Genomic DNA, 57,671 nt, shown 5'->3' on the forward strand with positions numbered 1-57,671 from the left:
AGCACCCCAAGACCGCAGGGAGGCTTCGTATCGGGGTGCGGGGGAGGGGCTGGGTGCCTCGATGGGTGGGGGCGGCGGGTGCGGTTTTCGGGGTGAGGGGTGCCGCGATGCCGCGTTGGGTGTGTGGGAGCGGCGAATGCTGTGTTCGGTGCGTCGGGCTGACCGGGCAGGGGGGCCGTGAAGGGCTCCTTGAGGGAATCTAGGTTCGTGAAGGGGCCCCTCACGGACGAACGCAAAGGGTCAGCCAGGCAAGGGGAGTGCGTGGGTCAGTTGGTGGAGAGCTGGCGTTTCACCTCGGCGGCGACGCGGGAGCCTTCGGCGCGGCCCGCGATTTTCGGCTGCACTGCTTTCATCACCGCGCCCATTCCGGCCATTCCGGAGGCGCCGGTCTCCGTCACTGCCTCGGTGACCAGGGCGCGCAGCTCGTCGTCCGAGAGTTGGGCGGGCAGGTAGGCCGTGAGGACCTCTGCTTCGGCTCGTTCGCGTTCCGCGGAGTCCGCGCGGCCTGCCTTGTCGAAGGCTTCGGCGGCGTCGCGGCGTTTCTTCACCTCTCGGGTGATGATTTTCAGTATCTCGTCGTCGGAGAGTTCGCGGGCGCTGTCGCCGGCGGTTTCTTCGTAGCCGATCGCCGAGAGCGTCAGCCGCAGCGTTGCCGAGCGCAGCTGGTCCCGGGCCTTGATCGCGGTCGTCAGGTCGTCGTGCAGGGTCGCTTTCAGCGTGGTCATATCCCCGATCCTGGCGCCCGCCGCGGCTGGCTGCCCGCGCCGCGCCGCCGGCGAGGGGGTCTTCTAGACTCGCTTCCGATGTCCGACCAGCCTGAAATCCCCTTTTCGCTCCCGGAGGTGCGGTGATGCGTCTCGTTTTCGCCGGCACCCCGGAGCCTGCCGTGCCGTCGTTGCGCGCGTTGATCGAGTCCGAGCGGCACGAGGTCGTCGCGGTCGTCACGCGGCCCGACGCCCAGGCCGGGCGCGGCCGCAAGGTGTCGCGGTCCCCGGTGGGCACGCTCGCCGACGAGCACGGCATCGAGGTGCTCACTCCCGCGCGCGCCGGTGACCCGGCGTTTCTCGCCCGGCTGCGCGAGCTGGCGCCGGACGTTTGCCCGGTCGTCGCGTACGGGGCGCTGCTGCCGCAGTCCGCGCTCGACATTCCGGCGCACGGCTGGGTCAATCTGCACTTCTCGCTGCTGCCCGCCTGGCGTGGTGCGGCGCCGGTGCAGGCGGCGATCCGGGCCGGGGACGAAATGACCGGCGCGTCGACCTTCCGGATCGTGAAGGAACTCGACGCGGGGCCGGTGTTCGGCGTGGTGACCGAGCCGATCGGCCCGGAGGACACGGCGGGCGCGCTGCTCGGCAGGCTCGCCGAATCCGGGGCCAACCTGCTGGTGTCCACCGTGGACGGCATCGAGGACGGCACGCTCCGCGCGGTCGAGCAACCGGCCGAGGGCATGAGCTACGCGCCGAAGGTGACCGTCGAGGACGCGCGCGTGTCGTTCGCCGACCCGGCTTCCGCGGTCGACCGGCACATCCGTTCGGTGACGCCGGATCCCGGCGCGTGGGCGGAATTCCGCGGCGAGCGGTTCAAGCTGGGGCCGGTCACCGTGCTCGACGAACCCGGTCCGCGGCCGGGCGAGCTGGTGGTCGAGCGCAAGCGCGTGCTCGTGGGCACGGCGACGAAACCGGTGCGGCTGGGCGAGGTCCAGGCCGCCGGCAAGAAACGGATGGCGGCCACCGACTGGGCGCGCGGCACGAGGATCGACGAAGGAGAGCGCCTCCAGTGAGCGAGCGTGGAGAACGGCGGCCGTCGCGGCCGCAGCGGGGCCGTCCGGCACCGCGCAAACAGGGACCGCGTCGTCCGCCGGAGATCGACCCGGCCCGCCAGGTCGCGTTCGACGTGCTGCGCGCTGTCCGCGAGAAGGACGCGTACGCCAACCTCGTCCTGCCGCAGTTGCTGCGGGAACGTCGGGTAGGCGGCCGCGACGCCGCGCTGGCCACCGAGCTGACCTACGGCGCGGCCCGCGCGCAGGGCCTGCTCGACGCGGTGATCGCCGCGTGCGCCGACCGGCCGATCGAGAAGACCGACCCGGTCGTGCTCGACGCGCTGCGGCTCGGCGTCTACCAGCTGCTGCGCACCCGGATCCCGGAGCACGCCTCCGTAGGGTCCACTGTGGACCTCGTGCGCGCCGAAGCCGGTTCGTGGGCAACGGGATTCGCCAACGCCATCCTGCGCGCGGTGTCCACAAAGGACGAAGCGCAGTGGCTCGACGAACTGGCTCCGGACGAGGCGGCCGACCCGATCGGCGCGTACGCGCTCCGCACCGCGCACCCGCGCTGGGTCGCCCGGTCGTTCGCGGAAGCGTTGGGGGACAAGGGCGCTGAGCTGAAAGCCGCCCTCGAAGCCGACGACGCCCGCCCCGCGGTGCACCTGGTCGCGCGTCCCGGAGAAATCAGCGCCGACGAACTGGCCGCCATCACCGGCGGCGACCTCGCGCCGTACTCGCCCTACGGCGTGCACCTGCCGGCCGGCGCGGGCGACCCCGCCGACGCGGAACCGGTGCGCGAGCGCTTGGCCGCGGTGCAGGACGAAGGCAGTCAGCTGTGCGCCATCGCCGTGAGCAAGGCTCCGCTGGAAGGCTCCGACGAGCGCTGGCTGGACCTCTGCGCGGGTCCCGGCGGCAAAGCGGCGCTGCTGGGCGCACTGGCCAAGGTCAGCGGCGCGCACGTGGACGCCGTCGAGAAGGCTCCGCACCGCGCCCGCCTGATCGAGAACGCGACCGAAGGCCTGCCGGTCACCGTGCACGTCGCGGACGGCCGCGAATCCGGCCTCGAACCGGGCTACGACCGGATCCTGGTCGACGCCCCGTGCAGCGGCCTCGGTGCGTTGCGCCGCCGCCCCGAAGCCCGGTGGCGACGCAAGCCGTCGGACGTCGCGGACCTCACCAAGCTGCAGGGCGAACTGCTGATGGCGGCGCTGGACCTGGTGCGCCCGGGCGGCATCGTCGCGTACGTCGTCTGCTCGCCGCATCTGGCCGAAACCGAAGGAGTGGTAGGCGAAACCGCCCGCCGGACCAAGTCGGAGATCGTCGACGCCCGCGAGTTCTTCCCCGGAGTCCCGCAGCTCGGCGACGGCCCGTACGTCCAGCTGTGGCCGCACCGACACGGCACCGACGCGATGTTCTGCGCGGTGCTGCGCAAACCGTGACGGATCTAGGCCTGGTCGCCAGCTCGTGCGGCGGATTGGACACCCGGTTCACCGACGAGCTGGCGAAACCAGCGGCCGCCCGAGGCTGGCGGCTGGCCATCACCCTCACGCCGACCGCCTGGAACTGGCTGAAAGCGACCGGCGGCCTGGGCGAACTCGAAGCCACGACGGACCTTCCGGTGCGCAGCGCCTCCCGGCTGCCCGGCGAACCGCGCCCGCATCCGGACCCGAAGGTCTTCCTCTTCGCGCCCGCATCGGCGAACTCGGTGGCGAAGCTGGCCCTGGGCATCGCCGACAATCAAGCACTCACACTCCTCGGCGATGTCCTTGGCACACCAGGAATCACCCTCGTCGTGGCCTACCAGATCCAGGACACCCGGGTGCACCACCCAGCCTGGCAGCGCCACCTGGACACCCTCGCCAAAGCAGGCGTCCGCCTGCACCGCCTGGACCCAAGACGCCCGTGGTCAGAACCCCTGGACCTGCTGCCCTCGCCCGCCTGACCTCGTAGCGCCCAGCCCTGACCCGGCCGCACTCGCGCACCCGACATCGAGGCACCCAGACCCGGCCCCGCACCCCGATACGAAGCCTCCCGTCAGCACAATCAGGCTTCGGGGTGCCCCACGCCACTCACCGGGGCGCAATGTCGCCCGCCAGGGCGACGAGCCGTCAACCGTCAGCGCAGCCGAAGCGCCCTCTTCACCGTCCCGAACAAATCAGTCTGATTAGTCAGCCCCACAACATTCGCCGCCTGCGGCCCATAAGCCGCGATCCGCACCTGCGTCCCGGTGTGCTCCATCGAAGACCCGGGCAGCGCAGTCCCGTAATTGAGGGTCATGTTCGCCCCCTCATTGGTGATCAACGTGGCAGTCTGCCCAGGCGTCTTAGCATCGTTGGACACGATCTGACTGGTGTGCCCGTGGTCCGCGGTCACCACCACGAGCGTGTCGGGGTGGCTGCGCGCATAAGCAAGCCCAGCCGCCACCGCGGCGTCGAAATCGATTGTCTCGCCGATCTGCCCGCAGGGGTCGGCCGCGTGGTCCTGCTTGTCGATCGAGGCACCCTCGACCTGCAGGAAGAAGCCCTTGGTGCTCCGCCGGTCGTCGAGCAGCTGCAACGCCTTCTGCGTCTGCGCCAGAAGCTTCGGCTGCGTCTTCGGCAGCACCGGGTTCGCGGTGCAGCGGGCCGGCGCGGTGCCGCCCTGCGTCGCCTTCGGGCCGGTCCAGTTGACCGGCAGGTTGCCCGGCGCGAACAGCCCCAGCAGCGGCTTGCCCGGCTGGGCCTTGGCGAGGTCGTCGGCGGTGTCGACCACGGTGTACCCGGCGGCCTTGGCCTGCTCCAGGACCGGCTTGCCCTTGAACTGCCCGGCGGTCGCCAACTGGGCGAAGTACTTCGCGCCGCCGCCGAGGAGGACGTCCGGGCGGGTCTGCACGAGCTGCTCGGAGATCGAGCCCGCGCCGCCGTTCTCCTTGGCGTTCCGCGCGCACTTCCTGGTCGTCTCGTCCGGGCCCTTGCAGTCGCGGTCGACGACGTGCGCGCCGAGCACGGCCGGGGTCGCGTCCTGGACCTCGGCGGTGGTCACGTCGCCGGTGCGCAGGCCGCTGCGCTTGGCGAGTTCGAGCAGCGTCGGGACCGGGTTGCCGTAGGCGTCCACGGAAATCGCGCCGTTGTAGGTCTTCGTGCCGGTCGCCCATCCGGTGCCGGACGCCGCGGAGTCGGTCACGTAGTCCGGCTTGGCCGGGTTGCCCTTCTCGACCGCGTAGGTGGTGTAGTCGCCGGTCAGCGGGAACTCGTCCATCGCGAGCCGGCCGGCCGCGCCGCGCTCGTAGTTGCGCGCCGAGGTGATCTCGGACTGGCCCATGCCGTCGCCGATGAACAGGATGACGTTGCGCGCGTGCCCGCCCTGGATCGCCTGGCGGATCTCCTGCGTGCGGTCGCCCGAACCGGCCGAAGCGGTGCGCGCGCCCTGGTCGTCCTGGTTGCCCTGCGCGGCGATCGCGACCGGGGCGGCGGCGACCAGCGCGACGCCGAGCGCGCCCGCGGTCAGCCACTTGCGGCGGCCTGCCAAGACCGTTCTCATGGTTCTCCTCGATGTGCCACTCATCCGGAATTTCCGAACATGACCCATTAGTGCTCGCTGATGTGTTCGACACGGATCATCCGGATGAGCGCCCGGTGTCCGGAAAGCGAACTCCGGTGCGGTCACGGCCGGTGAACAGCGGGGAACCGGGCCCTCTTACACTCGGCTCGTGGCTTCACCTCTCATCGCACCCAGCATCCTGTCCGCCGACTTCGCCAAGCTCGGCGAGGAGATCGCGGCCGTCGCGCACCCCGGGGACACCCGGGCGGACTGGGTGCACGTGGACGTCATGGACGCGCACTTCGTGCCCAACCTGACCCTCGGCCTGCCGGTGGTCCAGTCGCTGCTGAAATCCACTGACCTGCCGCTCGACTGCCACCTGATGATCGACGATCCGGACCGCTGGGCGATCGGCTACGCCGAGGCCGGCGCGTACAACGTCACGGTGCACGTCGAAGCTGCCGCGGACCCGGTCATGCTGGCCAAGAACCTGCGTGCCGCGGGGGCGAAGGCGGGGCTGTCGATCAAGCCGGGCACGCCGCTCGAACCGCACGTGGAAACCCTCAAGCACTACGACACGCTGCTGGTCATGTCGGTCGAACCGGGCTTCGGCGGGCAGTCGTTCATCGCCGACGTGCTGGAGAAGGTGCGCACCGCGCGCCGGCTGGTCGACACCGGGCACCTCAAGCTGGTCGTCGAGATCGACGGCGGGATCAACTCCGACACCATCGAACAGGCCGCCGAAGCGGGCGTCGACTGCTTCGTCGCGGGCTCGGCCGTGTACGGGGCCGAGGACCCGGGCCGCGCCGTCGCCGCCCTGCGCGAGCAGGCCGCCCGCCTCCGCGTCAGCTGACCTTCGGCCCGGGGAGCCCCCGGGCCCGGGCGGGTGTTGGATGGAGGGGCCACCGAAGGCGGTGGCCGGGCGAGGAGGCAGCAGTGTTCACGGGAATTGTCGAAGAGGTCGGCGAGGTCACCGCGGTCGAGCAGCTCACCGACGCGGCTCGGCTCACCGTGCGCGGACCGCTGGTCACCTCTGACGCGGCCCACGGCGATTCGATCGCGGTCAGCGGCGTCTGCCTGACCGTCGTCACCGTCTCCGGCGGCGAGTTCACCGTCGATGTGGTGAACGAAACACTCCAGCGTTCGAGCCTCGCGAAGGTGGCCGTCGGCGACGCGGTGAACCTCGAGCGCGCCACCCCGGCGGGCGGACGGCTCGGCGGGCACATCATGCAGGGCCACGTGGACGGCACCGGCGTCTTCCTCTCCCGCGACGAACGCGGCGTGACGACGTTCTCCCTGCCCCCGGCCCTGTCTCGGTACGTCGTGGAGAAGGGGTCGATCGCCGTCGACGGCGTTTCGCTCACCGTCGCGAGCATCGCCGAGGACCGGTTTTCGGTCGCATTGATCCCCACCACCCTCGAGGCGACGACGCTGGGCAGGCGGGAAGAAGGCGACCACGTGAACCTCGAAGTGGACGTCGTAGCGAAGTACGTGGAGAAGCTCACTGCGCCACACGTGGCGGCGAACGCGCACAATGTGTGACATCCACCCGGCGGCGGCAGCGAAGGAGCACCCGTGAGCGAGACGAAGGCGGCCGAGCCGCAGACCGGATGGACCCCGTGCGGAGCAGGCGCGGCGGTCGACGTGGACGCCATCGAGGCCGCGATCGCGGACATCGCCGCCGGGCGGGCGGTGGTCGTCGTGGACGACGAGGACCGCGAGAACGAGGGCGACCTCATCTTCGCCGCCGAGAAGGCGACGCCGGAGCTGCTCGCGTTCATGGTGCGCTACACCTCGGGCTACGTGTGCGTCGCGCTCACCGAGAACGAGGCGGACCGGCTCGACCTGCCGCCGATGTACCACACGAACCAGGACCAGCGCGGCACCGCGTACAGCGTCACGGTCGACGCGGCCGAAGGCATCACCACCGGCATTTCCGCCGCGGACCGCGCGCACACCACGCGGCTGCTGGCCAACCCGGAAGCCACCGCGAAGGACTTCCGCCGCCCCGGGCACGTGGTCCCGTTGCGCGCCAAGGAAGGCGGCGTGCTGCGCCGTCCGGGGCACACCGAGGCCGCGGTGGACCTGGCCCGGCTCGCCGGACTGCACCCGGCGGGCGTGCTCTGCGAGATCGTGTCGCAGAAGGACGAGGGCGACATGGCCCGGCGCGACGAGCTGGAAGTGTTCGCCGCCGACCACGACCTCAAGATCATCTCGATCGCGGAGCTGATCGCCTACCGGCGGCGCACCGAAAAGCAGGTCGAACGCGTCGCGGAGGCGCGGATCCCGCTGGCCGCGGGCACGTTCCGCGCGGTCGGGTACGACAGCCTGCTCGACGGGATCGAGCACGTCGCCTTCGTGTACGGCGAAATCGGCGACGGCGAGGACATCCTGGTCCGGGTGCACTCCGAATGCCTCACCGGCGACGTCTTCGGCTCGCTGCGCTGCGACTGCGGCCCGCAGCTGGACGCCGCGCTGCAGAAGGTGGCCGACGAGGGCCGCGGCGTCGTGCTGTACATCCGCGGGCACGAGGGCCGCGGCATCGGCCTGCTGCACAAACTGCAGGCCTACCAGCTGCAGGACGCGGGCGCGGACACCGTCGACGCGAACCTGGCGCTGGGCGTTCCGGCGGACGCGCGCGACTACGGCACCGGCGCGCAGATCCTGTGCGACCTCGGCGTCCGGTCGATGCGGCTGCTCACGAACAACCCGGCGAAGCGGGTCGGCCTCGAGGGCTACGGCCTGCGCGTCACCGGACGGGTCGCGCTGCCGATCTCGCCGAACCCGGAGAACCTGCGGTACCTGCGCACCAAGCGCGACCGGATGGGGCACGACCTCAGCCAGCTCGAGCACTACGACCAGGTCGGCGCGACCGACCAGGGCACCGAGGAGGACACCACGCGATGAGCGGCGAGGGGCGGCCGGACACCGCGCTCGACCTGCGCGACTGCAAGTCCCTGCGGCTGGCGGTCGTCGCGACGCGGTGGAACGCGAAGATCACCGACGTGCTGCTGGAGCGCGCGCTCGCCGCGGCGAAGGACGCCGAGCTGGAGGAAGAGCCCACGGTGATCCGCGTGGCGGGTGCGGTGGAGCTTCCGGTCGCGGCGCAGGCGCTGGCGCGCAACCACGACGCGGTCGTGGCGCTGGGCGTCGTGATCCGCGGCGGCACCCCGCACTTCGAGTACGTGTGCGACGCGGTCACCGCCGGCCTCACCCGGGTGGCGCTCGACGAGAGCACCCCGGTCGGCAACGGCGTGCTGACCTGCGACACCGAGCAGCAGGCGCTGGACCGCTCCGGCATGCCCGGCTCCGTGGAGGACAAAGGCTACGAAGCGGCCGTGGCGGCGCTCGACACCGCGCACGTGCTGCGCGGCCTGGGCAAGCCGTGGACCGAGCGGGGATTCGTGTGAGCGTGATGACCGAGCAGCAGACCACTCTGGTGATCCGGCCGCGCCGGGCGCTGATCATGTGCAGCGTGCTGGCGGTGGCGCTGCTCGCGGCGTTCGTGGTGGTCGCGGTCCTGCTGCGCAACTCGCACACCGGCGTCGTGTTCGAGACGTCGGACCAGGTCGCGATGATCGGCATCGGCATCGCACTGGCGGCGGGCACGATGCTGTTCGGCAACGCCCGGGTCCGAGCGGACGCGACGGGCATCGAGGTCCGCAACGTCCTGGCGCGGCGGGTGTTCACCTGGGACCAGGTGCTGTCGATCAGTTTCCCGGACGGCGCCTCGTGGGCGCGCCTGGAGTTGCCGGACGACGAGTACTTCTCGGTGATGGCCGTGCAGGCGGTGGACCGCGAACGTGCGGTGACGGCGGTCCGGGCACTGCGGAAGCTGCACCGGGCCGCGACCGGGGCCTGACTCCCTAGAGGTCCAGGTCCACGACGATCGGGGCGTGGTCGGACGGCCCCTTGCCCTTGCGGGCTTCGCGGTCCACGTAGGAATCGGTGACGGCCTTCGCGAAAACCGTGTTCCCGTAGACGAGGTCGATGCGCATTCCCTTGTTGTTGGGGAAATTCCCGGCGCGGTAGTCCCAGTACGTGAACGGGTGGTCGTACTTCAGCGGCCGCGGGAAGACATCGGACAGCCCGGCGTCGCGGAGCTTCTTCAGCGCGGCCCGCTCGGGTTCGGTGACGTGCGTGGACTCGGCGAACAGCGAGATGTCCCAGACGTCTTCGTCGGTGGGCGCGACGTTGAAATCGCCGAGCACCGCGAACGGGCGCGCGTGCCGCAGCTCTTCGCCGACGAGGTCGCTGAGTTTCTCGAGCCACTCGAGTTTGTAGGCGTAGTGCGGGTTTTGCGGCTCGCGCCCGTTCGGCACGTACACCGACCACAGCCGGATCCCGCCGCACGTCGCGCCGATCGCGCGCGCCTCGGCCTGCCCGTCGAAGCCCGGTTCGCCCGGCAGCCCGCGCACCACGTCGTCGAGGCCGATCTTCGAGAGGATCCCGACGCCGTTCCACCGCCCCAGCCCGTACGCGGCGACCTCGTATCCGCGCGCGACGATCTCGTCGGCCGGGAAGGCTTCGGTGGTGTTCTTGAGTTCCTGCAGGCACAGCACGTCCGGCGCGGTGCGGTCGAGCCAGTCGAGCACGCGCGGCAGCCGGGGAACGATGGAGTTCACGTTCCAGGTGGCGACGCGGACGGTCATGGCTGCTCCCTGATCGTTCGGCGGGTCGGCGAAGCTCTACGCTACGGCAGGCTCGTTGCCTCCGGTAAAGAGGGAGAAGCCGTGGCGGACCTCAGAGTCACCTACGACCGGACGGTCGATGCGGCCTACGTCTATTTCGTGGCCCCGGGCGATCCCGCCAAGTCGGCGTACATGTACGCCTGCGACGAGGACGCCGTCGGCGGAATGATCAATCTCGACTTCGGCGAGAGCGGGCAGCTGGTGGGCGTCGAAGTCCTGGCCGCGAGCACCAAGCTGCCCCGGTACCTGCTGGACTCGGCGGAGCAGCTCGGCTGAGAGAACGAAGCAGCCGCCTTCTCGCGCCCCGCACCCGGGGTCTCACGGAAACTGTCGGACCCTCGCCATACAGTGGGGCACGTGGCTGATCCGACCACCTACCGACCTCAGCCGGGGAGCATCCCGGACTCGCCTGGCGTCTACAAGTTCCGCGACGACGCCAAGCGGGTCATCTACGTCGGCAAAGCGAAGAGCCTGCGCAGCAGGCTGAACTCGTACTTCGCCGACCTGTCCGGCCTGCATCCGCGCACGCGGCAGATGGTCACCACCGCGGCGAGCGTCGAGTGGACCGTGGTCGGCACCGAGGTCGAGGCGCTCCAGCTGGAGTACAACTGGATCAAGGAATTCGACCCCCGGTTCAACGTCCGCTACCGCGACGACAAGAGCTATCCGGTCCTCGCGGTCACGCTGAACGAGGAATTCCCCCGGCTGCACGTCTACCGCGGCGCGCGCAAGAAGGGCGTCCGCTACTTCGGGCCGTACTCGCACGCGTGGGCGATCCGCGAGACGCTCGACCTGCTCCTGCGCGTTTTCCCCGCCCGCACCTGTTCCGCGGGAGTCTTCCGCCGGCACGGGCAGATCGGGCGGCCGTGTCTGCTCGGCTACATCGACAAGTGCTCGGCCCCGTGCGTCGGCCGGGTGACCGCCGAGGAGCACCGGGCGATCGTCGAGGACTTCTGCGACTTCCTCGCCGGCCGCACGGACGCGATGGTGAAGCGGCTCGAACGCGAGATGGCGCAGGCGTCGGAGGAGCTGGAGTTCGAGCGCGCCGCGCGGCTGCGGGACGACCTGGGCGCATTGCGGCGTGCGATGGAAAAACAGGCCGTGGTGTTCGGCGACGGCACGGACGCCGACGTAGTCGCCTTCGCGCACGACGAACTGGAGGCGGCCGTCCAGGTGTTCCACGTGCGCGGCGGGCGGGTGCGCGGGCAGCGGGGCTGGGTGATCGACAAGGCCGAGGAAATGGACGTCCCGGCGCTGGTCGACCACTTCCTCACCCAGTTCTACGGCGAGGAATCCGATCGCGCGGGCCGCGACGACGTCGAGACCGGTCCGGTCGTCCCGCGCGAGGTGCTGGTGCCGGAGCTGCCCGCGGACGCCGACGCGGTCGCCGAATGGCTGTCCGGTCTGCGCGGTTCGCGGGTGCGGCTGCGGGTCGCGCAGCGCGGCGACAAGAAGGCGCTCGCGGAAACGGTGGAGCGCAACGCCAAGGAAGCGTTCACCCAGCACAAGCTGCGCCGCGCGGGCGATCTCACCGCGCGGTCCGCGGCACTGCAGGAACTCCAGGACTACCTGGCGCTCGACAGCGCGCCGCTGCGCATCGAGTGCATCGACATCAGCCACATCCAGGGCAGCGACGTCGTGGCGTCGCTGGTGGTGTTCGAGGACGGGCTGCCGCGCAAGTCCGAGTACCGCAAGTTCGCGCTGCGCGAGGCGGCGACCGAGGGCGACGTCGCGTCCATCGCCGAGGTCGTGCGGCGGCGGTTCTACCGGTACCTCAAGGAAACGGCCGAAAACGCGGCCGAGGCAACGGAAACCGCTCCGGAAGCCGCTTCCGACGGCGAGGAACCGGGGGACGAGGCGGTCCGGCCGGTGCGCGCCGGGATCGATCCGGAGACCGGCCGCCCGCGCAAGTTCGCATACCCGCCGAACCTGCTGGTCGTCGACGGCGCGGGCCCGCAGGCCACCGCGGCCGCGGACGTGCTCGCGGAACTGGGCATCACCGACATCGCAGTCGTCGGGCTCGCGAAGCGGCTCGAAGAGGTGTGGCTGCCCGGAGAGCCGGACCCGATGATCCTGCCGCGCACGTCCGACGCGCTCTATCTGCTGCAGCGGCTGCGCGACGAGGCGCACCGGTTCGCCATTCGCTACCACCGCGAAAAGCGCGCCAAACGCATGCAGGCGTCCGAATTGGACAGTGTGCCCGGACTCGGGCAGGCTCGGCGCACCGCGCTGATCAAGCACTTCGGCTCGGTGAAGAAGCTCAAACAGGCCCGGGTCGAGGAAATCGAAGCGGTGCCCGGTTTCGGCAGGCGCACTGCCGAGGCCGTGGTGGCGGCACTGGCCGGGGAGACCGGCGCCGCACCGCGGGCAGTACCGGGAGGGGACCAGGGGTCGTGATCGGGAAGGAAGCACACGTGAGTGCGGAAGAGGAAAAACGAGGCAGCGGGATGGAGGTCGCGGTCGTCTCCGGCCTCTCCGGCGCGGGCCGCTCCACGGCGGCGAAATGCCTGGAGGACCTCGGCTGGTTCGTGGTCGACAACCTGCCGCCGGAGCTGATCGCCACCATGGTCGAGCTCGGCGCGCAGGCGCGGGGCGCGATCACGAAGGTGGCGGTGGTGATGGACGTGCGGTCGCGCGCGTTCACCGACGACCTGGCCTCGGTGATCAAGGACCTGGACGCGCGAGGGTACAAACCGCGCGTGCTGTTCCTGGAGGCCACCGACGCGGTGCTGGTGCGCCGCTTCGAATCGGTCCGCCGCGGCCACCCGATGCAGGGCGACGGCAGGCTCGCCGACGGCATCACCGCCGAGCGCAAGCTGCTTTCGCCGCTGCGCGAGGAGGCCGACCTGGTGCTCGACACGTCCGCGCTGTCGGTGCACGACCTGCGCGCGAAGATCGAGGACGCGTTCGGTTCCGAGGCCAGCACGCAGACCCGCGTCACCGTGCTGTCGTTCGGCTACAAGTACGGTTTGCCGATGGACGCCGACCTGGTGATGGACGTGCGGTTCCTGCCGAACCCGTTCTGGATCCCGGAGCTGCGCGAGCACACCGGCCTCGACGGCGAGGTGCGCAACTACGTGCTGTCGCAGGAAGGCGCCGAGGAATTCCTCGACCGCTACCACCAGCTGCTGCGGCTCATCGGCGCGGGCTACAAGCGCGAGGGCAAGCGGTACCTGACGCTCGCGGTCGGCTGCACCGGCGGCAAGCACCGCAGCGTCGCGATCTCCGAGGAACTCGCCCAGAGACTGTCCAATGAGGACGGCATGGCAGTAAAGGTGGTGCACCGGGATCTTGGCCGGGAGTGACGTGCGCGCGGTGGCGCTGGGCGGAGGACACGGGCTGCACGCGACGTTGACCGCGCTCCGGCGGATCACCCGCGCCGTCACGGCGGTGGTGACGGTGGCCGACGACGGCGGGTCGTCCGGCAGGCTGCGGCGCGAACTGGGGCTGCTGCCGCCGGGCGACCTGCGCCAGGCGTTCGCCGCCTTCGCCGCGGAGGACGGCGGGCGGCTGTGGGCGGAGGTGTTCCAGCACCGCTTCGGCGGCGACGGCGCGCTCGCCGGGCACGCCGTCGGCAACCTGCTGCTCGCCGGGCTGTTCGAGGTGCTCGGCGACCCGGTGGCCGCGCTCGACGAGGCGAGCAGGCTGATGGGCATCTCCGGCCGGGTGCTGCCGATGTCGCCGGAGCCGCTGGAGATCGAGGGCGAGGTCAGCGGCCTGGACAGCGAGGACCCGGACGCGATCCGGCGCATCCGCGGCCAGGTCGCGGTCGCCAGCACGCCCGGCCAGGTGCACCGCATCTCGCTGCACCCGGCCGGACGCCAGGAACGCCCGCCGCGCGGCTGCCCGGAGGCGATCGAGGCGGTGCTGGCGGCGGACGTCGTGTTCCTCGGCCCCGGCTCGTGGTTCACCAGCGTGCTGCCGCATCTCCTGGTCCCGGATCTGCACGACGCGCTCGTCCGCACGACGGCGACGAAGGTCGTCGTGCTGAACTTGGTCCCCCAACCGGGGGAAACCGGCGGATTCTCCCCGGAGCGGCATTTGGACGTACTCTTCGAACACGCGCCCGCGCTGCGGGTCGACGCCGTCGTCGCGGACCGTGATTCCGTCCCTGACCCGGCAAGCCTGCGCCGGGCGGCCGAACGCCTCGGAGCCAGGGCCTGCCTGGGGGCGGTGGCCGACCCGGTCGTGGCGGGACGGCATGATCCTGGTGCGCTCGCCCAGTGCATGCGAGAGGCATTGGGCCTCGGCGGGGAGCACTGTGGGTGACGGCGGGCGCGCAGCGAAAGGCAGGAGGGGCAGTACATGGCGATGACCGCCGCGGTGAAGGACGAACTGAGCCGGCTCGAGATCACGAAGATCGGGCCGCGCCGGGCGGAGGTCGCGTCGCTGCTTCGCTTCGCGGGCGGCCTGCACATCGTGGCCGGCCGGGTGGTGGTCGAGGCGGAGCTGGACACGGGTTCGGTCGCGCGGCGGCTGCGCAAGGAGATCCACGAGCTCTACGGGCACCATTCGGACGTGCACGTGATCACCGCGAGCGGCGGCCTGCGCAAGGGGACGCGGTACGTCGTGCGCGTGGTGAAGGACGGCGAGGGCCTGGCGCGCCAGACCGGGTTGATCGACCAGCGCGGACGCCCCGTGCGCGGCCTGCCCGCCGCCGTGGTGTCCGGCGGAGTGGCCGACGCCGAAGCGGCCTGGCGCGGCGCCTTCCTGGCCCACGGCTCGCTGACCGAGCCGGGCCGCTCGTCGTCCCTGGAAGTGACCTGCCCCGGCCCGGAAGCGGCCCTGGCCCTGGTCGGCGCTGCCCGGCGGATGGGCATCCAGGCGAAGTCCCGCGAGGTCCGGGGAGCGGACCGGGTCGTGGTCCGCGACGGCGACGCGATCGGCGCCCTGCTGACCCGCCTGGGCGCGCACACGAGCGTGCTGCAGTGGGAAGAACGCCGGATGCGCCGCGAGGTCCGGGCGACTGCCAACCGCCTCGCGAACTTCGACGACGCGAACCTCCGCCGCTCGGCCCGAGCCGCGGTCGCCGCGGCCGCGAGGGTGGAGCGAGCCCTGGAGATCCTCGGCGACACCGCCCCGGACCACCTGCTCGCCGCCGGCCGCCTGCGCTTGTCGAACCGCCAGGCGTCCCTCGAGGAACTCGGCCAGCTGTCCGACCCGCAAATGACGAAAGACGCGGTAGCTGGCCGGATCCGGCGGCTCCTCGCGATGGCGGACAAGCGGGCGAAGGAACTGAACATCCCGGACACCGAATCGGCGGTCACCCCGGAAATGCTGGAAGAAGAAGCCTGACCCCTGCTGGCGGCCGGGCTTGCCGAGGCCCTTCCCGGCGGCTTGCCGCGCGTGGCTGCCCAGCGCTGTGGGCTGGAGCCATGGCCAGTCACCTTGTGCGGGATGAGACGGCCTCGGCCGATGCGCGGGCTTGCCAGGGGAGCGGGGGGATCGTGCGTGTTTGCGCCGGTTCTTACCGGCGCCACCACTCACGACGGTCCGGACCGCCGAGCGTCGTAGCTTGGCAGCCCGCCTGAACCGGCTGCGGCCGGGCACTGCGAGGCACACTCCGCCAGCCGACTAGGCGGAGGAGAAACGGCCCCCGAGTCTCCGCGGGTGGGTTCGTGGGGAGAAGTGGCCGCCGTCAACCCGTCGGCGGGTTGGCCGCGGGAAATGCGCACCCTCATGCGCCGCCCAGCGACTAGGCGGGGCGAAGCGGCTCCTGAGGCTCCGCGGGTGGGCGAGCGGGGAGGAAGTGCCGTGGCCAGCTTGTTGGTGGGTTGGTGAGGGAGTGTGCGCTCTGAGGCTCGCTGGGCGGGCGAAGCGGTTCCTGAGGCTCCACGGGTGGGCGAGCGGGAGGGCGCCGTAGCCGACTTGTTGGTGGGTTGGCTGCGGGAAGTGCGCGTTCTGAGGCTCGCTGGGCGAAGCGGCTTCTGAGGTTTCGCGTGTGGGTTGATGGGGAGGGGGTGCCGCGGTCAGCTTGTTGGTGGGTTGGCGAGGGGAGTGTGCGTGCTGAGGCTCGCTGGGCTGGTGGGCGAAGCGGTTTCTGAGGTTCGCGAGCGGGGCGGAGTGCCGCGGCCAGCTCGTTGGTGGGTTGGTAAGCGGAGTGCGCGCTCGGAGCCCCGCTGGGCGGGGTGAAACGGGCTGGTGGAGAAGTGCCTGCCGGGTGAGTTGGCGAGAGAAGTTCGCATCCCAGTCCGGCGGGACGGCCAGGCGGGGGAGAAGCATCCGCCAAGCCCCACCTGACCGGCCTGACCGGTGCCGCGTCGAGCGTGGGCGCGAGGCTCGTGGATGCCGGTGAGAACCAGCACAAACCCCACGACGGCACACCCGCCCGAAGACCCCCCAGCGCTATCCGAGCCCGGCGCCATCCCAGCGTCCCGCGAGCGTTCCGTTGCGACTTCCGCAGCAACTCCCCACTCCACTCTGCGCATTCCGTCGCACTCCCCGAAAACGACCGCCCGCCCCGAAGCCCGCCCGCCACGACTTCGTCCACAATGGACAAATCACCCCCGCCGCCCCGCCGGATTCGCTACCGTAGGGGGCATGATCGATCTGCCGCTCTCCGCTCTTGAACTCGCGCTGGTCGAAGCCGGGCAGTCGGCCGCGGCGGCGCTCGAGCCGCTCGGCTCCGTCGCGCGGCGGCTGGACGACCTCGGCTACCGCCGGCTCTGGTTCGCCGAGCATCACGGTTCCCCGGCGATCGCCAGCGCCTCCCCGCAGGTGCTCGCGGCGCACGCGGGCGCGGTCACGTCCCGGGTCCGGGTCGGGTCCGGCGGGGTGCTCGCGCCCAACCACGCGCCGTTCGCGTTGGCGGAGCAGTTCGGGACGCTGTCCGCGCTCACCGGCGGGCGGGTCGATCTCGGGGTCGGCCGCGGGCCCGGTGCGCTCGATCCGGTGATCATCCGCGCGTTGCGCCGCGGAGCCGAGCCGGCTCAGGAAGCCGACTACCACGCCGACGTCGACGAGCTTCTGCAGCATCTCGGCAGCGACAAGGTGCTCCCGGGCGGAGTGACCGTGCCGGAGCCGTGGCTGCTCAGCTCCAGTCCGGCGGGTGCGGAGGTCGCCGCCGAGCGCGGGTTGCCGATCGCGTTCGCGCATCACATCCGGCCGGACAACACCGCCGCCTCGCTGGAGCGGTACCGGGAGAAGTTCCAGCCCTCGAAGTGGCGTTCCGAACCGTACGTGCTGCTGTGTGTCGAGACGATCTGCGCGGACACCGAGGCTGAGGCCGAATACCTGTCCGGGCCGATGAACGTGCTCAAATCCCACCTGCTCGCCGGCGGCGGGGGAGACCAGCCGATGCTCACGCCGGAGGAAGCCGCTGGTTACGAGATCGCGCCGGAGATGGTTCCGCAGCTCGAGCAATTCCGCGCGGCGCAGGCGTACGGCGAACGGGAGCAGGTCCAGGCGCGGCTGGCGGAGCTGGGGAAGCAGACCGGTGCGGACGAAATCATGGTCACGGTCCCGGTTTTCGACGCGAAGGCCCGCGTCCGCTGTTATGAACTGGTGAAAGAATGAGGTGCGGCAGGGGTGACCGGCGCCGCTCCGGTCACCCCTGCCGCGGCTTATCCGGCGAGCGCCGCGCCGGGGAACTTCAGCTGCACCACCACGTTGTCGATGGTGTCCGGCGTGCCGCCGAGCTTGTCGTTGTTCGTCGAGGTCACCCACAGATGCCCGTCGGGGGTCTTGGTCACCGAGCGCAGCCGGCCCCAGCGGCCAGAGAACACCGCCGACACATCGCCGACGCTGTCGCCCTTGATCTGCGTGACGAACAGCTGTTTGCCGGTCACCGCCGCGATGTAGATCCAGTCGTTCACGATCTCGATGCCCGACGGTCCGGCCTGCGAGGTCGGCCACGTCTTCTTCGGCGCGATCGTCCCCTTGCAGTCGCCGATCGTGCCCTCGCAGGCTGACCAGCCGTAGTTGCCGCCCTTCTGGATCAGGTTCAGCTCGTCCTGGCTGCTCTCGCCGAATTCCGACGACCACAGCCGCCCCTGCGAATCCCAGGCCAGGCCCTGCGGATTGCGGTGCCCGTAGCTCCAGACGTACCGCGCGTTGCCGCCGGTGGCGTAGAACGGGTTGTCGCTCGGCGCGGAACCGTCCGGGTTGAGCCGCAGGATCTTGCCGTTGAGCGAACTCTTGTTCTGCGCGTTGGCTTTGACCTTCGCGTCGCCGACGGTGGCGTACAGCTTGCCGTCCGGGCCGAATGCGATCCGGCCGCCGTTGTGGTACTGGTTCTTCGCCATCCCGGTCAGCACCGGAGTGGTGGTCTTCGACAGCGTGGTGCCGTCGTAGGTGACCTTCACGATCCGGTTGTCGCTCGAGGACGTGTGGTACAGGTACACCGCGTGGTCGGTGTTCCACTGCGGCGAAATCGCCAGCCCGAGCAGCCCGCCCTCGCCGTTCGTGGTGACCACGCCGGGGATCTTGCCGAGCGTCGTCTTCTCGCCGTCCGGGGTGATCTGCAGCAGTTCGAACCGGTCCCGTTCGGTCACCAAGGCGTTGCCGTTCGGCAGGAAACCGACCGACCAGCCGAGGTCGACCTTCGCGATGTCCTTGTCGTACGAGGGGATTCCGCCGCCCGCGCCGCTGCTGCCGGTGGTCTTCGCGGTGACCGCATTGCTCGCCGCGGACGTGTTTCCGTTGGGGTCACGCGCTTTCACGGTGAACGTGTACGACGTGTTCGGCTTGAGGTCGGTGACGGTCGCCGAAGTCTGCGTCGTGGTCGAGACGACGTCCTTGCCCTGATACACGTCGTAGCTCGCGATCGAGCCGCTGTCGTCGGTGGAAGCCTTCCAGGACAACGAAATGCTGTCCGAAGTGCTGCCGGTGACCTTCAGCGAACCCGGCACGCTCGGCGGGGTTTTGTCGTCGCTGGGCGGGGTTTTCACGCCGACGACGTTGCTCGGCTGGGACGGGTTGCCCGCCGCGTCGTAGGCGATCACCGAGATGTCGTACGACGTGTTCGGCGTCAGCTGGTCGACGGTCGCCGACGTGGTCTTGCCGTCCACGACCTTGAGCGTGTTGCCGCCGCGGTTGATCTCGTACCGCGTGACGCCGACGTTGTCCGTCGCCGGATCCCACCGGAAATCCGCCGCGGTGGGCCGGATGTTCGACACCTGGAAGTTCTTCGGCGGCGTCGGCGGTTCGGTGTCGACCGGGGCGCTGAAGCTGTCGGTGATCTTGTCGGTGTTGGGCCCGCCGTTCGCGGACGCCGAAACGGTGCGCACATGGTTGACGCCCGCAGTGAGCTGGACCGTCGCGGCGACGGTCTTCCAGGTCGTCCAGGAACCGGTGCTGGGGAAGGAAACCGTGCCTTTGTCGCCGCCGTCGACCACGAGCTTCATCGGCCGGTCGTCGGAAGTCCCGTTGGCGTAGCGGAAAGTCAGCGTGTGCGTGCCGGCTTGTGCCGCGTTGACCGAATAGTCGGCGTAGCTGCCGACGACGTTGTCGAAGTCCACGAATCCCTTGCCGGAGTAGCCGGCGTGGTTCGTGGCGATCTTGGCCTGGGAAAGCGTCGCGTCCTCGGACTCGTAGTCCCCGGTGGCCGCGGTGGCGGTCACGGGGGCCAGCAGTGCGCAGCCGAGCGCGGTCGCCGCGGTACCGGCGAACAGCGCGCTCAACGTCGAGCGTCGTGCCACGGGGGCCTCCTGCGTGAGGGGGATCGGGGCGGCGGCGGGGGAGAGAACGTCTTCGTTAGGAAACTTTCCTATTTATCGGGAGAGATCACACACCCTCGACGGGGGTGGTGTCAATAGTGCGATCGCAGCATCACGCTCCGCAGTCGTGACCGCGGAGCGCGAAGAGAATGGACCGGCCGGTCAGAACCCTGCGATGTCCGCCCGTGCGATCACTTTGGTGATCCTCGCCCGGACGAGGGATTCTTCCGGGACCGCGTTGCGCTTGCCGTAGGCCGGGCCGTTCTCCTCGCCCATGTACCGCGCGCCGAGCCGGGTGGCCCACTCCAGCATTTCGTCGAGGTCGTGGTGCAGTTCCGCTTCTGCGGTGAACTGGACGTAGGAGAACGGCGGCCGCTGGTCGTCGACGGCGAGCGAGAGCCGCGGGTCGCGGCGCAGGGCCTTGCCTTTGAGCGTGTCGGTGCCGGTGGTGAAGATCAGTTCGTCGCCGTTCGGGCCCTCGTTCAGCAAGAACCACACGGGCGTGACGACCGGGGCGCCGTTGGCCCGCACGATCCCCAGCATCCCGGTCCGCGTGCCCTCGCTCGCGAACTTCCACCACTCCGCCCTGGCCATCTCCCGCATGCCGGCCACGCTAGCCGTCCGCGTGTGCGGGCGCTCGGCCGGGCCGACTAGCCTGACCTGCTGTGCGATACGACGAGATGGGCGCCGCGGGGCTCGCCGACGAGGGGCTGACCCGTCGGCTGAAGGCGCTCGCCTGCACCGCGCCGTTGCACGACCTCGACGCGCGCAAGGCGAAGCTCGACTGGGCCGACGCCACGGTGTACCAGATGGCCGAGATCGCGCTGCACACGATCGACCAGGTCACCATCGCGATGGACTTCGACACCGGGGCCGGGCACGACCAGGTGATCGACCGGCTGCTGCCCTTCATCTCGCTGCAGGCGCCGTCGCGGACGCCGGAAGAGCACGTGCGCGTGGCCAAGTGGGTGCTGGACAACCTGATCAACGTCGGCACCACCGACCGCGGCTTCCGGCGCGTGTACGGCTCGCTCGGCCCCGGCGGCTACCAGCGCCGCCAGTTCGACTTCAAGCTGCTCGTCGAACTCGCCGCCCCGGACGGCGAGGTGTACCTGCGCGCCACCGACGAGGCGATCAACGTGCTGGTCGGCGCGCTGGACACGGACGTCGAATCAGCGCAGATCGCGGCCGAGGTGAAGCTGGAGAACCTGATCAACCGCGGCCGCCTCGCCGACGCGAAGCTCGCCGCGGAGCAGGCGCGCTACCGCACCGTGCAGTACGGCGAGACGCTGCGCGCGAAGCTCGACGCGACCCGCCGCGACGTGCGCGCGGTCGACTGGGAACAGGAGGTGCCGGAGCTGATCGAATCGGCGCTCGGGCACATCGAGTCCCGGTTCCGAGCGGAGAACGCGATCCTGAAGAACATCACCACCGCGCGCGACGAATCCGAGGACCCCGACCACAAGCGCCGCGCGGCCGAGCTGGTCGACATCGTCGCCGACTGCATCCGGCGGCACACCCGGCTCCAGTCGCGGCTGGCCGACGCCGGTGCGGTCTTCCGCGCCGAACAGGACCGCCAGCAGTTCTCCGGACCGCCGCAGCGCGCCACTATCGACCTGTTCGGCCAGCTCCTGATGCCGACGCTCGGGATGCCGCTCGCCGACGCCACCGCGCCCGCGGAGCACTTCTTCCACGCCGTCGCCGGGATCGCGACGCCGGTCGTGCCGTCGCTGTCCTCGCTCGTGTCGCTGCTGCTGCGGCCCGCCCCGGAGCGCGACCAGCTGGTCGGCGAGGTGCCGGAACCGGAGCTGGTGCCCGCCGAGGCGACCGACCGGTTCGGCGACGACGTGTGGCGGCTCGCCGACGAACTGCTCGACCTGCCCGACGTGCCGCGCCGGCTGTCCGGGCTGCTGGAGGACGCGCGCCGATCCGGGCAGCCGAACCTGGCGTCCCTGGTCGCGCTGCGTGCCCTGCACGCTTACAGTCCCGAGGTCGGCGCGGCGCGCCGGCAGGGGGAACGCCACGTGCTGCTCGCCGTCGACGACGGCACTCTGCTCGACGACCCGGAGTTCGGCGGGGCCGACCTGCTGCTGTCCACCGCGGAGGTCGAACGAGCGGACGACGAGACCGAGGAGGTCGCCTGATGCCGGTGACGCACACGAGCGTCGACGCCGAGGCCGCCGCGCGCCTCGTCGCGTTCGGGATGCGCCCGAAGCAGCTCCCCGCCCGCGACGTCGTGTACGGCGAGCTGGTGCGCCGTTACAGCGAGGACAACGCGTTCAAGGCGCTCACGCACGCGGTCGCGTCCGGGCTCGGGCTGATGGTGCTCGAGGTGACCCAGCAGGCCGGATGCGTGCTCGCGGCCACCGACGAGTCCGTCTTCGAGATCAAGATGGACAGCTACGCGCGGCAAGCCAAGATCCGCGAGCGGCGCGAGACGGAAAAGGTGCTGCACGGCCTGATCCACCTCGCGACGGCCGCGCTCGGCTATCCGCGCCCGGACGACCTGGCCAACGACACCTACATCGGCCGCGTCAGCGTCGAGCAGGTAGACGCGATGGTCCGCGAAGCGGCGCGCGTGCTCGACGAGCGGGCGCAGCTGGCCGAGGCGAACAACGACCCGCTGGCCGACGCGCCGGAGCTGGAGCAGGCGTGGCGCGCGTACGCTCGTCGTCCGGCCGCGGCGGCGACGAAGGACGGCCGGATGGCGGCGGACACCACGCGCGGCATGGTGTCGCGCGCGCTGCGATTCCTTGCCGACCAAGGCTTTTTGGTGCCGGTGAGCGACGAACAGGGCGGCACTTACCGCACGACGCCGCGGTATCAGATCCAGGTGCGCGAGCTGGCCGCGGACGCCGCGTTCGACGATCTGCTCGCGCTCGACGTCGTCGCGGTCGCCGGACCGGGGGGAACGCTGCGCGCGACGGCCTCGGACACGCTGCAGTAAGAGGGGAAACGGATGTACGAGCTTTCGCGGGTCCGCCTGCATTCGGTGGGCCCGGCGGGCGCCCGGTACCAGGACGTGGTACTGGACTTCAGCGGCGTCGGGGCGACGATCACCGCGCCGAAGCAGGACGCGCTGTTCTCCGCGGGCATCCACGCCGGCGGACCGGTGCGCCGCCCGTCTCCGGCGAGCGTGCTGTTCCTGGAGAACGGCGGCGGCAAGTCCGTGCTGATCAAGCTGATCTTCTCGGTGATGCTGCCCGGGCGGCGCCAGGTCGTCGGCACCACCAGCACGAAGGTGCTGGAGAAGTTCGTGACGGCCAAGGACGTCGCGCACGTGGTGCTGGAATGGCTGCACGTCGAGACCGGCCAGCGGGTGATCACCGGCAAGGTGTCGGAGTGGCGCGGGCACGTGACGTCCGCGGACTCGGAGAACCTCGTCGACTCCTGGTACTGCTTCCGCCCGACCGCCGAGCTCGGCCTCGATTCGCTGCCGCTGACCGAGGACGGCCGGCTGCTCACCATGTCCGGGTTCCACGACCGGATCGCGAGCGCGGCGATGGCCGAACCGGAGCTGGAGCTGTTCTGGACGCGCCGGCACCACGAGTGGACCGGACGGCTCGACCAGCTCGGCCTGGACACCGAACTGTTCCGCTACCAGCGCGCGATGAACGCGGGCGAGGGCGAGGCCGCCGACGCGTTCCAGTTCTCCACCGACGAAGCGTTCGTGGAGTTCCTGCTGCGCGCGGTGCTGTCCGAGGACGAGCCGAAGGACCTCGCCGAGGTCGTGTCGACGTATGCGAACAACCTCGCGCAGCGCGGCGATCTGATGGCGGAGAAGGAATTCGTCGAAGGCGCGCTGGAACTGCTCGGTCCGCTGGCCGAGGAGGAAAGCGTGGCCGCGGCTTCGCGGCGGATCGCCGAATCCGCGCGGGAGGACCTCAGCAAGCTGGCCGGGCGGATCCACGCGCGCGACGAGCTGGAGAACGCGCGGTTGTCGGGGCTGGAAGAGCACGTCGAGGAGGTGCGGACCGCGGAAAAGCTCGCCGAGGGCGACCATCGGCGGCTGACCGCGGGCGTCACCGAGCTGCGGCGGCTGGTCGCGGTGCTGCGGCTGGAAGAAGCGCAGCTCGAACGCGAGCGCGTCGACGGCGAGCTGGCCGAGGCGAAGACGCAGGCCGAAGCGTGGCGCGAGACCGCGACTGTGCTGAACCGGTTGAACGCGGCGCGCAAGGCGAAAGACCTGCGTGAGCTGGTCGGAAACCGCGAGGAGAAGGCGAAACCGGCGTTGGCCGCGCGGGACGCGGCGGCGGTCGCGCTGGGGCGTGGTTTGCTCGCGCTGGCGCGGGATGCGCAGCGGCAAGCGGACAAGGCCGAGGCGCACGCGGACGCGTTGCGTGCCGAGGCGGAAAAGGCGCAAACCGAGCGGGACGAGGCGGCGAACCTGGCTGCTGGCCGTCGAGCCGAGGCACGCGGGTTGTCGTCGCGGATCGCCGAACTGCGCGAGGAAATCTCCGAGTCCGTCCGAAGCGGACTGTTGCCGTCCGGAGCGGACGTGGCGGAAGCGGCCCGGGCGGCGCGGGCGGAAGCCGAGGCCGCGGCGGCGGAATCCGTTCGCCGGGAACAGGAACTCGACCGGGTCGGCGAGGATCTGCAAGCGGCGCAGCGCTCGGTGAACGAGGCGCACCAGCTCGCCGGGTCCACTCAGGACCGTCTCGTGCGCGCGGCCGAAGACCTCGAACGCGCGCACCGGCGGACCGACGCGCTGGCCGCGGAACCGCGGTTGATGGAGCTGCTCGGCGCGGACGACGTCAAGCTCGAGAGCGACCTTCCGGTGCTGCTGCAGCGATTGCGTGACGCGAGCGCGGCGGTCGAGAAGGAACAGACCGCGCTGCGGATGGAGGAGCAGGCCGACGAGCGGGCGCTGGCCGCGCTCGGGTCGGGCGGGCTGCTGCCGCCGCCGGAGGACGTGCAGGCCGCGCTGGACGCGTTGGAACAGGCCGGAATCACCGCGTGGTCGGGCTGGCGGTATCTGTCCAAACTGGACTCCGTGCGGCGCGCCGAAGTGCTGGAGCGGATGCCGCAGCTCGTCGCCGGAGTGCTGCTGAACGACGCGGCGCAGGTGAAGCGGGCGCGGGAGGTGCTGGAGTCTTCGCGGCTGCTGCCGAGTGCGGTCGTCGCGGTCGGGACCACGGACGCGTTCCAGACGGCGGATGTTCCGGCCGCGGCAGGCGTCGAGTTCCTGGTGCCGCCGAACCCGGCGATGTACGACGAGGAAGCCGCCGACACCGAGCGGGAAGCCGTGGCGCAGCGGCACGCGGAACGGCAGCGCCGGCTGGAACAGCTGTCGGAGTCGCTCGCCGCCGATGGCGCACTGACCTGGAAGCTCACGACCTGGCGCGAGGACTATCCGGCCGGTGCGATCGGGACGCTCGCCGAGCAGGCCGAAAGCGCTCGCGTCGCCCGGGAGACCGCGCAGACCGCGCTCGCGCAGGCCGAAGCGGAATTCGCCCGGTTGAGCGAAAAAGCCGCTGCGCTGCGCGAGCGTGTTCCGGCGTTGCGGACCGCGGCCGCCGAAGCCGAGGAGAAGGCGCGCCGGCTCGGTGAACTCGCCACGAGGGCGGCGCGCGTCGCGGAGTGGACCGAAGAGGTCGAGCGGGCCACGGAAATCGCGGAACGCGCGGAGACGTCGGCGGCTGAGGCGTCGGCCCGGGCGGCGCGGTTGCGGGAGCAGGCGGCGGAGGAGCAGCGGACCGCTGACGGACACCGTCGCACCGTCACCACCGCGCGGTCCGAGCTGGCTGAGGTGCCGGGTGCGGCCGAGCTGCCGGAGGACGTCGAAGCGCCTTCGGAACCGGTGGACGCGTTGCGGCGCACCTTCGCGTCGGCTTCGGAGGCGTACGCGAAGGTCGAGGTCGGCAGCGATCTCCGCGCCGAGCTGGAGCAGGCTGAATCCGCCGAAGCCGCGGCGTCGTCCGCCTTGGAAGCGCTGGACGAAGAGGTCCGGGTGCGCGCGGCGGCGCTGCTGGAGACGCCCGACGGATCGGACGCTTCCACCCGGGCGGCGGCGCTGGCGCGGGCGCGGCGGGTTGTCGACGCGCTGGAGGAAGAACGCACCGAGGCGATCGGTCTGGTGTCGACGCGGCGGGCCGAGCTGGACGTGCTGCCCCTGCAGACCGGCGTCGCCTCTCCGGCCGAGCGGCCGCGCGACATCGAGCACGGCCTCGAACTGATCGACGCGGCCTCGCTGGAAGTGTCCGCGGCGGCCCGGAAATGGGAGGAGCTGCAGGAACGCCGAGCCGCCGCGGAAGCGACGCTCGACGCGGCGAAGGCTTCGGCGTCCGGCTTCGGATTGCTGTCGGAATCGTTGGCGCACTTGCGTTCGGAGGAGCCCGCGGAGCCCTACGACGGCGACGTCGAGTCCGCGCGGACCCGGTACAACCAGCTCAACACCGTCCTGAACGACGCGCAGGCGGCAGCCGATTCCGGCGATCGCCGGGTGCGCGCCGCGGCGGACCAGCTGGCGCAGTACGCGACCGAAAAACGCTTCGAAAAACTCAGCACACCGGTACGGCAGCAGGTGATTTCCGTGAAGCGGGACCAGCTTCCCGCGCATGCGGCGGAATGGAGCGAGGCGCTGCGCCCCCGGCTGCGGACGCTCACCGACGACCTCGCGCAGATCGACCGGCACCGCGGCGGCATCATCACGCGGCTGCAGGGCATGGTCGAAGGCGCGTTGCGCACCCTGCGGTCGGCGCAGCGGGTGTCGCGGCTGCCGGACGGGCTCGGCGACTGGTCCGGCCAGGAGTTCCTGCGGATCCGGTTCACCGAGCTGGAAGACCATGTGCTGGCGGAAAAACTGGGCGAGGTCGTCGACGAGGCAGCCGCGGGCAAGACCGCCGACGGCCGCGACGTGAAGCGCGACGGCCTGTCGCTGGTGCTGCGCGGGGTGCACGTCGCCGCGCCCAAGGGGTACCGGGTCGACATGCTCAAACCGGACTCCGTGCTGCGCACCGAACGCCAGCGGGTGTCGGAAATCCGCGACGTGTTCTCCGGCGGCCAGCAGCTGACCGCGGCGATCATCCTGTACTGCACGCTCGCCGCGCTGCGCGCCAACAACCGGGGCAAGGCGCGGAACCGGCATTCGGGCGTGCTGTTCCTGGACAACCCGATCGGCCGCGCTTCCGCCGGATACCTGCTGGAACTGCAGCGGGCCGTGGCGGAGGCGCTGGGCGTGCAGCTGATCTACACGACGGGCCTCTTCGACGCGGGCGCGCTGGCGGAATTCCCGCTGATCGTGCGGCTGCGCAACGACGCGGACCTGCGGGCCGGGCGGAAGTACCTGTCGGTGGACGCGACGATCCGGAACTCCCTCGACGACCTCGGGGACCCCGACGGGGTGGCCCGGCTTTCGGCGACGCGGATGTTCAGCCGCACAACGTCTTCCCCGTCGGCGGAGTTTCCTTCGGAGGAGGAGCAACCGGCCTGATCGTGGGGTGCTCCGTGAGTCCACAGTGGACAGACTGCTCTTTCCGGCAGGCATTGCGGCCGGGAGTCGCCTCGAACCTTTGGCGCGGCAGGGAGCCACTTCGAACCTTTGGCGTGCCCGGGAGTCACCTAGAACCTTTGGCGTGCCCGGGAGTCACCTAGAACCTTTGGCGTGCCCGGCGGTCCTAGGCTAGGCGCGGCAAGGGCATCCGCTGTTCGACGCACCGGTGGGACCCGGCCCGCCTCGTCGTCGCCGCATCTTCCGCCGAGGCGCGTTGCCGGGCCGGTCGCCTCGGCCTTCCCGCGCTGGTCCTGGTCACGATCTGCTGCACTGGCCTTGCTCCGCCGCCCCGGTCGCCGCTTCCGCGGCCAGGCGGCTTTTTGTTTTCCAAGCTTCTGACCAGCGCAGATGAGTTTTTTGTCGGACCTGCCTGGTAAGAATCGGGTCGTGAAGATGACCCTCGCCCAACGCCGGGCCCGCCTCGGCGTCCGCCACCGCCTAGCGGCCCGGGCGACGACCGTCGAGGAAGCAGTCGACGGCGTCGTCGCGCTGCACGCCACCGATCCCGCTTCGGTGTACCTGTCCGCGTGGGCCCGCGTGCACGCGATGTCGGTCGCCGACGTCGAGGACGCGCTGTACACCCGACGCACCCTCCTGCGCATCCTCGGCATGCGGCGCACGGTTTTCGTCACCGACCTCGCCACGGCTGGTTTGGTGCAGGCCGCGTGTTCGTACGACATCGCCGCCCGCCAACGACGTCTGCTGGAAAAGCAGCTGGGCACTCAGGGACATCCGGAGAACGTGCCGCGTCCCGGCGAATGGCTGGACGAGGTGATGGCGAGCGTCGAAAAAGCCTTGCGCGCCAGAGGCTCGGCAACCGCCCAGCAGCTGGCGGACGACGAACCGCGCCTGCGTCAGCAACTGGTGATGGCGAAGGGAAAGCCGTACGAGTCGACGGGCAACGTCACCAGCCGGGTGCTGTTCCAGCTGGCCGCGGAAGGCCGCATCGTGCGAGGCCGCCCGCGGGGGAGTTGGCAGAGCACGCAGTACCACTGGTCCCCGCTGACTGATTGGCTGGCTGGGCAAGCGGGTCGCTCCGAGCGCAGAGCCACTGGGCAGTCAGGTCGCGTTGCCTCTGGCGCTGCTGAACAGCCGAACCACTCGGCCCCCGGCACTCTCCCCGGACCCAGCCGTCCCGGCACCTTCGCCTGGCCCGGACTCTCCGAGGACGAAGCCCGAGCCGCGCTGGCGCGGAGATGGCTATACGCCTTCGGCCCGGCTCCAGTCACCGACCTCCGCTGGTGGACCGGCTGGACGGCAGTCCAGACGAAAAAGGCACTGACCGCCATCGCCCCCGCCGAGGTCGACCTGGACGGCGAACCGGCCCTCGCCCTGCCCGACGACCTGGCCCCCGTCGCCGCGCCCGAGCCGTGGATCGCCCTGCTCCCTGCCCTGGACCCGACCGCCATGGGCTGGCAGTCCCGGGACTGGTACGTCGGCTCGCACCGCTCCGCGCTGTTCGACCGCAGCGGCAACATCGGCCCGACAGTCTGGAGCGACGGCCGGATCGTCGGAGCCTGGGGCCACCGCCCGTCCGGAGAAGTCGCGGTCCGCCTGCTGGAGGACATCGGTTCCGAGAAAGCCGCCGCAGTGGACGCCGAGGCGGCCAGGCTGAGCGAATGGCTGGGGGAGGCGCGAGTAGTGCCGAAGTTCCGGACCCCGGCGGAGAAGGAGCTGGCCGGATAGCAACCAGCACCGTGCCAACCTGACCAGCGGCACGCGGCAGATGGCAGCTGGACGGTTCAACTGACTGCCAGTCTCGCGGCCACGCCGCCAGCGCTCGGGACAACTGGCAGCCCGGCCTGCCACGCCTCGGCCTGCCGAACCCCGGGCATGCCACCCCGGGCCTGCCGTACCCCGCCTTGCCGGACCGCGGATTCGCCGCATCCCGGCTGGCCATACCCCGGGCTTGCCGTACCGCAGGCTTGCCGCAGTTCGGCCTGCCGTCCCCGCCGCGCTCAGGCGTGCCGCATCCTGCGTTGCCGTACCCCGGGCTTGCCGCAGCCCGGCTAGCCGGACCGCTCCGCCGGGCCCGGTCTGCCGTGCGGCTGCCCGGCCCCGGCGAGGTGCCGGGTGTCTGCCGCGTCCTGGTCTGGCGTGTGGCTGCTCGGCCCGGCGAAGTGTGAGGTGTCTGTCGCGCGCCGGTGTGGCGTGCGGCTGCCGGGCTTCGCGAAGTGCCGTGCCTGGTCTGGCGTGCGGCTGCTTGGCCCGGCGAAGTGCGGGGTGTCTGTCGCGCTCCGGTCTGGCGTGCGGCTGCTCGGCCCGGGCGAAGTGCGGGGTGTCTGTCGCGCTCCGGCCTGGCGTGCAGCTGCCTGGCCCGGCGAAGTGCCGGGTGTCGGCCGTGCCCGGTCTGGCTTGCAGCTGCTCGGCCCGGCGAAGTGCCAGGCGTCTGCCGCGCCCGGCCAGCCGCGCGACCGCCCAGGCCCCGCAAAGCGCGCGGCGTCTCCGGCGCAAACTGCCCCAACCGCGCTGCCCCGGCACCCGTCTCGAACCACCGCCGCGGCCGTCCTCCGCCCGCGCTCCAGCCGGACCCCGCCGAGGAGCCCCGGCGAAACCGTCCCGACAGCGTGAACCGGCGCACCAATACCGATCAAGCGAGTGGTCCGCTCCCGCCCTCGAAGCCCGGGGGAGCGCCCGCCCCGTTTCCGTCGCTCACCCGGCTGAGCTGGGTTCTTAATCGATTCTTGACGTCTCCCGGCAGTGGTGGAAGTCTCGTCAGGGCAGTCCGGGGCAACGGGGCCCGCACGCTAGGGTTGCACCGATTCCGGAAGTCGCAGAAGTCGTCCGGGGCGGGCGCCCCGGGGAACTTCCGCAGTGACCAACTTCAGCGGCCGGCGGCCGCCGCGCCGCCGCCGTGATCAACACCAGAGGAGTGGCAGCAGTGACCGTTCGCGTAGGTGTCAACGGCTTCGGCCGGATCGGCCGCAACTTCTTCCGTGCCGTGAAGGCGAGCGGTCACGACATCGAGGTCGTCGCGTTCAACGACCTCGGCGACGTCGCGACCATGGCCCACCTGCTCAAGTACGACTCGATCCTCGGCCGCTTCCCGGGCGAGGTCAGCGTCAGCGACGAGGGCATCGTCGTCGACGGCAAGACCATCAAGGCCCTCGCCGAGCGCGACCCGGCGAACCTGCCCTGGGGCGACCTGGGCGTGGACGTCGTCGTCGAGTCGACCGGCTTCTTCACCAACGCCGACGCCGCCAAGGCGCACATCGCCGGCGGCGCGAAGAAGGTCATCATCTCCGCGCCGGCCAAGGGCGAGGACCTGACCGTCGTCCTCGGCGTGAACGACGACAAGTACGACGGCTCGCAGACGATCATCTCGAACGCGTCCTGCACCACCAACTGCCTCGGCCCGCTGGCCAAGGTCCTCAACGACGCCTTCGGCATCGAGCAGGGCCTGATGACCACGATCCACGCCTACACCCAGGACCAGAACCTGCAGGACGGCCCGCACAAGGACCTGCGCCGCGCCCGCGCCGCCGCCCTGAACGTCGTCCCGGCCTCGACCGGCGCGGCCAAGGCGATCGGCCTCGTGCTGCCGGAGCTGCTCGGCAAGCTGGACGGCTACGCGCTGCGCGTCCCGGTCCCGACCGGCTCGGCCACCGACCTCACCGTCACCCTGAAGAAGTCGGCCACCGTCGACGAGATCAACGCTGCGTACCAGGCCGCCGCCGAGGGCCCGCTGGCCGGCATCCTGCGCTACTCGGTCGACCCGATCGTGTCCTCGGACATCGTCACCGACCCGGCCTCCTGCATCTACGACTCGCCGCTCACCAAGGTGATCGGCAACCAGGTCAAGGTCGTCGGCTGGTACGACAACGAGTGGGGCTACTCCAACCGCCTCGCCGACCTGATCAAGCTCGTCGGCTCGAAGCTCTGAGCCGGATGAGCGTCAAGAACCTCGACGACCTGCTGGGCGAGGGCGTTCAGGGCCGGTACGTACTCGTGCGTTCCGACCTGAACGTCCCGCTCGACGAGTCGGCCATCACCGACGACGGACGGGTCCGGGCCGCGCTGCCGACGATCAAGAAGCTCGCCGACGCGGGCGCGAAGGTCGTCGTCACCGCGCACCTCGGCCGCCCCAAGGGCGAACCGGACCCGAAGTTCACGCTCGCGCCGGTCGCGAAGCGGCTGGGCGAACTGCTCGGCTCCGAGGTCCCGCTGGCCGGCGACCTCGTCGGCGAGTCGGCGAAGGCGCTGGTCGCCGGACTGGCCGACGGCGGCGTCGTGCTGCTGGAGAACGTGCGCTTCGACGCGCGCGAGACCAGCAAGGACGCGGTCGACCGTTCCGAGCTGGCGGCCGAGCTGGCCGCGCTGGTGCCGGGCGGGGCGTTCGTCTCCGACGGCTTCGGCGTCGTGCACCGCAAGCAGGCCTCGGTCTACGAGATCGCCGCGGTGCTCCCGGCGTATGCGGGCGGCCTCGTGCTGGCCGAGCTGGACGTGCTGAAGAAGCTCACCGACGACGTCAAGCGGCCGTACGTGGTCGCGCTCGGCGGCTCGAAGGTGTCCGACAAGCTCGGCGTCATCGCGAACCTGCTCACCAAGGTCGACCGGCTGCTCATCGGCGGCGGCATGGCGTACACGTTCCTCAAGGCCAAGGGCTACGAGGTCGGTGCCTCGCTGCTGCAGGAAGACCAGCTGGACCAGGTCAAGGGCTTCCTCGCCGAGGCGGAGAAGCGCGGCGTCGAACTGGTGCTGCCGGTCGACGTGCTCGCGGCCGAAGGCTTCGCCGCCGACGCGCCGCACGAGGCCGTCGACGTCACCGCCATCCCGGCCGACCGCATGGGCCTCGACATCGGCCCGCGCAGCGCCGAGCTGTTCGCGCAGAAGCTCGCCGACGCGGCGACCGTCTTCTGGAACGGCCCGATGGGCGTCTTCGAATTCGAGGCGTTCGCCGGCGGCACCCGCGCGGTGGCCGAGGCGCTCGTGAAGAGCGACGCGTTCACCGTGGTCGGCGGCGGCGACTCGGCCGCCGCGGTGCGGCAGCTCGGTCTTCCCGAGGACGGCTTCTCGCACATCTCCACCGGCGGCGGCGCCTCGCTGGAGTACCTGGAAGGCAAGGAGCTGCCCGGCGTGGCGGCGCTGGAGGGGAAGAACTAAGTGGCACGCAAGCCCCTGGTGGCAGGCAACTGGAAGATGAACCTCAACCACCTCGAGGCCATCGCCCTGGTGCAGAAGATCGCCTTCGCGCTGCCGGAGAAGTACTACGCGAAGGTGGACGTGGCCGTGCTGCCGCCGTTCACCGACATCCGCAGCGTGCAGACCCTGGTCGACGCCGACAAGCTCTCCCTAACCTACGGTGCGCAGGACCTGTCGCCGCACGACTCGGGCGCCTACACCGGCGACATCTCCGGCCCGATGCTGGCGAAGCTGGGCTGCAGCTTCGTCACCGTCGGCCACTCGGAGCGGCGCGCGATCCACGGCGAGACCGACGAGCTGGTCAACAAGAAGGTCAAGGCCGCGCTCAAGCACGGCATCACGCCGATCCTGTGCGTGGGCGAGGAGCTCGAGGTCCGCGAGGCCGGCGAGCACCTCGAGCACACCCGCAACCAGCTGGTCGAGGGCCTCAAGGGGCTCAAGGCCGAGCAGGTGCAGGCCGTGGTGGTCGCGTACGAGCCGGTGTGGGCCATCGGCACCGGCAAGGTCGCGACCGCCGCCGACGCCGAAGAGGTCTGCAAATCCCTGCGCGGGACGCTCTCGGAGAAGTACGGCGACGAGGTCGCCACCGCGGTCCGGGTGCTCTACGGCGGCTCGGTGAAGTCCGGGAACGTCTCCGAGCTGGTGGCCGCGGACAACATCGACGGGGCGCTGGTCGGCGGCGCGAGCCTCGACGGCGAGGAGTTCACCAAGCTCTGCGCGCTCGCCGCCGGTGGCCCGCTGCCCTGATCGTGGGCACTACCGGGTAGCCTGTGTGTTCGGTCCGTCACTAGAGCAGTGGACGAGTCCAGGGGTACGGTGAAGATCCGCACGCCGCGTGCGGTCCGGCCGTACCCCTGCATGCTCAGACAAGCACAGAGGATGACATGAAGCTGTTCCTGCAAATCCTGTTGATCGCCTCCAGCGTGCTGCTGGTGGTGGCCGTGCTGCTGCACCGCGGCCGGGGCGGCGGCCTGTCGTCGCTGTTCGGCGGGGGGATGCAGTCGAGTCTCGCGGGATCCAGCGTCGCCGAGAAGAACCTCGACCGGATCACGCTGCTGCTCGGGGCCATCTGGCTGATCAGCATCGTGGGTCTCGGCCTCCTGCTCAAGGTCTGACCGGGTCCCCGGAAGGGGACTTGCGATCGGCGTGCCTATTGGGGGGCGCGCCGCCGATTCCAACGGGTGAGGATTCATGGTTGGCGGTAACGCGATTCGCGGCACCCGCGTGGGTGCCGGTCCTTCGGGCGAATCGGAGCGGGGTGAATCGGCGCCACGGCGCCGGGTGTCGTATTGGTGCGCGAACGGGCACGAGGCTCGCCCGTCGTTCGCGATGGACGCGGAAATCCCCGACGAATGGGACTGCCCGCGCTGCGGGCTCCCGGGCGGTCAGGACGAACAGAATCCGCCCGCCGCGCCTCGTACCGAGCCGTACAAGACGCATCTGGCTTACGTGAAGGAACGCCGCAGCGACGCCGACGGCGAGGCCATCCTCGCTGAAGCGCTCGAGCGCCTCCGCCAGCGCCGCGAATTGATCTGAGGCACGGCTTACTCCGGGACCACCGGCTTCCCGTCCGAGAGGGCGAGGGCCGGTGGTTTTTTAGTTCCCGGGGGCTGCCGGGATCTCCCGGGGTCGGCCGGGGAGGTCGCGGGCCGGGTGGTCTGGACCTCGCCGGAGAGGTCCAGACCTCTGTTGAGGGCGGGCGATTCGGCGAGGCGGTTCTGCACGGTGGCGGGGTTGGTCGGCGAGGCGAGGCGGGCTCGGCTAGGTCGGCAGGGCTCGGCAGGGCGCGGGGTGATTCGGCGAGGCGGTTTTGCACGGTGGTGGGGTTGGTCGGGGAGGCGTGGCGAGGTGGGCACGGCGAGGTCGGCTCGGCTCGGCAGGGTGCCGGGAGGGTCGGCAGGGCGGTTTTGTGTGGGCCGGGGTTGGTCGGCGCTGCTAGCTGGGCTCGGCCCGACACGCCGCTGGGCGGGTTGGCAAGGCGGTCCTGCCCGGTGGGGCGGGGCTGTTCGGCACGGCGAGGTGGGCTCGGCCCGGCCGGGCCCTGGACGGGTCGGCAGAGCGGCTCCCGTAAGGGTGCGGCGATCAGTTCCGTCCGGCTGGAGCAGGGGCCGGTCAGATGGTCCGGACCTTTGGGCGGATGGTTCAGACCTGACTGGGGCAGGCGGCTGGTCTGAACCTGTGGTGGCCGGGGGAGAGCGAGGTTGGCTGGTGAGTGCGGATGCCGGTTTTAACCAGCACACGCACTCACCACCGGTTCAGCGGTCCAGCGGATACCGGGCCCGCACCCGGAATCCGCCGTCTTCCGTGCCGGAGGTTTCGAAGCTTCCGCCCAGCAGGCGGGCGCGTTCGGCGAGTCCGGTGAGGCCGTGGCCGCCTGACGGGAATGCTTCTCCGGCGCGGCAGGCGCGGGCGTTCTCGACCTCGATGTCCAGTGCGCCGCTCGCCGCGTGGATGCGGATCGTGGCTGTCGCGCCGGGGGCGTGTTTGTGGACGTTCGTCAGGCATTCCTGCACCGTCCGGTACGCCGCCGCCGAGACCTGGCTCGGCAGGGTGTCCGGGAGTTGCTCGACGGTCAGCTGCACCGGGACGTCCGACGTGCGGATCAGGTGGTCCAGTTCTCCTATCCCGGGCCGCGGGCCGTCGTCGCCGGAGCCCGAGCGCAGGACGCTCACCAGCGAGCGCAGTTCCTCCAGCGTCCGCGTCGACAGCTGGCGGATGACCTGCGCCGTCTCCAGCGCCGGGCCCTCCTTGGCCTGTGCCTGCAGCGCGCCGGCCTGCATGGCGATCAGCGTGATCTGGTGGGACACCACGTCGTGCATCTCCCGGGCCAGCCGGGCGCGTTCCTCGGCGCGGACCGCGTCGGCGTGGAAGCGGCGTTCGCGGTCGCGGCTCTTCGCCAGTTCGGCCAGTTTCGCCGAGATCTCCGCGCGCGCCCCGATCAGCAGGCCGATCGCGATCGGCATTCCGGCCACCAGGACGCCGTAGATGCCGTCGAGGACATGTTCCCGCCAGCTCAGGTCCGCGAACTCCGACAGCGGCCACCGCACGAACCGGCAGGTGAACACCAGCCCCGCGCCGACCCAGGTCTGCCAGTGCAGCTGCCGCCGCGTAGCGAGCATGCCCAGGTTGATCATCGACGCGAGCTGCGCCCAGCCGGCGAAGAACCCCGGCACCGCGGCGAGCACCGCGAGGAACGGGAAACGCCGCCGCACCACGACCGCGAGGCACGCGGCGGCCGAGAGGTAGAGCGAATACGGCTGTGCTTTCGGCGGCACGACGAGCCAGACGTCGAGCACCGCCAGCAGCACGACCACCGCTTCGACGGCGATGGTCGCGACGAGGGGTTTCCGGAACACGGCGAACGCTCCGGTCAGGCTGGCGCGCCGGGCTCGTCGGGCGGCTCCGGCGGCGGAGCTGCTCATCGAGATGCCCGGAATCGAGAGTCCCTCAGTGCTCATCGCGGCGACCCCATTCGTCTTGTGGACTTGGTGATGAGATGCTCCGGCCACCCGATCGGGACGCGCGGCGGTGAACAAATGTGCGGATGCTAACGGGAACGTGTGTGTTGACGGTAAGTTTCACCCAGAGTGGTTTTTGTGGTGTTCTAATCTCCACAACTGCTCCAACAGGATGAACGATGCGCAGGTGATGTCACCTTGTGTCGATCACATCACCTTATGTTCACCATACGGCGGTTCCCGCATACTGGTGAGCCGCTTTTTGGCGGAGTGTCAGTTGCTCCATTTGCCGCCCAGGTCGAGGCAGGGTCCGCGCCACGCGTACAGGGGAGAGATCACCCGTGCGGGTGGGTGGGAAGTGTCGCTGCGCAGTCGAAGGGCACCGCGTCGCGGGCGAGCACGAGGCGGTGGCCGGGCAGGCGGCGACTTACGCGGGAGCCTCCGCAGTCGCGACGAGGACTGCGCGGCCGAGCGTGGTGAAGCCAAGGACGGCGGGCGTCGCGGCGGCCGAGAAGCCGATTGACGTGACATCCAGGACGAAGCAGCGGTGCTCGCCGTACCCGGCGGGCGTTGCCGCGATGAAGCGCGCGACATCCGCGTCGCCGCGCATTGGGAAAGCGCGCTCGGCCGGAGCCGATGTTGTCGTCCGACAGCTCGGCGACGGTCGTGCTCGTGGCGGTGAAGGTCGGAATCGGTACCCTATCGGCAAGATAATCGATGATTTGGCAGATTGTCTATCCTCTCGGCATGAAGCAAATGCTGTCCGAGCAGATCTACGACCGGGTCCGCGACGCGATCATGCGCGGCGAGGTCGAGCCGGGGCAGGCGCTGAAACCGCAGGAACTGGCGGCGCGGTACGAGGTCAGCCTCGCCGTGGTGCGGGAGGCGCTGGTCCGGCTGGTCGGAGAGGGACTGGCGGAACGGCTGGCGAACCGCGGCTTCGCCGTGCCCACACTGGCTGATCGGCGGTGGCAGGAGATCATCGAAGCGCGGCGGACGGTCGAGCCCGCGATGCTGCGGCTGTCCGTCGCGCGCGGAGACCTGGAATGGGAGACCCGGGTGCGCGCGGCGGGGCACCGGCTCGCCCGGACGCCGATGTACGTGCCGGAGGAAGGCAGCTACTACTCCGCGGCTTGGGCGGAGGCGCACCGCCTGTTCCACCGCACGCTGCTCGACGGCTGCGGGAACGCGGTGCTGCTGGAGAGTTTCGACCGGATGTGGACGGCGAGCGAACTGGCCCGGCGGTGGACGGTGCACCCGGCGTACCGGCTGCCGGTGGAGGACGTGCTCGCCCAGCACGAGGGACTGGAACGGGCCGTGCTGAGCCGGGATCCGGAGGAGGCGGCGAGGCTGCTGACGGACCACTTGACGGCGACCGCGGCGGTGCTGACCGGTGCGGAGAAGACGGGGAAGTAGCGGATTCCTTTGCTGCGCAAGGAAAGACCGGTGCCGCGCTGGGGGGCACGAAAGAGGTGCTGACGGATCGCTCGCGGCGGCGTTGATCGGTCCGATGCCGCAGAGGGCTCGGGAACGCGAAGGTCAAGCACTCCCAGCCGCCTTGTCTCGCAACGAAAAAGGCTCCCCACGCACCACGCGCGAGGAGCCTTTCCCGACAACCGTCCTACTCGGCAGGCGGCTGGTACACCTTCGTCAGCTTCCCGGCCGCCTCGCGGTCCAGGAGCCACAGGGTCCGCCGGTAGCCGCGGGCTCCCGAAACCGGGATCTGCGTTTCCGGCGCGCCGGCCAGTGCTTGCGCGACCGCGTCCGCCTTGGCGGTTCCTGCGGTCATCAGCCAGACCTCGCGGGCACGGCGGATGGCGGGCAGGGTCAGCGACACGCGCGTCGGCGGGGGCTTCGGGCAGTCGCGGACCGGCACCACCGAGCGCCGCGTTTCGCGTACCTCGGCGGTTTCCGGGAACAGCGACGCCGTGTGGCCCTCGCCGCCCAGGCCGAGCAGCATGATGTCGAACTCCGGCACGTCCGCGCCGGGGCCCGCCGCGTCGGAGAGGACCTTCGCGTAGGCCTCGGCGGCCGCGTCGACGTCGTCGCCGAATTCGCCGTCCGACGGGGCCATCGCGTGCACTCGCTCGGGAGCCAGCGGCACGTGGTCGAGCAGGGCTTCGCGCGCGCCCTTCTCGTTGCGCTCGTCCGAATCCGCCGGGACGAACCGTTCGTCGCCCCAGTAGACGTCCAGCCGCGACCAGTCGATCGCGTCCCGCGCGCTCGATTCCCGCAGTTCGCGCAGCACGGCGATGCCGGTGCCGCCGCCGGTGAGCACCACCGACGCGGCACCGCGGGCCGCCTGCACGTCGACGATCCGGGTCACCAGCCGGGCCGCGGCGGCCGCGGCCAGCAGGTCCGGGTTTTCGTAGACGACGACCTCGGTCCGGCTCATGACGTGCTCTTTTCCGCCGTCTTGCGGCCGGTCGCCTTCGGCTTCGCCGCCGCCGCGGGCTTGGCGGCGGTCTTGGCCGGAGCCTTCGCAGCCGCGGGCTTGGACCCGTTGGACGCGGCGATCTTGTGCAGCCCGTGCAGCGCCGCCTCGTAGATCTCGTCCGGGTCGAGCCGCCGCAGTTCCTCCACGAGGCACTCCGGGTTGCTGCGCCGCTGCAACGCGATCCGCCGCGTCGGCTGGCCCGGCTGGGTCAGCGTGCCGACCCGCCCGTCCGGCCGCGTCAGCTCCACCGCGCCCGACTTCCGCTCCAGCTTCACCGAGATGATGCCCTGCGCGCTCGAGCTCTTGACCCGGTGCACCGGGGCCTTGAGGTACTCGGCGAGCCAGCCGGCGAGCAGTTCGGTCGACGGCGAATCGGCCTCGCCGGTCACCGTCGCGCTCGTGATCTTCTCGTACGGCGGCAGGTCCAGCGCCGACACCAGCTGCGCCCGCCAGCGGGTCAGCCGCGTCCACGCCAGGTCGGTGTCACCCTCCACATAGGACTTCGCGCGGGTGCTGAGAGCCCTTATCGGGTTCTTTTCCGCGGCGGAGTCGGTGATCCGCCGCTGCGCCAGCTGGCCGAGCGGGTCCTCCGCGGGGGCCTTCGGGCCGACGCCCGGCCACCAGGTGACGATCGGCGCGTCCGGCAGCAGCAGCGGCACCACGGCGCTCTGCCCCTGCGCGGCCAGCGGGCCGTACAGCCGCAGCACGATGACCTCGCTCGCGCCGGCGTCGCCGCCGACGCGGATCTGGCCGTCGATCCGCGGCGCGGCCGTGCGCGCGCCCTTCGCCACGACGATCACCCGCGACGGGTGCTCCCGGCTCGCGTCGTTCGCGGCCTCGATGGCGTCCTCGAGCTTGGCGTCGTCGTCCGCGACGATCACCAGCGTCAGCACCCGGCCGAGCGCGACCTGGCCGCCCTGCTCGCGGATCTCCACCAGTTTCTTGTTCAGCGCCGACGTCGTGGTCGACGGCAGGTCGATGATCACGGACGCCTCCAGTGCCTGCCGGTACGCTCCAGCATTTCGTCAGCCGACTTCGGTCCCCAGCTGCCCGGCGCGTACTGCTCCGGCGCGGTGCCGAGCTTGGCCCAGTGCGCCAGCACCGGGTCGAGGATTTCCCACGACAGCTCGACTTCCTCGTTCACCGGGAACAGCGACGGCTCGCCCAGCAGCACGTCCAGGATCAGCCGCTCGTAGGCCTCCGGAGACGACTCGGTGAACGCGTGGCCGTAGCCGAAGTCCATCGTGACGTCGCGGACCTCCATCGTGGTCCCCGGCACCTTCGACCCGAACCGCAATGTGATGCCCTCGTCCGGCTGCACGCGGATGACCAGCGCGTTCTGCCCCAGCTCCTCGGTGGAGGTGGAGTCGAACGGCAGGTGCGGCGCGCGCTTGAACACGACCGCGATCTCGGTGACCCGGCGGCCGAGCCGCTTGCCGGTGCGCAGGTAGAACGGCACGCCCGCCCAGCGGCGGTTCTGCACCTCCAGCGTCACCGCGGCGTACGTCTCGGTCTTCGAGTCCTTCGCGAATCCGGCTTCCTGCAGCAGCCCCGGCACCTTCGTGCCGCCCTGCCAGCCGCCCGCGTACTGCCCGCGCGCGGTGGTCTCGTCGAGCGGCAGCATCGGCTTGGTCGCGGCCAGCACCTTCGCCTTCTCCGCGCGCAGCGCCTTCGGCTCGAACGACAGCGGTTCGTCCATCGCGGTGAAGGCGAGCAGCTGCAGCAGGTGGTTCTGGATGACGTCGCGCGCGGCGCCGATCCCGTCGTAGTACCCCGCGCGGCCGCCGAGGCCGATGTCCTCGGCCATGGTGATCTGCACGTGGTCGATGAAGTTCGCGTTCCAGATCGGCTCGAACAGCTGGTTCGCGAACCGCAGCGCCAGGATGTTCTGCACCGTCTCCTTGCCGAGGTAGTGGTCGATGCGGAACACCGACTCCTCGGGGAAGACGTCGTTCACGATCGCGTTGAGCTCCCGGGCGCTCTTGAGATCGTGGCCGAACGGCTTCTCGATGACCACGCGCCGCCAGGTGTTCTCGTCGGCCTGCGCGAGGCCCGAGCGCGCCAGCTGCTTGGTCACCACCGGGAACGCGCCCGGCGGGATCGACAGGTAGAACGCGGTGTTGCCGCCGGTGCCGCGTTCCTCGTCCAGTTCGCGCACGGTCTTCGCGAGCCGGTCGAAGGCCTCGTCGTCGTCGAAAGTGCCCTGGACGAACCGGATTCCTTCGGCGAGCCGGTTCCACACCGACTCCTTGAACGGCGTCCGCGCGTGCTCGCGCACCGAATCGTGCACCAGCTCGCCGAAGTCCTGGTGCTCCCAGTCCCGGCGGGCGAAGCCGACCAGCGAGAACCCGGCGGGCAGCAGCCCGCGGTGCGCGAGGTCGTAAATGGCCGGCATCAGCTTCTTGCGCGCCAGGTCGCCGGTGACGCCGAAGATCACCAGGCTCGACGGCCCGGCGATCCGCGGCAGCCGCTTGTCGCGGGGGTCCCGCAGCGGGTTGCGCCAGGTGGTCACTGAGCGGCCTCCTGCACTGCCCGGACGAGCTCGGCGAGCCCGGCGGCGCGGTCGGTCAGGTGCAGCCGCAGCACCGGACGCCCGTGCTCGGCGAGCACCTGGCCGTCGCCGAGCGCCTGCGCGTGCTGGAGCTGCCCCAGCGTGTACGGGCGGTCGGGCACCGGCAGGTCTTCGCCGACGGCTCCGGTGATCTGCAGGAAGCTGCCGTTCTGGTGACCGCCCTTGTGGTACTGCCCGGTGGAGTGCAGGAACCGCGGGCCCCAGCCGAACGTGGTCTGCACGCCGGTGCGCTTGGCGATTTCCGCGCGCAGCAAGGAAGTCGACGCGTCGTCCAGCCGGTCGAGGTACGCCTGCACCGCGATGTACCCGCCGTCGGCCACCGAACCGAAGAACGCGCGCAGCACGTCGGCGAGCTTGCCGTCCGTGGAAACCCCTTCGCTGCCGAAGACTTCGACCGCACCGTCCACAGTGGCCGGTTCCTCGCCGCCCTTCAGCTTCTCCGGGTCGTCCAGCAGCGCGCGCGCCGCCTTCTTCGCCGCTTCGACGTCCGGCTGGTCGAACGGGTTGATCCCGATCAGCCGTCCGACGAGCGCGGTCGCGAACTCCCACAGCAGGAACTGCGCGCCGAGCGGGCCGGTCACCGAGATCTGCGCCGCGCCTTCCGGGGCTCCGATCGCGACCGCGGTCGCGTCCTTGCCGTGGCCGGCGAAGCCGGGCGCTTCCGGGCTCTCGACGGCCACCGGCAGCAGGCCGGTGCCGAGCTTGCCGGTGGATTCGGCGATCAGCTGCTCGGCCCAGTCCGGGAAGCCCTTGATCCCGGATCCGGTGTCGGCCAGCACGACCTTCTCCGCGCCCGCCTCGTGCGCCGCGCCCCACGCCGCGGCCAGCTGCACGGCGGGGTTCTCGGCGGTGTCCTCGGCGAGCGTTTCCGCCACCGACGCGGCCTGGTCGAGCAGCCGCGCGACGTCCGCGCCCGCGAGACCGGCCGGCACGAGGCCGAACGCGGTCAGCGCGGAGTAACGGCCGCCGACGTGCGGGTCGGCCAGGAAGGTCTTGCGGTAGCCCTCTTTCTCCGCCAGTTCGGAGAACGGGGAGCCGGGATCGGTGACGACGACGATGCGCCGCGCCGCGTCGATCCCGGCGTCCGCGAACGCCTTGGCGAAAATCCGCCGGTGGCTGTCGGTCTCGACGGTGCCGCCGGACTTCGACGACACCACGACGACGGTGCGCTCGAGGTCGCCCGCGAGCGCGTCGGCCACCTGGCCGGGGTCGGTCGTGTCGAGCACCGTGAGCGGGACGCCGGCGGTGGCGGTGATGACCTCCGGCGCGAGCGACGAGCCGCCCATGCCGGCGAGCACCACGCGGTCCACGCCCTCGCTGCGCAGTTCCGCGCGCAGCGACTCGATTTCCCCGATCAACGGACGCGACGACTTGTGCAACGTCGTCCAGGACAATCGGATCGACGCTTCGGACTCGGCGTCCGGACCCCACAGCGTGGGGTCCTGGGCGGCGAGCTTGGCAGCGGCGCCGTCGGCGGCCAGCCGCTGCGCCAGCGGCGCTGCCTTTTCTGCCAGTTCGGCGTCGACGATCACGACGCCGGTTTCGTCCCCGCTCATGGTCTCTGGTTCAGCCCCTCGCTTTGTTCAGCTGCCCGGTCACCGTGTCCAGCAGTTCCTGCCAGGACTTCTCGAACTTCTCGACGCCCTCGGTCTCCAGCGTGCGGAACACGTCCGGCACGTCGATCCCGGCCGCCGACAGCTTGTCGAAGATCGCCTGCGCCTGCTCGCCCTTTCCGGAAACCGTGTCGCCGGTGATCTCGGCGTGGTCGGCGACCGCGTCCATGGTCTTCTCGGGCATCGTGTTCACGACGTCCTTGACCACCAGCTGGTCGACGTACCGGGTGTCGGAGTAGGCCGGGTCCTTCACACCGGTGGAGGCCCACAGCGGACGCTGCGCGTTCGCGCCCGCCTCGGCGAGCGCCTTCCACCGGTCGGTGGCGAACAGCTTCTCGAAGGCGTCGTACGCGAGCCGCGCGTTGGCGATGGCCGCCTCGCCCAGCAGCGCCTTGGCCTCGTCGGTGCCGATCGCGTTCAGCCGCTTGTCGACCTCGCTGTCCACGCGGGACACGAAGAACGACGCGACCGAGTGGATGCCCTTGAGGTCGTGGCCGTTGGCCTTCGCCTGCTCCAAGCCGGCGAAGAAGGCCTTGATGACGGCCTCGTAGCGCTCGACGGAGAAGATCAGCGTGACGTTGACGCTGATGCCCTCGGCGAGCACCGCGGTGATCGCGGGCAGGCCCTCTTCGGTCGCCGGGATCTTGATCATCACGTTCGGCCGGTCGACGGTCTTCCACAGGTCCTTGGCCTCGGCCACCGTCTTGTCGGTGTCCTTCGCCAGGCGCGGGTCCACCTCGATGGACACGCGGCCGTCGACGCCGTTCGTGGCGTTGTACACGTCGCGGAACAGGTCCGCGGCGTTGCGCACGTCGGTGGTGGTCAGCTCCCGGACGGTGCCGTCGAGGTCCGCGCCGCGCGCGGCGAGGTCGTTGACCTGCTCGTCGTAGGCGGCGCCGTTCGACAGCGCGTTCGCGAAGATGGTCGGGTTGGTGGTCACGCCGACGACGTGCTTGTCGCGGATGAGCCCGGCGAGGTTGCCCGAGTTCAGGCGCTCGCGCGAAAGGTCGTCCAGCCAGATCGAGACGCCAGCTTCGGACAGCTGCCCGAGTCGGTCAGTGCTCATGATTGCGCTCCTCTCAGTTCTTGGTGTTGGCGATCGAGCGGCGCGCGGCGTCGACCACGGCTTCGGCGGTGAAGCCGAACTCGCGGAACAGCGTCGCGGCGTCGGCCGAGGCTCCGTAGTGCTCGATCGACACGTTTTCGCCGGCGTCGCCGGTGAAGCGCTGCCACGGCATCGCGATCCCGGCCTCGACCGAGACGCGGGCCTTGACCGTCGGCGGCAGGACGGCGTCCTTGTAGTCCTGGTCCTGCGCGTCGAACCACTCGACGCACGGCATCGACACGACGCTGGTCGGGATGCCGTCGGCCTCGAGCGTCTTGCGCGCCTCGACGGCCAGCTGGACCTCGGAACCGGTGGCGATCAGCAGGACCTCCGGGGTGCCGTTGGACGCCTCGGCCAGCACGTAGCCGCCCTTCTTGACGCCCTCGGCGTTGGTGCCCTCCAGCACCGGCACGTTCTGCCGGGTCAGCGCGAAGCCGGACGGGTGGTGCACGTCCTCCAGCACGGCCTTCCACGCGTAGGCGGTCTCGTTGGCGTCCGCCGGGCGGACGACGTTGAGGCCGGGGATGGCGCGCAGCGCGGCGATCTGCTCGATCGGCTGGTGCGTCGGGCCGTCCTCGCCGAGGCCGATCGAGTCGTGCGTCCACACGTAGATGACCGGGGCCTTCATCAGCGCGGCGAGCCGGACCGGCGGGCGCATGTAGTCGGAGAAGGTGAGGAAGGTCGCGCCGTAGGGCCGGGTGCCGCCGTGCAGCGCGATGCCGTTGAGGATCGAGCCCATCGCGTGCTCGCGGATGCCGAAGTGCAGCGTGCGGCCGTACGGGTTGGTCTTCCACATGTCGGTGCCGGCCTCGGCCGGGCCGAACGAGTCGGCGCCCTTCATGGTGGTGTTGTTGCTTTCCGCGAGGTCCGCGGAACCGCCCCACAGCTCGGGCAGCGGCTCGGCCAGCGCGTTGAGCACCTCGCCGGAGGCCTTGCGGGTGGCGATGCCCTTGGCGTCCGGCTCCCACGTCGGCAGGTTGTCCGCGAAGCCCTCGGGCAGCGTGCGGGTGGACAGCCGGTCGGCCAGCTTCTTGCGCTCCGGGTTCGCCGCGGCCCACGCCTCGAAGCGCTCCTGCCATTCGGCGCGCAGCTTCTCGCCGCGCTCGACGGCCTGGCGGGTGTGCGCGAGCACCGCGTCCTCGACGGCGAAGTTCTTCTCCGGGTCGAAGCCCAGCGCCTTCTTGACGCCGGCGACCTCTTCCGCGCCCAGCGCCGCGCCGTGCGCCTTGCCGGTGTTCATCTTCGTCGGGGCCGGGTAGCCGATGATCGTGCGCAGCTGGATGAACGACGGGCGCTCGGTCTCGGCCTGCGCCGCCTTGATGGCCGCCTCGATCGCCACGACGTCCTCGCCGCCCTCGACGGTCTGCACGTGCCAGCCGTAGGCCTCGTACCGCTTCGCGACGTCCTCGGACAGCGCGATGTTGGTGTCGTCCTCGATGGAGATCTTGTTGTCGTCGTAGAAGACGATCAGGTTGCCCAGCTCCTGGCGGCCCGCGATGGACGAGGCCTCGGAGGTGACGCCCTCTTCGATGTCGCCGTCGGAGGCGATCACGTAGATGTGGTGGTCGAAGATGCTCTCGCCGGGGGCGGCGTCCGGGTCCAGCAGGCCGCGCTCGCGGCGGGCGGCCATCGCCATGCCGACCGCGTTCGCCAGGCCCTGGCCCAGCGGGCCGGTGGTGGTCTCGACGCCCTTGGTGTGCCGGTACTCCGGGTGGCCCGGGGTCTTGGAGCCCCAGCGGCGCAGCTGCTCGAGGTCTTCCAGCTCGAGGCCGAACCCGGCCAGGTACAGCTGGATGTAGAGGGTCAGGCTGGAGTGCCCGGCGGAGAGCACGAACCGGTCGCGGGCCGGCCACTCCGGGTCGGCCGGGTCGTGCCGCATGGTGCGCTGGAACAGCGTGTACGCCAGCGGCGCCAGGCTCATCGCAGTGCCCGGGTGCCCGCTGCCGCAGTTCTCGACGGCGTCCGCGGCCAGGACGCGGGCGGTGTCTACGGCGCGGGTGTCGGTCTCGGTCCAGTCGGCCGGCACGTTGCGCCGGAGCAAGGGGTTGGTCTCGCTGCTAGAGGTTTCGGACACTGAACTCGAACTCCTGCGTCGGTGAAGTGGTGGCTGTATTCCGTGCGTGCCGCTCAAGTGCTGCGGTGTGCGCCCTCAGTTATCTCAATCGATCCCGAAGGGACGATATTCCTGCTGACGGCGCTGTGCAGGCGGAGCGAGCGGCCCGACGGTGCCACCCTAGTGCGTACGCGTGCGCGCGAGCGCGGGCGAGCACCCTGCGGGTGAGGTGATCCTGCCCGCCTGTCGCTGTCGGACTACCCGCCGCGGGCGGTCCCGACTCCTCGCGGCCCGCGGCGGCGGACGTGACGGACGGAACACCGCCGGGCGTGTCCCGGACCCGCGGGCGTCGGGCCGGTCCGTCACGTCTAACATCGATCGCGGGCCAGGCACGGAAGTTCTCCAGGAGTTCCGCTTCTTTCTTCCGGGCCGCCCGGCCCAGGACTGACTCAGGGAGAGAAATGTCGTTGGTGAACGCTGCGCACGGACGCAGTGAAGACACCAGCGCCGTACCCCCGGACGGCGGACGGCCGAGCGGGGCCCGGCGAAGCTTCCGCCAGGTGGCCGGCGCGTACGCCGCGCTGGCGAAGCCGCGCGTGATCGAGCTTCTCCTCGTCACCACGATCCCCGCGATGTTCCTCGCCGGGCGCGAGGTGCCGAACCCGTGGCTGGTGGTCGCGACGCTGGTCGGCGGCACCATGGCCGCGGGCAGCGCGAACGCGCTCAACTGCGTGATCGACAGCGACATCGACAAGGTCATGAACCGCACCAAGCGGCGGCCGCTGGTGAAGGACGCGGTGCCGCGGCGCAACGCGCTGGTCTTCGGCCTGGTCCTGGGCCTCGCCTCGTTCGCCGTGCTGTACTTCACGGTGAACCTGCTGGCGGCGGTCCTCGCGATCGCGACCATCCTGTTCTACATCTTCGTCTACACCCTGGGCCTCAAGCGGCGGACGTCGCAGAACGTGGTCTGGGGCGGGGCGGCGGGCTGCATGCCGGTGCTGATCGGCTGGGTCGCGGTCACCGGAACCGTGCAGTGGCCCGCGTTCGTGATGTTCGGCGTGATCTTCTTCTGGACCCCGCCGCACACCTGGGCGCTGGGCATGAAGTACCGCGACGACTACGAGCGCGCGGGCGTGCCGATGCTCCCGGTCGTCGCGACCGCCGAGCACGTGGCCCGGCAGATCGTCATCTACTCGTGGGTGATGGTCGCCTGGACGCTGCTGCTGCTTCCGGTCACCAGCTGGCTGTACGCGACGTTCGCGATCCTCGCCGGCGGCTGGTTCCTCTTCTACGCCCACCGGCTGCAGGCCGCCGTGCACCGCGGCGAGGAGACCAAGCCGATGGCGCTGTTCCATCGCTCGAACACGTACCTGATGATCGTGTTCGTCGCGCTGGCGGTCGACTCGGCGATCGGCTTGCCGGTCCTCGGCCTTCCTTTCTGACCCGTTCCCACCCGTTTCGCGCCGGGCAGGAATGGCCCGGGATCCTCGCCGGTTGCACTCTTCCGGCCCCGATCCCGACCTGAAAGCAGGAGCTTTCCTTGCCCGAGGAACCGGCCTACGAAGCCGAGCTGCGCCGCGAGCAGGCCTACACCGACGCCTTGTTCGCGAAGCTCGATTCCGAACGCGCCCAGGCCCAGCGCCGCCTGGACGAGACGCTGCGCCAGACCGGCGGGACGCCGCAGGCGCGCACCGAACGCGAAGCCGCCACGACCCTGTACAGCGACCGGCTGGCCCAGCTCGGCTCGGTCGAGCAGGGCTTGTGCTTCGGGCGGCTGGACTTCGTGCCCGGCAGCAGCGAGGAGGAGACCGCCTACATCGGGCGGCTCGGGCTGTTCGACGAGGACGACGACTACCGGCCGCTGCTGATCGACTGGCGCGCGCCGGTCGCGCGGCCGTTCTACCTCGCCACCGCCGCGTCGCCGGACGGGGTGCGCCGCCGCCGGCACCTGCGTTCGCTGAGCCGGCGCGTCACCGGATTCGACGACGAGATCCTCGACCTCACCGCCGCTGACCAGGGCCAGGACCTCGGGCTCGCCGGGGAAGCCGCGTTGCTGGCCGCGCTGGAGCGCCGCCGGACCGGCGAAATGGCCGACATCGTCGCCACCATCCAGGCCGAGCAGGACCGGATCATCCGCGCGCCGCTCGGCGGGGTGATGGTGGTGCAGGGCGCGCCGGGCACCGGAAAGACCGCGGTCGCGCTGCACCGCGCGGCGTACCTGCTCTACACGCACCGCCAGCAGCTGACCACGCGCGGCGTGCTGGTCGTCGGCCCGAACTCGACCTTCCTGCGTTACATCGGCCAGGTGCTGCCGTCGCTCGGCGAGACCGGCGTGCTGCTGTCGACCATCGGGCAGCTGTGGCCGGGGCTGGACGCGGACGGCGTCGACAGCCCGGAAGCGGCCGAGGTGAAGGGCCGGCTGGTGATGACCGAGGTGCTCGCCAAGGCGGTCCGGGATCGGCAAGGTGTACCCGATCCGGTGATCGAAATCGAGCACGAACGCGAGATCCTCAAGCTCGACCGGAAGACCTGCGCGCAAGCCCGTGCCCGGGCCCGGCGTTCGCGGCGGCCGCACAACCTCGCGCGGCGGCTGTTCGTGTCCGACGTGCTCGACGCGCTCACCCGGCAGGCCGCGCGCTCGCTGGGCGAGGACCTGCTGGACGCGCAGGACGTCCAGGACATCCGCGCCGAGCTGGCCTCGAGCCCGGCAGTGGCCGCGGCGCTGGACTCGTTGTGGCCGAAGCTGACCCCGGCGGGCTTGCTCGACGACCTGTTCGCCGATCGCGAACACCTCGACCGCGCGGCCGGCGAACTGCTGTCCGAAGAGGACCGGAAGCATCTGGAAAGCGGCCGCGACGCGAAGTGGACGCCCGCCGACGTGCCGCTGCTGGACGAATTGGCGGAGCTGCTCGGCAACGACGACTCCGAGGAACAGGCGGAGCAGAAGCGCCGGGAACGCGTCGAGCGCGCGTATGCCGAGGGCGTGCTGGACATCCTCGAACAGGACGAGGAAATCCAGGACGAGGAGATCCTGCGGGTGTCCGACGTCCTGGACGCCGAGTTGTTCGCCGAACGCCAGCAAGCGCGCAGCGAACTGACCGCGGCGCAGCGGGCCGCGCAGGACCGGACCTGGACGTTCGGGCACGTGATCGTGGACGAGGCGCAGGAACTGTCCGCGATGGACTGGCGGCTGCTGATGCGCCGGACGCCGAACCGGTCGATGACGCTGGTCGGCGACGTCGCGCAGACCGGGGCCGCCGGGGGAGCGCGGACGTGGGACGAGGTGCTCTCGCCGTACGTCGCGGACCGCTGGCGGCTCGAGCAGCTGACGGTGAACTACCGGACCCCGGCGGAGATCATGGCGGTGGCGGCGGGCGTGCTCGCCGAACTCGACGTGGATCTGGCCGCGCCCGCGTCGGTGCGCGAGACCGGGGTGCCGCCGTGGGGCGTGAAGGTCGATTCGCTGGAGGAGGAACTGCCTTCGCTGGTGGACGCGGAACTGTCCGCTGTGGACGGTGGCACGGTCGCGGTGCTGGTGCCGGGCGGCCGGTTCGACGAGGTGCGGAAGCTGCTGCCGGAGGACGAGCGGCTGAGCGTGCTGACTGTCGACCGCGCCAAGGGGCTGGAGTTCGACGGCGTCGTGCTGGTGTCGCCGGACGAGATCGTGGCGGGCTCGGCGCGCGGGCTCAACGACCTGTACGTGGCGCTGACCCGGGCGACGCAACGGCTCGGCGTGGTGCGGACTGGTCCGGCGGTCCCTGCTCTCGGCGGCCTTGGCTGATCTTCCGGCATGCAGAAATTCGGCAGGACAGCCGTTCTCGGTGTGTGCGTGGCAGTCGCCGTGTTCGGCCTCTCGGCCTGCGGCGGCGAAAGCAACGCGGCTCCGGCGGCCCCGACCCGCGAATGCACCGCGGACGACATCAAGACCACCGGGAACTTCGGGCAGGTCCCCACGATCACCATCCCGGACGGCTGCGCTCCGCCGAAGAAGCTGCTCACCAAGGACCTCTCCGCGGGCACCGGGAAGGCCGCGGCCGCCGGGTCGAAGCTGTCCATGAACTACCTGGTCGTCACCTGGTCGAACAAGAAGAAGCTGGACAGCTCGTTCGACCGCGGCGAGCCGTTCGGCCTCGATCTCGGGGCCGGCCAGGTGATCGAGGGCTGGGACCAGGGTCTCGTCGGCGTCAAACAGGGCGGGCGGCGGCTGATGATCATCCCGCCCGCCCTGGCGTACAAGGACGGCGGCCGCGGCATCGCGCCCAACGAGACGCTGGTGTTCGTGACCGACGCTCTTTCGGTTTCCTGAGCGCCGCGCTGTCGGTTCCTGAATCAGGGGAGCAGCAGCAGCTTCCCGGTCGTCCGACGTCCCTGCAGGTCCTCGTGGGCCTTGCGGGCGTCGGCGAGCGGGTAGCGGCCGCCGATGCGGACGTTCAGCGAACCGTCCTGCACGGCGGCGAACAGTTCGCGGGCGCGCCAGTCGAGTTCCTCGCGGGTGCGCAGGTAGTGGGCGAGAGTCGGGCGGGTCAGGAAGAGCGAACCGCCGGAGTTGAGCCGCTGCGGGTCGATCGGCGGCACCGGGCCGCTGGCCGCGCCGAACAGCGCCAGCGTGCCGCGGATCTTGAGGCTGGCGAGGCTGCCGTCCACGGTGCTCTTGCCGACCCCGTCGTAGACCACCGCGACGCCTTCGCCGTTGGTCAGCTCGCGGGTCACGGCGGCGAAGTCCTCGCGGTCGTAGCGGATCACGTGGTCCGCGCCCGCGCCGCGGGCCAGTTCGGCTTTCTCGTCGGTGGACACCGTGGCCAGCACGCGCGCGCCGCGGGCTTTCGCCAGCTGCACCAGCAGCAACCCGACGCCGCCGGCGGCCGCGTGGACGAGGATGTCGTCGCCTGCTTTGACTTCGTAGGTCGAGCGCACCAGGTAGTGCGCGGTCATGCCCTGCAGCATCGTGGCCGCGGCGAGCTCGTCCGACACTCCTTCGGGCACCTTCACCGTTTCGCTGGCCGGGACCACCGCGCGCTGGGCGTAGCTGCCGAGCACGCCCTGCCAGGCCACGTGGTCGCCGGGGGCGAATTCGGTGACGCCCTCGCCGATCTCCACGACCGTGCCCGCGCCTTCGGATCCGAGCACGAACGGCAGATCGATCGGGTAGATGCCCTGGCGCTGATAGGTGTCGATGTAGTTGACGCCCGCCGCGGCGAGTTCGACCAGCAGTTCGCCCGGACCTGGCGGGCCGGGCTCGATCTCGGCCAGTTCCAGCACTTCCGGTCCGCCGGTCCGGGTCACCTGCACTGCGGTCGGCATGGTTCCTCCTCGAGATGTGCGCGTCCGTCGTCCACTATGGCCGAGAACACGGTGGGGCCGCGGGGGCGGGGGTCTCGGGTTAAGCTCCGGACGTGGCTGAGGAGACCGAAAACACGCCGACCGCGCCGACTGCCCGCCAGCTGGCGACCGCTCGCGACTTCGTGGCCCGGCACGGCAAACCGGCGCGCGCCGTGGTCGAGAACATCGGCATCGCCGGTGCGCGGGTCGTGCTCGTGGGCCCGGACGGGGCGATGGGCGACGTGCTGGTCGCCGGGGTCGAGACCGGGACCGCGCTGGTCGAGCAGGTCGACGACCTCGAGGCCGCGGAATGGGACAGCGAGACCGTGAAGACGGTCAAAATCGGCGCCGCGCACCGGCGCAAGATGGCCGGGCCGCGAGCGGGCCGGTGACCCGCCCGGCGATTTTCGTCGGCTGCGCCGCGCTGCCCGAGGGCGACGGCGACGAGGCCGCGGTGCTGCCCGCGCTCGCGGACCTCGGCTTCTCCGTGAGCTGGGCGGCCTGGGATTCGGACGCCGACTTCGCCTCGGCGGACCTCGTCGTGCTGCGCGCCGCCTGGGACTATCCGGAACGCCGCGACGAGTTCCTCAGCTGGTGCGAGACTGTGCCAGGCCTGAGCAATCCGGCCGCGGTCGTGCGGTGGAACACGGACAAGACGTACCTCGGCGAACTGCTCGACGCGGGCGTGCCGACGGTGCCGGTCGAGATCGTGCCGCCGGGGGAGAAGCCGCGGTGGCCGAAGAAGCCGTTCGTGGTGAAGCCCTCGGTGGGCGCGGGCGGCCGCGGGGCCGCCCGGTTCTCCGCGCCCGGCTCGGACGCGGAGCAGCACCTGCGCACGTTGCACGACGACGGGCGGACGGCTTTGGTCCAGCCGTATCAGTCCAGTGTGGACGCTCAGGGCGAGATCGCGGTGACGTATTTCGGCGGCGTTTATTCGCACGCCTTCACCAAATTCGCGCCGCTGGAGTCCGCAATGGACAGTTCCGGGCTGTACCGGGAGGAGCGGCTCGCGGCCGCCGTTCCGGCCCCGGAAGTGCGCGCGGTGGCGGAGGACGCGCTGGACGCGGCTTGCGGGCTGCTCGGGATCCTGCGGGCGGAACTCCTGTACGCGCGCGTGGACCTGGTCCGCGGGGACGACGGCCGCCCACTGGTGCTGGAACTGGAGCTGACTGAGCCGTCGCTGGGTTTCCGGTATGCGGACGCGGGTGCGCCGCTCCGGTTCGCGTCTGCGATGCGGCAGCAACTCGCCTAGTCCTGCCCCGGCAATGCTTAATGGTCCGTGAAGGGCTCCTTGCGGGAATCTGATTCCCTCAAGGAGCCCTTCACGGACGGTCAGCCGGGCTGCACGCGTTTGGCGGCAAGTCGCTCTGCGCGGGGCCAGCGGACGTCGGTTGCCCAGCCGAGGCGTTCGAAGGCCCAGATCACCCGCGCCGAGACGTCTACCTGGCCGCGCAGTACGCCGTGGCGGGCGCAGGTCGGGTCGGCGTGGTGGGAGTTGTGCCACGACTCGCCCATGGACAGCAGGGCCAGCGGCCAGAAGTTCGCCGCGCGGTCGCGGCTGGCGAACGGGCGGTCGCCGATCAGGTGGCACACCGAGTTCACCGACCAGGTCACGTGGTGCAGGAACGCGATCCGCACCAGCCCGGCCCAGAAGAACGCCGTCAGCGCGCCCTGCCAGGTGCCGCTGAACGCCCAGCCGAGCGCGGCGGGCAGGGCGAGGCTGAGGGTGATCCACAGCCAGAAGAACCGGTTCACCAGGCGCAGGTCGCGGTCGCCGACGAGGTCCGGGGCGAAGCGGTCGGCGTTGGTCACCTCGCGCTGGAACATCCAGCCCATGTGCGCGTGCCAGAACCCGCGCAGCAGCGCCGCGGGCGACGTGCCGAACAGCCACGGCGAATGCGGATCGCCCTCGCGGTCGGAGAACGCGTGGTGGCGGCGGTGGCTCGCGACCCAGAAAATCACCGAACCCTGCACCGCCATGCTGCCCGCGATGGCGAGCGCGATCCGCAGCGGACGGCCCGCTTTGAACGCGCCGTGCGTGAAGTAGCGGTGGTACCCGACGGTCACGCCGAGGGTGGCGAGCACGTAGAAAACGGTCGCGAGGATCAGGTCGGTCCAGCCGATGCCCCATCCCCACAGCAGCGGCACGGCGGCGATCAGCGCGGCGAACGGCACGAGCAGGAACGTCTTGAGCACGAGCATTTCGGCGGTCCCGCGACGGCCGGAGAGAAGGGGTTTCGCGGCACGGGCAGGGGCGGTCGGCATGGCGGCACCTCGGGCTTTTCGGAAAGCCGGACGGCGACGACGGTAAGCCGCGGACCTGTCCGCCGGGCCGACGCTTAGTTACGCCTGGATGACCGTCAGCTCGCGGTGGCGAGTTCCCGCTTCTCCGCCGGCTCCAGCGACGTGACCGGGCCGCGGTCGCGGGTGCCCGTCCACAGCACCGCCGTCACGACGATCACGAGCGCCGACCCCAGCACGTGGAACGACACCATCGCCTCGGGCACGCCCAGCGCGTACTGCACCGTCCCGAGAACGCCCTGCAGCAGCGCGACGATCCACACCCAGCTGTAGCGCTGCCACACGCTCTTCGGCGCGCCGACCCGCATGAGCGTGAGCCCGAAGACGCCGAGCACGACGAGGTACGCGATCAGCAACCCGCTGTGGATCCGGGCCAGCTGCTCGATCGGGGCGTCGAGCCGGTGGGTGTTGACGTCGCCGCCGTGCGGGCCGGCTCCGGTGACGGTCGTGCCGGCGATCAGCACCGCCCACATCAGCACCGTCAGCAGCACCAGCATCTGCCGTCCCAGCTTCGGGACCAGCGGGCGCGCGGGTTCGTCGCCTTCGCGGAACGCCTTCAGCAGCAGCACCGCCAGCCACACGAGCGGCGTGGAGGCGAGGAAGTGGATCGCGACCGTCCACCATTCCAGTTTCGCCAGCACGGTCAGGCCGCCGATGACCGCCTGCAGCACGACGCCGCCGGGCATCGTCCAGGCGAGCTTCACCAGCCGCTTGCGCTCCGGGTGGTCGATCTGGATCCGCCACGCGGTGAGCACCGCCAGCGCCGCCACCACGATCACGACGCCGGTCAGCATCCGGTTGGAGAACTCGATCCACTGGGTGAGCGCGTCGATCCCGGAGTGCCGCACCGGGACCAGGCTGCCCGCGACGCACTGCGGCCAGGTCGGGCACCCGAGCCCGGACCCGGTCACCCGCACCACGGACCCGGTGACGCCGATGCCTGCCTGCGTGACCACCGCGGCGATCCCGACGCCGCGCTGGACCCCGGCGGACGGATACGGCAGGCGGGCGATCAAACTGCGAAGGGACACGCCGAAAGAATACTCGCGCGCGTTTTCCGCGGTTCACGCGGCGGTATTCTTCCGCCCGGATTTGCCAGCGTGCGCAAGGAATCGGGTGCGGCGGCGGTCACATTTCCCGGGGATTTCCGTGCGGTGCTCCGGAAATCGGCGGGTGAGATTCAGGTGAGTTTCGTCGTCCGGGTCGCCAAGGCTCCGGCCGCCGCGGCCCATACCAGCAGCACCGCCGCCGGTCCGACCGGGAACTGGCCGTCCACCAGTGCCGCGCGCATGCCTTCGGCCAGCGCGCCCGACGGCAGCAGCGACACCACGAGCCCGACCCCGGACGGCAGCGCCGACGGGGCCAGCAGGATCCCGCCCGCGAGCAGCAGCACGAACCACACGATGTTCGCCAGCGCCAGCACGGCTTCCGCTCGCAGCGCACCGCCCAGCAGCACGCCCAGCGCGCCGAACGCCAGCGTTCCCAGCACCAGCAGCACGACCGCGGAGCCGATCCCGGCGGCCGACGGCGACCAGCCCAGGAACGCCGCCACCACGCCGAGCACGATCGACTGCAGCACCACCACGACCAGCGCCGCCACCACCCGTCCGGCCACCAGCAGCCAGCGCGGCAGCGCCGTCGCCGAAAGCCGCTTCAGCACGCCGTACCGCCGGTCGAAGCCGAGCGCGATCGCCTGCCCGGTGAACGCCGACGACATCACCGCCAGCGCGAGGATCCGCGGCGTCATCCAGTCCACTTTGGACGTCGAGCCGAGCTGGCTCGCGGGCAGGATGTCCAGCAGGCTCAGGCCGATCAGCAGGGCGAGCGGGATGATCAGGGTGAGCAGCAGCTGCTCGCCGTGCCGCAGGGTCAGCGCGGCCTCGACGCGCGCGTGCGTGCGCAGCATCTTGCCGAGCGAGCCGCGGCCGGGCGCGGGGGCGAAAGTGCCCGCGGGGAACGGAGAACTCATGCGCGCAGCTCCCGTCCGGTGAGTTCGAGGAACACTTCTTCGAGCGTCCGCCGTCCGACTTGCAGTTGTTCGGGCAGCACGCCCTGCTGCGCGCACCAGGCGGTGACGGCGGAGACCACCTGCGGGTCGACCGCGCCCTCCACCAGGTACGAGCCGGGCGCGGTTTCGCTGACCCGGTACCCCTCCGGCAGCGCGGCTTCGAGCAGCGTCGTGTCGAGTTTCGTGCGGGCGCGGAACCGCAGCTGCGCCGCCTCGCCCGCTTCCAGCGTCAGCGAATGCGGCGTGCCTTCGACGACCACCTTGCCGTGGTCGACGATCACCACCTGGTCGGCCAGCGTTTCCGCTTCCTCCATCAGGTGGGTGGTGAGCAGGACGCTCACGCCGTCCGCGCGCAGGGCCGCGAGCAGGTCCCAGACCAGCCGCCGCGCCTGCGGGTCCATCCCGGCGGTGGGCTCGTCCAGGAACACCAGCTCCGGGCGGCCGACGAGCGCGCACGCCAGCGAAAGCCGTTGCTGCTGCCCGCCGGAGAGCCGCTTGAACGGCGTCCGCTTCGCGCCGGCCAGCCCGAGCACGTCGAGCAGCCAGGCCGGATCGTGCGGGTTCGCCGCGCAGGAAGCGACCAGCCGCAGCATTTCCTCCGCGCGCACGCCCGGGTACGCGCCGCCGCCCTGGGGCATGATGCCGACGCGCGGGCGGAGCCGGGAGCTGTCCGCGACGGGGTCGAGGCCGAGCACGCGCACCTGGCCCGCGTCAGGTCTGCGGAAACCCTCGCAAATCTCGACAGTGGTCGTTTTTCCGGCGCCGTTCGGCCCGAGCAGGGCCAGCAGGGAACCACGCTCCATGCGCAGGTCGATGCCGTCGACCGCGGTGGTGGAGCCGTAGCTTTTCGCCAAGCCGGAGATCTCGACGGCGGGGTTGTCCACAACGGCTCACGATACGACGTCAGCGGGCGCGCGCGGTGCCGGGGACGCCGGAGGTGTCCTGGACAACAGCAGCGGCGAAACGCGGTACACGATCGCGAGGCCGCCGAGCGTCACCAGTGCGGCCGCGCCGTAGGCCCACGGCAGGATGTAGGAGCGGCCGTCGAAGGTGCCGCCGGTGGGCGGCAGCAGGAACGGCAGCCCGGCGCTGATGACCGTGGCGACCACCCGGAACCGCGACGTCCCGGCCGCCGCGGCGAGCGGGATCACCGCCCACAGCAGGTACCAGGGCTGGAGGTTGATCTGCAGGATCATCGCCGCGCCCAGCGAAACGCCGAGGCCGATGATCGGCCGGTAGCGCCATTTGAAGCTGGCCCACAGGAATTTGACCGTGATCACCGCGGTGATCGCGTTGCCGAGCGTGCCGAGGATCGGCACCAGCGCGTCGGTGTGGTTGCCGAGCCCGAGCGAGATGCCGAGGACGCCGCTGAGGTTCGCGATCTCCGCGGTGGGGGAGATGAACGACCGCACCAGCGCCGGCGTGCTCGCGGTGGCGGCGATCCAGCCGAAGCCGAGCCCGGTGCCGAGGCAGATGGCGACCATCACGACCCCGAACAGCAGCGCCATCGGCGCGCCCGCCCGGACCAGGTCCTTCAGCCGGCCGTGCCATCGGCGCGCGACCATCACCGAAAGGAACGGCAACGCCAGCACGGCCGGGATTTTCACGGTGGCGCCGACGGTGATGATGACGACGCCGAGCGCGATGAACAGCAGTTCGCCCTTCGCCAGCGGCGGCGGGCTGTCGCCCTTCACCCGCACCGGCAGCCGCCGGATGCCGATCTCCAGCCCGGCCACCATGAGCCCGATGGCCAGCGAATCGTTGTGCGCGCCGGCGACGAAATGGAAGATCAGCAACGGGTTCGCCGCGCCGAGCCACAGCGCGGTGGCCGGCTGCACGCCGAACCGCCGGGCCAGCCGCGGCACCGCCCACACGATCAGCAGCACCCCGACCATCGCGAGACCGCGCTGCAGCAGCACGCCGGCCACGATGTTGTTGCCGCCGACCGGAGCGAGCCAGCCGCCGAGCCGCAGCAGCAGCGGCCCGTACGGGGCGGGCGTCTCGCGCCAGATGTTGGTGACGCCCGCGGTCAGCGGGTCCGCGACGCCGAGCGCCTGCGCCGGGCCCAGCTGGTAGGGGTCCATGCCGCGGTGCACGATCTCGCTCTGCGCGAGGTAGCTGTAGACGTCGCGGGAGAACAGCGGCGGGATCAGCAGCAGTGGCGCGACCCACATCGCGACGGTGCGGGCGAGCTGGCCGCTGGTGGCCAGCCGCGCGCTCGCCGGACGGGCGAACCGGGCGAGCATCAGCCAGCTCAGCACCAGGATGCCCATCCCGGAGAACGCGATCGCCAGCGAGACCGTGGGGATCCGGATGAACAGCCGCAGCACCGGAAGGTCCTGCACCGGGTTGATCACCGGCGCGGCCCCGGCCCCCAGCGAGCCGAGCGCGAGGAACAGCGAGCCGACGGTGCCGAAGCGGCGGACCACGTCGAGGCCGCGGGTCTCGGCGGCGTTCAGCGGATCGGTGCGGCGCGGGCCGACCGGGGACGGCGCGGGCACGGCGGCGGGAGCGTCGCCGGAATAGTCCGGTTCCGCGGCCCGTTG

Annotated in this window: 47 protein-coding genes and 1 pseudogene; 29 read left to right on the forward strand and 19 right to left on the reverse strand. The window is 70.9% G+C overall.

Features of this window, described 5'->3' with window-relative positions; genetic code table 11:
• Positions 1-266: 266 nt before the first annotated feature.
• The gene (locus L942_RS12180; protein WP_037359107.1) at positions 267-725 is read right to left on the reverse strand and encodes a GatB/YqeY domain-containing protein; all 459 of its coding nucleotides are present in this window, start codon (positions 723-725) and stop codon (positions 267-269) included.
• Positions 726-850: 125 nt separating this feature from the next.
• Between L942_RS12180 and fmt the strand changes: the two genes are divergently transcribed.
• The 3 genes from fmt to L942_RS12195 are packed head-to-tail and all read left to right on the forward strand — an operon-like array spanning position 851 to position 3,701.
• A complete protein-coding gene (gene fmt, locus L942_RS12185; protein WP_037359110.1) occupies positions 851-1,777 on the forward strand; it encodes a methionyl-tRNA formyltransferase in 927 nt (308 codons plus the stop codon).
• Positions 1,774-3,198 carry an RsmB/NOP family class I SAM-dependent RNA methyltransferase gene (locus tag L942_RS12190; RefSeq protein ID WP_106964879.1) on the forward strand — a complete coding sequence of 475 codons (1,425 nt, stop codon included), beginning with the start codon at positions 1,774-1,776 and terminating at the stop codon, positions 3,196-3,198. The genes fmt and L942_RS12190 overlap by 4 nt, the downstream gene beginning before the upstream one ends.
• The gene (locus tag L942_RS12195) at positions 3,195-3,701 is read left to right on the forward strand and encodes a flavoprotein (RefSeq protein WP_037359112.1); all 507 of its coding nucleotides are present in this window, start codon (positions 3,195-3,197) and stop codon (positions 3,699-3,701) included. The genes L942_RS12190 and L942_RS12195 overlap by 4 nt, the downstream gene beginning before the upstream one ends.
• Positions 3,702-3,874: 173 nt before the next feature.
• Here the strand turns inward: L942_RS12195 and phoA are convergent, their stop codons facing one another.
• On the reverse strand, positions 3,875-5,278 hold the full coding sequence (gene phoA, locus L942_RS12200; RefSeq protein WP_037359115.1) for an alkaline phosphatase: 1,404 nt from the start codon (positions 5,276-5,278) through the stop codon (positions 3,875-3,877).
• A 169-nt stretch (positions 5,279-5,447) separates the two neighbouring features.
• On the opposite strand from phoA, the gene rpe reads away from it, so the two are divergent.
• The 5 genes from rpe to L942_RS12225 all read left to right on the forward strand — a co-directional run bounded on the left by rpe (position 5,448) and on the right by L942_RS12225 (position 9,140).
• Entirely contained in the window at positions 5,448-6,131 is a 684-nt protein-coding gene (gene rpe / locus L942_RS12205) for a ribulose-phosphate 3-epimerase (protein ID WP_037359118.1), read from the forward strand.
• Positions 6,132-6,214: 83 nt separating this feature from the next.
• Complete coding sequence (locus tag L942_RS12210; RefSeq protein ID WP_037359121.1) at positions 6,215-6,820, forward strand: riboflavin synthase; 606 nt, start codon at positions 6,215-6,217, stop codon at positions 6,818-6,820.
• 33 nt (positions 6,821-6,853) lie between these two features.
• Complete coding sequence (locus L942_RS12215; RefSeq protein WP_037359124.1) at positions 6,854-8,185, forward strand: bifunctional 3,4-dihydroxy-2-butanone-4-phosphate synthase/GTP cyclohydrolase II; 1,332 nt, start codon at positions 6,854-6,856, stop codon at positions 8,183-8,185.
• On the forward strand, positions 8,182-8,688 hold the full coding sequence (gene ribH, locus L942_RS12220) for a 6,7-dimethyl-8-ribityllumazine synthase (RefSeq protein WP_037359128.1): 507 nt from the start codon (positions 8,182-8,184) through the stop codon (positions 8,686-8,688). Before L942_RS12215 ends, ribH begins: the two co-directional genes overlap by 4 nt.
• A 5-nt stretch (positions 8,689-8,693) precedes the next feature.
• The gene (locus L942_RS12225; protein ID WP_037359342.1) at positions 8,694-9,140 is read left to right on the forward strand and encodes a PH domain-containing protein; all 447 of its coding nucleotides are present in this window, start codon (positions 8,694-8,696) and stop codon (positions 9,138-9,140) included.
• 4 nt (positions 9,141-9,144) lie between these two features.
• On the opposite strand, the gene L942_RS12230 is transcribed toward L942_RS12225, so the two are convergent.
• Complete coding sequence (locus tag L942_RS12230; RefSeq protein ID WP_037359131.1) at positions 9,145-9,930, reverse strand: exodeoxyribonuclease III; 786 nt, start codon at positions 9,928-9,930, stop codon at positions 9,145-9,147.
• Positions 9,931-10,011: 81 nt separating this feature from the next.
• Between L942_RS12230 and L942_RS12235 the strand changes: the two genes are divergently transcribed.
• The 6 genes from L942_RS12235 to L942_RS12260 all read left to right on the forward strand — a co-directional run bounded on the left by L942_RS12235 (position 10,012) and on the right by L942_RS12260 (position 17,484).
• Complete coding sequence (locus tag L942_RS12235) at positions 10,012-10,245, forward strand: DUF2283 domain-containing protein (protein WP_037359133.1); 234 nt, start codon at positions 10,012-10,014, stop codon at positions 10,243-10,245.
• An 81-nt stretch (positions 10,246-10,326) separates the two neighbouring features.
• Positions 10,327-12,366, forward strand: coding sequence for an excinuclease ABC subunit UvrC (gene uvrC / locus L942_RS12240; protein WP_081655037.1), 2,040 nt, complete (start codon positions 10,327-10,329; stop codon positions 12,364-12,366).
• Positions 12,367-12,416: 50 nt separating this feature from the next.
• Complete coding sequence (gene rapZ, locus L942_RS12245; protein WP_020658140.1) at positions 12,417-13,274, forward strand: RNase adapter RapZ; 858 nt, start codon at positions 12,417-12,419, stop codon at positions 13,272-13,274.
• Between the two features lies 1 nt (position 13,275).
• Positions 13,276-14,238 (forward strand): gluconeogenesis factor YvcK family protein, encoded by a 963-nt coding sequence (locus tag L942_RS12250; protein ID WP_037359138.1) that lies wholly within the window; start codon positions 13,276-13,278, stop codon positions 14,236-14,238.
• Positions 14,239-14,274: 36 nt separating this feature from the next.
• On the forward strand, positions 14,275-15,264 hold the full coding sequence (gene whiA, locus L942_RS12255; RefSeq protein WP_037359142.1) for a DNA-binding protein WhiA: 990 nt from the start codon (positions 14,275-14,277) through the stop codon (positions 15,262-15,264).
• Positions 15,265-16,509: 1,245 nt separating this feature from the next.
• The gene (locus tag L942_RS12260; protein WP_037359145.1) at positions 16,510-17,484 is read left to right on the forward strand and encodes an LLM class flavin-dependent oxidoreductase; all 975 of its coding nucleotides are present in this window, start codon (positions 16,510-16,512) and stop codon (positions 17,482-17,484) included.
• Positions 17,485-17,534: 50 nt separating this feature from the next.
• On the opposite strand, the pseudogene L942_RS12265 reads toward L942_RS12260, so the two are convergent.
• Together L942_RS12265 and L942_RS12270 are read right to left on the reverse strand one after the other, a co-directional pair.
• Positions 17,535-19,580: pseudogene (locus L942_RS12265) on the reverse strand (PQQ-dependent sugar dehydrogenase); the annotation flags it as partial.
• A 207-nt stretch (positions 19,581-19,787) separates the two neighbouring features.
• Positions 19,788-20,228, reverse strand: a complete 441-nt coding sequence (locus L942_RS12270) for a PPOX class F420-dependent oxidoreductase (RefSeq protein ID WP_037359348.1) — start codon at positions 20,226-20,228, stop codon at positions 19,788-19,790.
• Between the two features lie 77 nt (positions 20,229-20,305).
• Here L942_RS12270 and L942_RS12275 point away from each other — a divergent pair, with 77 nt between their 5' ends.
• The 9 genes from L942_RS12275 to L942_RS12315 all read left to right on the forward strand — a co-directional run bounded on the left by L942_RS12275 (position 20,306) and on the right by L942_RS12315 (position 33,795).
• A complete protein-coding gene (locus tag L942_RS12275; protein WP_037359152.1) occupies positions 20,306-21,769 on the forward strand; it encodes a hypothetical protein in 1,464 nt (487 codons plus the stop codon).
• Positions 21,769-22,572, forward strand: coding sequence for a hypothetical protein (locus tag L942_RS12280; RefSeq protein ID WP_037359154.1), 804 nt, complete (start codon positions 21,769-21,771; stop codon positions 22,570-22,572). The genes L942_RS12275 and L942_RS12280 overlap by 1 nt, the downstream gene beginning before the upstream one ends.
• Positions 22,573-22,584: 12 nt before the next feature.
• Positions 22,585-27,057, forward strand: a complete 4,473-nt coding sequence (locus tag L942_RS12285) for a hypothetical protein (protein ID WP_037359157.1) — start codon at positions 22,585-22,587, stop codon at positions 27,055-27,057.
• A 453-nt stretch (positions 27,058-27,510) separates the two neighbouring features.
• A complete protein-coding gene (locus tag L942_RS12290) occupies positions 27,511-28,803 on the forward strand; it encodes a winged helix DNA-binding domain-containing protein (protein ID WP_037359351.1) in 1,293 nt (430 codons plus the stop codon).
• A 1,195-nt stretch (positions 28,804-29,998) separates the two neighbouring features.
• On the forward strand, positions 29,999-31,000 hold the full coding sequence (gene gap, locus L942_RS12295) for a type I glyceraldehyde-3-phosphate dehydrogenase (protein WP_037359161.1): 1,002 nt from the start codon (positions 29,999-30,001) through the stop codon (positions 30,998-31,000).
• A 5-nt stretch (positions 31,001-31,005) separates the two neighbouring features.
• Complete coding sequence (locus L942_RS12300; protein ID WP_037359164.1) at positions 31,006-32,220, forward strand: phosphoglycerate kinase; 1,215 nt, start codon at positions 31,006-31,008, stop codon at positions 32,218-32,220.
• Positions 32,221-33,006: a triose-phosphate isomerase gene (tpiA, locus tag L942_RS12305; protein WP_037359167.1), complete on the forward strand. Its 786-nt coding sequence runs from the start codon at positions 32,221-32,223 to the stop codon at positions 33,004-33,006.
• 137 nt (positions 33,007-33,143) lie between these two features.
• Entirely contained in the window at positions 33,144-33,374 is a 231-nt protein-coding gene (gene secG / locus L942_RS12310) for a preprotein translocase subunit SecG (RefSeq protein ID WP_033292761.1), read from the forward strand.
• Between the two features lie 76 nt (positions 33,375-33,450).
• A complete protein-coding gene (locus L942_RS12315; protein ID WP_009075886.1) occupies positions 33,451-33,795 on the forward strand; it encodes an RNA polymerase-binding protein RbpA in 345 nt (114 codons plus the stop codon).
• Between the two features lie 719 nt (positions 33,796-34,514).
• Here L942_RS12315 and L942_RS12320 read toward each other — a convergent pair.
• A complete protein-coding gene (locus L942_RS12320; protein WP_200862788.1) occupies positions 34,515-35,717 on the reverse strand; it encodes a sensor histidine kinase in 1,203 nt (400 codons plus the stop codon).
• Between the two features lie 427 nt (positions 35,718-36,144).
• Positions 36,145-36,327 carry a hypothetical protein gene (locus L942_RS12325; protein WP_051165898.1) on the reverse strand — a complete coding sequence of 61 codons (183 nt, stop codon included), beginning with the start codon at positions 36,325-36,327 and terminating at the stop codon, positions 36,145-36,147.
• Between the two features lie 146 nt (positions 36,328-36,473).
• Between L942_RS12325 and L942_RS12330 the strand changes: the two genes are divergently transcribed.
• Complete coding sequence (locus L942_RS12330) at positions 36,474-37,133, forward strand: GntR family transcriptional regulator (RefSeq protein ID WP_200862792.1); 660 nt, start codon at positions 36,474-36,476, stop codon at positions 37,131-37,133.
• 205 nt (positions 37,134-37,338) lie between these two features.
• Here the strand turns inward: L942_RS12330 and pgl are convergent, their stop codons facing one another.
• Genes pgl through tkt form a run of 6 tightly spaced genes read right to left on the reverse strand, consistent with a single transcriptional unit; the run spans position 37,339 to position 45,518 of the window.
• Complete coding sequence (gene pgl, locus L942_RS12335) at positions 37,339-38,112, reverse strand: 6-phosphogluconolactonase (protein WP_037359173.1); 774 nt, start codon at positions 38,110-38,112, stop codon at positions 37,339-37,341.
• A complete protein-coding gene (gene opcA, locus L942_RS12340) occupies positions 38,109-39,140 on the reverse strand; it encodes a glucose-6-phosphate dehydrogenase assembly protein OpcA (protein WP_037359175.1) in 1,032 nt (343 codons plus the stop codon). The genes pgl and opcA overlap by 4 nt, the downstream gene beginning before the upstream one ends.
• A complete protein-coding gene (zwf, locus tag L942_RS12345; RefSeq protein ID WP_037359177.1) occupies positions 39,137-40,666 on the reverse strand; it encodes a glucose-6-phosphate dehydrogenase in 1,530 nt (509 codons plus the stop codon). The genes opcA and zwf overlap by 4 nt, the downstream gene beginning before the upstream one ends.
• Positions 40,663-42,282, reverse strand: coding sequence for a glucose-6-phosphate isomerase (locus L942_RS12350; RefSeq protein ID WP_037359179.1), 1,620 nt, complete (start codon positions 42,280-42,282; stop codon positions 40,663-40,665). Before L942_RS12350 ends, zwf begins: the two co-directional genes overlap by 4 nt.
• Before the next feature lie 10 nt (positions 42,283-42,292).
• A complete protein-coding gene (gene tal / locus L942_RS12355; protein ID WP_037359181.1) occupies positions 42,293-43,405 on the reverse strand; it encodes a transaldolase in 1,113 nt (370 codons plus the stop codon).
• Positions 43,406-43,418: 13 nt separating this feature from the next.
• The gene (gene tkt, locus L942_RS12360; protein WP_037359183.1) at positions 43,419-45,518 is read right to left on the reverse strand and encodes a transketolase; all 2,100 of its coding nucleotides are present in this window, start codon (positions 45,516-45,518) and stop codon (positions 43,419-43,421) included.
• A 440-nt stretch (positions 45,519-45,958) separates the two neighbouring features.
• Between tkt and L942_RS12365 the strand changes: the two genes are divergently transcribed.
• The 3 genes from L942_RS12365 to L942_RS12375 all read left to right on the forward strand — a co-directional run bounded on the left by L942_RS12365 (position 45,959) and on the right by L942_RS12375 (position 49,803).
• The gene (locus L942_RS12365; RefSeq protein WP_037359185.1) at positions 45,959-46,939 is read left to right on the forward strand and encodes a heme o synthase; all 981 of its coding nucleotides are present in this window, start codon (positions 45,959-45,961) and stop codon (positions 46,937-46,939) included.
• Between the two features lie 98 nt (positions 46,940-47,037).
• Positions 47,038-49,278, forward strand: a complete 2,241-nt coding sequence (locus L942_RS12370) for a HelD family protein (protein ID WP_037359187.1) — start codon at positions 47,038-47,040, stop codon at positions 49,276-49,278.
• Positions 49,279-49,287: 9 nt separating this feature from the next.
• A complete protein-coding gene (locus L942_RS12375) occupies positions 49,288-49,803 on the forward strand; it encodes an FKBP-type peptidyl-prolyl cis-trans isomerase (RefSeq protein WP_037359188.1) in 516 nt (171 codons plus the stop codon).
• Positions 49,804-49,826: 23 nt separating this feature from the next.
• On the opposite strand, the gene L942_RS12380 is transcribed toward L942_RS12375, so the two are convergent.
• Positions 49,827-50,798 (reverse strand): quinone oxidoreductase family protein, encoded by a 972-nt coding sequence (locus tag L942_RS12380; protein WP_037359191.1) that lies wholly within the window; start codon positions 50,796-50,798, stop codon positions 49,827-49,829.
• Between the two features lie 92 nt (positions 50,799-50,890).
• On the opposite strand from L942_RS12380, the gene L942_RS12385 reads away from it, so the two are divergent.
• Both L942_RS12385 and L942_RS12390 read left to right on the forward strand, forming a co-directional pair.
• Complete coding sequence (locus L942_RS12385; protein WP_037359194.1) at positions 50,891-51,208, forward strand: hypothetical protein; 318 nt, start codon at positions 50,891-50,893, stop codon at positions 51,206-51,208.
• Entirely contained in the window at positions 51,205-52,068 is an 864-nt protein-coding gene (locus tag L942_RS12390) for an ATP-grasp domain-containing protein (RefSeq protein ID WP_037359196.1), read from the forward strand. The genes L942_RS12385 and L942_RS12390 overlap by 4 nt, the downstream gene beginning before the upstream one ends.
• Before the next feature lie 80 nt (positions 52,069-52,148).
• Here L942_RS12390 and L942_RS12395 read toward each other — a convergent pair whose 3' ends face one another.
• The 5 genes from L942_RS12395 to mptB form a co-directional block, all read right to left on the reverse strand.
• A complete protein-coding gene (locus L942_RS12395) occupies positions 52,149-53,081 on the reverse strand; it encodes an acyl-CoA desaturase (RefSeq protein ID WP_037359198.1) in 933 nt (310 codons plus the stop codon).
• A 95-nt stretch (positions 53,082-53,176) separates the two neighbouring features.
• Complete coding sequence (locus L942_RS12400; RefSeq protein ID WP_037359200.1) at positions 53,177-54,148, reverse strand: COX15/CtaA family protein; 972 nt, start codon at positions 54,146-54,148, stop codon at positions 53,177-53,179.
• Between the two features lie 149 nt (positions 54,149-54,297).
• On the reverse strand, positions 54,298-55,086 hold the full coding sequence (locus L942_RS12405; protein WP_037359202.1) for an ABC transporter permease: 789 nt from the start codon (positions 55,084-55,086) through the stop codon (positions 54,298-54,300).
• Entirely contained in the window at positions 55,083-56,009 is a 927-nt protein-coding gene (locus tag L942_RS12410) for an ABC transporter ATP-binding protein (protein WP_037359205.1), read from the reverse strand. The genes L942_RS12405 and L942_RS12410 overlap by 4 nt, the downstream gene beginning before the upstream one ends.
• A gap of 6 nt (positions 56,010-56,015) precedes the next feature.
• Positions 56,016-57,626, reverse strand: coding sequence for a polyprenol phosphomannose-dependent alpha 1,6 mannosyltransferase MptB (mptB, locus tag L942_RS12415; RefSeq protein ID WP_037359358.1), 1,611 nt, complete (start codon positions 57,624-57,626; stop codon positions 56,016-56,018).
• Between the last annotated feature and the right edge of the window lie 45 nt (positions 57,627-57,671).

The sequence above is a fragment of the Amycolatopsis orientalis DSM 43388 genome (assembly GCF_000411975.1).
Lineage (GTDB): Bacteria > Actinomycetota > Actinomycetes > Mycobacteriales > Pseudonocardiaceae > Amycolatopsis > Amycolatopsis orientalis_D.

Coding starts and splice junctions, on each gene's coding strand:
- L942_RS12280 (WP_037359154.1), top strand. CDS start 21,769: ATGCCGGTGACGCACACGAGCGTCGACGCCGAGGCCGCCGCGCGCCTC.
- L942_RS12320 (WP_200862788.1), bottom strand. CDS start 35,717: ATGAGCACTGAGGGACTCTCGATTCCGGGCATCTCGATGAGCAGCTCC.
- ribH (WP_037359128.1), top strand. CDS start 8,182: ATGAGCGGCGAGGGGCGGCCGGACACCGCGCTCGACCTGCGCGACTGC.
- L942_RS12225 (WP_037359342.1), top strand. CDS start 8,694: ATGACCGAGCAGCAGACCACTCTGGTGATCCGGCCGCGCCGGGCGCTG.
- L942_RS12365 (WP_037359185.1), top strand. CDS start 45,959: ATGTCGTTGGTGAACGCTGCGCACGGACGCAGTGAAGACACCAGCGCC.
- L942_RS12260 (WP_037359145.1), top strand. CDS start 16,510: ATGATCGATCTGCCGCTCTCCGCTCTTGAACTCGCGCTGGTCGAAGCC.
- L942_RS12375 (WP_037359188.1), top strand. CDS start 49,288: ATGCAGAAATTCGGCAGGACAGCCGTTCTCGGTGTGTGCGTGGCAGTC.
- whiA (WP_037359142.1), top strand. CDS start 14,275: ATGGCGATGACCGCCGCGGTGAAGGACGAACTGAGCCGGCTCGAGATC.
- tal (WP_037359181.1), bottom strand. CDS start 43,405: ATGAGCACTGACCGACTCGGGCAGCTGTCCGAAGCTGGCGTCTCGATC.
- L942_RS12275 (WP_037359152.1), top strand. CDS start 20,306: ATGGGCGCCGCGGGGCTCGCCGACGAGGGGCTGACCCGTCGGCTGAAG.
- L942_RS12405 (WP_037359202.1), bottom strand. CDS start 55,086: ATGAGTTCTCCGTTCCCCGCGGGCACTTTCGCCCCCGCGCCCGGCCGC.
- L942_RS12270 (WP_037359348.1), bottom strand. CDS start 20,228: ATGCGGGAGATGGCCAGGGCGGAGTGGTGGAAGTTCGCGAGCGAGGGC.
- L942_RS12330 (WP_200862792.1), top strand. CDS start 36,474: ATGCTGTCCGAGCAGATCTACGACCGGGTCCGCGACGCGATCATGCGC.
- L942_RS12290 (WP_037359351.1), top strand. CDS start 27,511: ATGACCCTCGCCCAACGCCGGGCCCGCCTCGGCGTCCGCCACCGCCTA.
- L942_RS12325 (WP_051165898.1), bottom strand. CDS start 36,327: ATGCGCGGCGACGCGGATGTCGCGCGCTTCATCGCGGCAACGCCCGCC.
- L942_RS12380 (WP_037359191.1), bottom strand. CDS start 50,798: ATGCCGACCGCAGTGCAGGTGACCCGGACCGGCGGACCGGAAGTGCTG.
- L942_RS12300 (WP_037359164.1), top strand. CDS start 31,006: ATGAGCGTCAAGAACCTCGACGACCTGCTGGGCGAGGGCGTTCAGGGC.
- L942_RS12180 (WP_037359107.1), bottom strand. CDS start 725: ATGACCACGCTGAAAGCGACCCTGCACGACGACCTGACGACCGCGATC.
- L942_RS12395 (WP_037359198.1), bottom strand. CDS start 53,081: ATGCCGACCGCCCCTGCCCGTGCCGCGAAACCCCTTCTCTCCGGCCGT.
- rapZ (WP_020658140.1), top strand. CDS start 12,417: ATGGAGGTCGCGGTCGTCTCCGGCCTCTCCGGCGCGGGCCGCTCCACG.
- L942_RS12350 (WP_037359179.1), bottom strand. CDS start 42,282: ATGAGCGGGGACGAAACCGGCGTCGTGATCGTCGACGCCGAACTGGCA.
- secG (WP_033292761.1), top strand. CDS start 33,144: ATGAAGCTGTTCCTGCAAATCCTGTTGATCGCCTCCAGCGTGCTGCTG.
- L942_RS12230 (WP_037359131.1), bottom strand. CDS start 9,930: ATGACCGTCCGCGTCGCCACCTGGAACGTGAACTCCATCGTTCCCCGG.
- L942_RS12315 (WP_009075886.1), top strand. CDS start 33,451: ATGGTTGGCGGTAACGCGATTCGCGGCACCCGCGTGGGTGCCGGTCCT.
- phoA (WP_037359115.1), bottom strand. CDS start 5,278: ATGAGAACGGTCTTGGCAGGCCGCCGCAAGTGGCTGACCGCGGGCGCG.
- fmt (WP_037359110.1), top strand. CDS start 851: ATGCGTCTCGTTTTCGCCGGCACCCCGGAGCCTGCCGTGCCGTCGTTG.
- L942_RS12285 (WP_037359157.1), top strand. CDS start 22,585: ATGTACGAGCTTTCGCGGGTCCGCCTGCATTCGGTGGGCCCGGCGGGC.
- pgl (WP_037359173.1), bottom strand. CDS start 38,112: ATGAGCCGGACCGAGGTCGTCGTCTACGAAAACCCGGACCTGCTGGCC.